This is a genomic window from Streptomyces sp. NPDC052910 (assembly GCF_055585605.1).
The window spans coordinates 826,636-884,306 of the sequence record NZ_JBVJJR010000001.1 but is presented as its reverse complement, the minus strand read 5'-3'; the positions used below and the strand labels follow the sequence as shown (position 1 = coordinate 884,306).

Annotated in this window: 46 protein-coding genes and 1 pseudogene (2 of these 47 only partly in view); 31 read left to right on the top strand and 16 right to left on the bottom strand. The window is 72.1% G+C overall.

Annotated features, from left to right (window positions below; all coding sequences use genetic code 11):
- A protein-coding gene (locus tag ACZ6X9_RS03740; RefSeq protein WP_469776267.1) for a hypothetical protein crosses the window boundary here: on the bottom strand, positions 1-403 show its 5' end (the start). Its footprint begins 668 nt before the window's first position; only the first 403 of its 1,071 coding nucleotides appear in the window; its start codon is at positions 401-403; its stop codon lies beyond the left edge, outside the window.
- A gap of 197 nt (positions 404-600) precedes the next feature.
- On the opposite strand from ACZ6X9_RS03740, the gene ACZ6X9_RS03735 reads away from it, so the two are divergent.
- Positions 601-1,752 (top strand): cystathionine gamma-synthase, encoded by a 1,152-nt coding sequence (locus tag ACZ6X9_RS03735; RefSeq protein ID WP_469776266.1) that lies wholly within the window; start codon positions 601-603, stop codon positions 1,750-1,752.
- Between the two features lie 208 nt (positions 1,753-1,960).
- Here the strand turns inward: ACZ6X9_RS03735 and ACZ6X9_RS03730 are convergent, their stop codons facing one another.
- The gene (locus ACZ6X9_RS03730; protein ID WP_004949133.1) at positions 1,961-2,461 is read right to left on the bottom strand and encodes a MarR family winged helix-turn-helix transcriptional regulator; all 501 of its coding nucleotides are present in this window, start codon (positions 2,459-2,461) and stop codon (positions 1,961-1,963) included.
- Between the two features lie 176 nt (positions 2,462-2,637).
- Between ACZ6X9_RS03730 and ilvA the strand changes: the two genes are divergently transcribed.
- The 3 genes from ilvA to ACZ6X9_RS03715 all read left to right on the top strand — a co-directional run bounded on the left by ilvA (position 2,638) and on the right by ACZ6X9_RS03715 (position 6,135).
- Entirely contained in the window at positions 2,638-4,134 is a 1,497-nt protein-coding gene (ilvA, locus tag ACZ6X9_RS03725) for a threonine ammonia-lyase (protein WP_469776265.1), read from the top strand.
- A 148-nt stretch (positions 4,135-4,282) separates the two neighbouring features.
- Positions 4,283-5,266: an ATP-binding cassette domain-containing protein gene (locus ACZ6X9_RS03720; protein WP_469776264.1), complete on the top strand. Its 984-nt coding sequence runs from the start codon at positions 4,283-4,285 to the stop codon at positions 5,264-5,266.
- The gene (locus ACZ6X9_RS03715) at positions 5,263-6,135 is read left to right on the top strand and encodes an ABC transporter permease (RefSeq protein WP_469776263.1); all 873 of its coding nucleotides are present in this window, start codon (positions 5,263-5,265) and stop codon (positions 6,133-6,135) included. The genes ACZ6X9_RS03720 and ACZ6X9_RS03715 overlap by 4 nt, the downstream gene beginning before the upstream one ends.
- 273 nt (positions 6,136-6,408) lie before the next feature.
- Here ACZ6X9_RS03715 and greA read toward each other — a convergent pair whose 3' ends face one another.
- Both greA and ACZ6X9_RS03705 read right to left on the bottom strand, forming a co-directional pair.
- On the bottom strand, positions 6,409-6,906 hold the full coding sequence (gene greA / locus ACZ6X9_RS03710; RefSeq protein WP_004947986.1) for a transcription elongation factor GreA: 498 nt from the start codon (positions 6,904-6,906) through the stop codon (positions 6,409-6,411).
- 362 nt (positions 6,907-7,268) lie between these two features.
- The gene (locus ACZ6X9_RS03705) at positions 7,269-7,679 is read right to left on the bottom strand and encodes a DUF4307 domain-containing protein (protein ID WP_469776262.1); all 411 of its coding nucleotides are present in this window, start codon (positions 7,677-7,679) and stop codon (positions 7,269-7,271) included.
- A gap of 104 nt (positions 7,680-7,783) precedes the next feature.
- Here ACZ6X9_RS03705 and mca point away from each other — a divergent pair, with 104 nt between their 5' ends.
- On the top strand, positions 7,784-8,653 hold the full coding sequence (gene mca, locus ACZ6X9_RS03700) for a mycothiol conjugate amidase Mca (protein ID WP_469776261.1): 870 nt from the start codon (positions 7,784-7,786) through the stop codon (positions 8,651-8,653).
- 7 nt (positions 8,654-8,660) lie between these two features.
- The gene (locus ACZ6X9_RS03695) at positions 8,661-8,939 is read left to right on the top strand and encodes a hypothetical protein (protein WP_469776636.1); all 279 of its coding nucleotides are present in this window, start codon (positions 8,661-8,663) and stop codon (positions 8,937-8,939) included.
- Between the two features lie 780 nt (positions 8,940-9,719).
- Here the strand turns inward: ACZ6X9_RS03695 and ACZ6X9_RS03690 are convergent.
- Positions 9,720-13,022 carry a tetratricopeptide repeat protein gene (locus tag ACZ6X9_RS03690; RefSeq protein WP_469776260.1) on the bottom strand — a complete coding sequence of 1,101 codons (3,303 nt, stop codon included), beginning with the start codon at positions 13,020-13,022 and terminating at the stop codon, positions 9,720-9,722.
- Positions 13,023-13,222: 200 nt separating this feature from the next.
- On the opposite strand from ACZ6X9_RS03690, the gene cas3 reads away from it, so the two are divergent.
- From cas3 to ACZ6X9_RS03655, 7 genes and pseudogenes are all read left to right on the top strand, one after another.
- Positions 13,223-15,745: a CRISPR-associated helicase Cas3' gene (gene cas3 / locus ACZ6X9_RS03685; RefSeq protein WP_469776259.1), complete on the top strand. Its 2,523-nt coding sequence runs from the start codon at positions 13,223-13,225 to the stop codon at positions 15,743-15,745.
- Between the two features lie 170 nt (positions 15,746-15,915).
- On the top strand, positions 15,916-17,685 hold the full coding sequence (gene casA / locus ACZ6X9_RS03680) for a type I-E CRISPR-associated protein Cse1/CasA (RefSeq protein WP_469776258.1): 1,770 nt from the start codon (positions 15,916-15,918) through the stop codon (positions 17,683-17,685).
- Between the two features lie 19 nt (positions 17,686-17,704).
- Positions 17,705-18,388, top strand: a complete 684-nt coding sequence (gene casB, locus ACZ6X9_RS03675) for a type I-E CRISPR-associated protein Cse2/CasB (protein WP_469776257.1) — start codon at positions 17,705-17,707, stop codon at positions 18,386-18,388.
- A complete protein-coding gene (cas7e, locus tag ACZ6X9_RS03670) occupies positions 18,385-19,572 on the top strand; it encodes a type I-E CRISPR-associated protein Cas7/Cse4/CasC (RefSeq protein ID WP_469776256.1) in 1,188 nt (395 codons plus the stop codon). Before casB ends, cas7e begins: the two co-directional genes overlap by 4 nt.
- A 14-nt stretch (positions 19,573-19,586) precedes the next feature.
- The gene (gene cas5e, locus ACZ6X9_RS03665; RefSeq protein WP_469776255.1) at positions 19,587-20,384 is read left to right on the top strand and encodes a type I-E CRISPR-associated protein Cas5/CasD; all 798 of its coding nucleotides are present in this window, start codon (positions 19,587-19,589) and stop codon (positions 20,382-20,384) included.
- Positions 20,381-21,058 carry a type I-E CRISPR-associated protein Cas6/Cse3/CasE gene (cas6e, locus tag ACZ6X9_RS03660; protein ID WP_469776254.1) on the top strand — a complete coding sequence of 226 codons (678 nt, stop codon included), beginning with the start codon at positions 20,381-20,383 and terminating at the stop codon, positions 21,056-21,058. The genes cas5e and cas6e overlap by 4 nt, the downstream gene beginning before the upstream one ends.
- A gap of 82 nt (positions 21,059-21,140) precedes the next feature.
- Positions 21,141-23,193, top strand: a pseudogene (locus ACZ6X9_RS03655) (thioredoxin domain-containing protein).
- A gap of 24 nt (positions 23,194-23,217) precedes the next feature.
- Here the strand turns inward: ACZ6X9_RS03655 and ACZ6X9_RS03650 are convergent.
- The 3 genes from ACZ6X9_RS03650 to trhA form a co-directional block, all read right to left on the bottom strand.
- Positions 23,218-23,850, bottom strand: coding sequence for a TetR/AcrR family transcriptional regulator (locus ACZ6X9_RS03650; RefSeq protein ID WP_469776253.1), 633 nt, complete (start codon positions 23,848-23,850; stop codon positions 23,218-23,220).
- Entirely contained in the window at positions 23,847-25,454 is a 1,608-nt protein-coding gene (locus ACZ6X9_RS03645) for an MFS transporter (RefSeq protein WP_469776252.1), read from the bottom strand. Before ACZ6X9_RS03645 ends, ACZ6X9_RS03650 begins: the two co-directional genes overlap by 4 nt.
- Positions 25,455-25,899: 445 nt before the next feature.
- A complete protein-coding gene (gene trhA, locus ACZ6X9_RS03640) occupies positions 25,900-26,634 on the bottom strand; it encodes a PAQR family membrane homeostasis protein TrhA (protein WP_469776251.1) in 735 nt (244 codons plus the stop codon).
- Positions 26,635-26,908: 274 nt separating this feature from the next.
- Here trhA and ACZ6X9_RS03635 point away from each other — a divergent pair, with 274 nt between their 5' ends.
- A complete protein-coding gene (locus ACZ6X9_RS03635) occupies positions 26,909-28,741 on the top strand; it encodes a phosphoenolpyruvate carboxykinase (GTP) (RefSeq protein ID WP_469776250.1) in 1,833 nt (610 codons plus the stop codon).
- A 165-nt stretch (positions 28,742-28,906) separates the two neighbouring features.
- Here ACZ6X9_RS03635 and ACZ6X9_RS03630 read toward each other — a convergent pair whose 3' ends face one another.
- The 5 genes from ACZ6X9_RS03630 to ACZ6X9_RS03610 all read right to left on the bottom strand — a co-directional run bounded on the left by ACZ6X9_RS03630 (position 28,907) and on the right by ACZ6X9_RS03610 (position 35,519).
- Positions 28,907-29,329, bottom strand: coding sequence for an SCO4983 family protein (locus ACZ6X9_RS03630; protein WP_469776249.1), 423 nt, complete (start codon positions 29,327-29,329; stop codon positions 28,907-28,909).
- Between the two features lie 92 nt (positions 29,330-29,421).
- The gene (locus ACZ6X9_RS03625; protein WP_469776248.1) at positions 29,422-30,633 is read right to left on the bottom strand and encodes a pyridoxal phosphate-dependent aminotransferase; all 1,212 of its coding nucleotides are present in this window, start codon (positions 30,631-30,633) and stop codon (positions 29,422-29,424) included.
- A gap of 86 nt (positions 30,634-30,719) precedes the next feature.
- Positions 30,720-32,339, bottom strand: a complete 1,620-nt coding sequence (locus tag ACZ6X9_RS03620; protein WP_469776247.1) for an N-acyl-D-amino-acid deacylase family protein — start codon at positions 32,337-32,339, stop codon at positions 30,720-30,722.
- 254 nt (positions 32,340-32,593) lie between these two features.
- Positions 32,594-33,874: an alanine racemase gene (locus ACZ6X9_RS03615; RefSeq protein WP_469776246.1), complete on the bottom strand. Its 1,281-nt coding sequence runs from the start codon at positions 33,872-33,874 to the stop codon at positions 32,594-32,596.
- A gap of 313 nt (positions 33,875-34,187) precedes the next feature.
- Entirely contained in the window at positions 34,188-35,519 is a 1,332-nt protein-coding gene (locus ACZ6X9_RS03610) for a M14 family metallopeptidase (protein ID WP_469776245.1), read from the bottom strand.
- A 223-nt stretch (positions 35,520-35,742) separates the two neighbouring features.
- Here ACZ6X9_RS03610 and ACZ6X9_RS03605 point away from each other — a divergent pair, with 223 nt between their 5' ends.
- Entirely contained in the window at positions 35,743-36,627 is an 885-nt protein-coding gene (locus tag ACZ6X9_RS03605) for a trypsin-like serine peptidase (protein WP_469776244.1), read from the top strand.
- 73 nt (positions 36,628-36,700) lie between these two features.
- Here the strand turns inward: ACZ6X9_RS03605 and ACZ6X9_RS03600 are convergent, their stop codons facing one another.
- Positions 36,701-38,398: a chitinase gene (locus tag ACZ6X9_RS03600; protein ID WP_469776243.1), complete on the bottom strand. Its 1,698-nt coding sequence runs from the start codon at positions 38,396-38,398 to the stop codon at positions 36,701-36,703.
- Positions 38,399-38,977: 579 nt separating this feature from the next.
- On the opposite strand from ACZ6X9_RS03600, the gene ACZ6X9_RS03595 reads away from it, so the two are divergent.
- The 13 genes from ACZ6X9_RS03595 (at position 38,978) to ACZ6X9_RS03535 (ending at position 52,312) form a co-directional block, all read left to right on the top strand.
- Complete coding sequence (locus tag ACZ6X9_RS03595; RefSeq protein ID WP_469776242.1) at positions 38,978-39,808, top strand: hypothetical protein; 831 nt, start codon at positions 38,978-38,980, stop codon at positions 39,806-39,808.
- A 538-nt stretch (positions 39,809-40,346) separates the two neighbouring features.
- On the top strand, positions 40,347-41,114 hold the full coding sequence (gene cpaB / locus ACZ6X9_RS03590; RefSeq protein WP_469776241.1) for a Flp pilus assembly protein CpaB: 768 nt from the start codon (positions 40,347-40,349) through the stop codon (positions 41,112-41,114).
- A gap of 16 nt (positions 41,115-41,130) precedes the next feature.
- A complete protein-coding gene (locus tag ACZ6X9_RS03585; protein WP_469776240.1) occupies positions 41,131-42,876 on the top strand; it encodes an AAA family ATPase in 1,746 nt (581 codons plus the stop codon).
- A gap of 3 nt (positions 42,877-42,879) precedes the next feature.
- A complete protein-coding gene (locus ACZ6X9_RS03580) occupies positions 42,880-43,599 on the top strand; it encodes a TadE family protein (protein ID WP_469776239.1) in 720 nt (239 codons plus the stop codon).
- 63 nt (positions 43,600-43,662) lie between these two features.
- Positions 43,663-45,264, top strand: coding sequence for a CpaF family protein (locus ACZ6X9_RS03575; RefSeq protein WP_469776238.1), 1,602 nt, complete (start codon positions 43,663-43,665; stop codon positions 45,262-45,264).
- Between the two features lie 151 nt (positions 45,265-45,415).
- Positions 45,416-46,360: a type II secretion system F family protein gene (locus ACZ6X9_RS03570; protein ID WP_469776237.1), complete on the top strand. Its 945-nt coding sequence runs from the start codon at positions 45,416-45,418 to the stop codon at positions 46,358-46,360.
- 94 nt (positions 46,361-46,454) lie between these two features.
- Entirely contained in the window at positions 46,455-47,342 is an 888-nt protein-coding gene (locus ACZ6X9_RS03565) for a DUF5936 domain-containing protein (protein WP_469776236.1), read from the top strand.
- Positions 47,343-47,632: 290 nt separating this feature from the next.
- Complete coding sequence (locus tag ACZ6X9_RS03560; RefSeq protein WP_004947925.1) at positions 47,633-47,794, top strand: Flp family type IVb pilin; 162 nt, start codon at positions 47,633-47,635, stop codon at positions 47,792-47,794.
- Positions 47,791-48,441 carry a pilus assembly protein TadG-related protein gene (locus tag ACZ6X9_RS03555; protein WP_469776235.1) on the top strand — a complete coding sequence of 217 codons (651 nt, stop codon included), beginning with the start codon at positions 47,791-47,793 and terminating at the stop codon, positions 48,439-48,441. The genes ACZ6X9_RS03560 and ACZ6X9_RS03555 overlap by 4 nt, the downstream gene beginning before the upstream one ends.
- Before the next feature lie 25 nt (positions 48,442-48,466).
- Complete coding sequence (locus ACZ6X9_RS03550; RefSeq protein WP_469776234.1) at positions 48,467-49,051, top strand: hypothetical protein; 585 nt, start codon at positions 48,467-48,469, stop codon at positions 49,049-49,051.
- Between the two features lie 3 nt (positions 49,052-49,054).
- The gene (locus ACZ6X9_RS03545) at positions 49,055-49,699 is read left to right on the top strand and encodes an OmpA family protein (RefSeq protein WP_469776233.1); all 645 of its coding nucleotides are present in this window, start codon (positions 49,055-49,057) and stop codon (positions 49,697-49,699) included.
- A gap of 147 nt (positions 49,700-49,846) precedes the next feature.
- Positions 49,847-50,968, top strand: coding sequence for a DUF2332 domain-containing protein (locus tag ACZ6X9_RS03540; protein WP_469776232.1), 1,122 nt, complete (start codon positions 49,847-49,849; stop codon positions 50,966-50,968).
- A gap of 87 nt (positions 50,969-51,055) precedes the next feature.
- The gene (locus ACZ6X9_RS03535; protein WP_469776231.1) at positions 51,056-52,312 is read left to right on the top strand and encodes a hypothetical protein; all 1,257 of its coding nucleotides are present in this window, start codon (positions 51,056-51,058) and stop codon (positions 52,310-52,312) included.
- A 19-nt stretch (positions 52,313-52,331) separates the two neighbouring features.
- On the opposite strand, the gene ACZ6X9_RS03530 is transcribed toward ACZ6X9_RS03535, so the two are convergent.
- On the bottom strand, positions 52,332-52,712 hold the full coding sequence (locus ACZ6X9_RS03530; protein ID WP_469776230.1) for a DUF192 domain-containing protein: 381 nt from the start codon (positions 52,710-52,712) through the stop codon (positions 52,332-52,334).
- Positions 52,713-52,840: 128 nt separating this feature from the next.
- Between ACZ6X9_RS03530 and ACZ6X9_RS03525 the strand changes: the two genes are divergently transcribed.
- Positions 52,841-53,581 carry a prepilin peptidase gene (locus ACZ6X9_RS03525; RefSeq protein WP_469776229.1) on the top strand — a complete coding sequence of 247 codons (741 nt, stop codon included), beginning with the start codon at positions 52,841-52,843 and terminating at the stop codon, positions 53,579-53,581.
- Positions 53,582-54,294: 713 nt separating this feature from the next.
- Here ACZ6X9_RS03525 and mgrA read toward each other — a convergent pair.
- Entirely contained in the window at positions 54,295-55,338 is a 1,044-nt protein-coding gene (mgrA, locus tag ACZ6X9_RS03520; RefSeq protein WP_469776228.1) for an L-glyceraldehyde 3-phosphate reductase, read from the bottom strand.
- A gap of 126 nt (positions 55,339-55,464) precedes the next feature.
- On the opposite strand from mgrA, the gene ACZ6X9_RS03515 reads away from it, so the two are divergent.
- Both ACZ6X9_RS03515 and ACZ6X9_RS03510 read left to right on the top strand, forming a co-directional pair.
- On the top strand, positions 55,465-56,226 hold the full coding sequence (locus ACZ6X9_RS03515; RefSeq protein WP_469776227.1) for an isoprenyl transferase: 762 nt from the start codon (positions 55,465-55,467) through the stop codon (positions 56,224-56,226).
- 429 nt (positions 56,227-56,655) lie between these two features.
- Positions 56,656-57,671: the 5' portion of a PhoH family protein gene (locus tag ACZ6X9_RS03510; RefSeq protein ID WP_469776226.1), read on the top strand. It continues 307 nt past the right edge of the window; only the first 1,016 of its 1,323 coding nucleotides appear in the window; the start codon lies at positions 56,656-56,658; its stop codon lies off the right edge, out of view.

Below are 57,671 nucleotides of genomic sequence, written 5' to 3'. Positions count from 1 at the left end.
CGCCCGCGTCCTTGGGGGCCACCACGCGCCAGTGGCGCAGCCACATGCCCCCAGTGCCGGGCGTCTCGGCCAGCTCCCGGGCGGCGGCCCCGGCCAGCGTCTGCACGCGCTGCCAGCGCAGCTCGGCGGCACCCTCCGCCGGAGTGCGGGCCAGCAGCCCGGCCGCCGGCTTCCAGTCCTGGGTGCGGCGGGCCTCCTCGACCGCGGCCAGCAGCTCGGGGTCCGGACCCGGCAGGCGTACGTCCAGCCGCTCGGCCGGGACGAAGCCGAACCCGTACGACGGGTCGACGGCCGTGCCGGCGCCCCGCAGCGCGTCCTGGGCCGCGCGCCGGCGGCGCAGCGCGGGCGCGACGACGACGCCGCAGACGACGACGAGGGCGAGCAGGATGAACAGAAACTCCATGAGCTGTCCTGAAAGCGAAGGGGCGGGAGGGTGCGGGGAGCGGGGCTCCGAGGGGACGACGACGGGCCGACGACCTTAGGACGAGGCAGTGCGCCCGATCGTTCCTGACCACCGGTTTCGCGGGCCGGCCGATCGTTCATACGCCGGTTACAAGTGAACAGGAGTAATCCGGTAAAGGGGGTACTACTCTCGGAACAATGAGCGACCAGCAGCAGCAATCCTTCGAGACCCTCGCCATCCACGCCGGGCAGGAGGCGGACCCGCTGACCGGGGCCGTCGTGCCGCCGATCTACCAAGTCTCCACCTACAAGCAGGACGGCGTGGGCGGCCTGCGCGGCGGATACGAGTACAGCCGGAGCGCCAACCCGACCCGTACCGCCCTGGAGGAGAACCTGGCGGCGCTGGAGGGCGGCGTCCGGGGTCTGGCCTTCGCCTCCGGCCTGGCCGCCGAGGACTGCCTGCTGCGGACGCTGCTGGCCCCCGGCGACCATGTCGTCATCCCGAACGACGCCTACGGCGGAACGTTCCGGCTGTTCGCCAAGGTCGTCGGCCGCTGGGGCGTCGAGTGGTCCGTCGCCGACACCTCGGACCCCGCCGCGGTCCGGGCCGCGATCACCGACCGCACCAAGGCCGTCTGGGTCGAGACCCCGTCGAACCCGCTGCTCGGCATCACCGACATCGCCGCCGTCGCCCAGGTGGCCCACGAGGGCGGGGCCAAGCTGGTGGTGGACAACACCTTCGCCAGTCCCTACCTCCAGCAGCCGCTGGCGCTCGGCGCGGACGTCGTCGTGCACTCGACCACCAAGTACATGGGCGGCCACTCCGACGTCGTCGGCGGCGCCCTGATCACCGCCGACGCCGCGCTGGGCGACGAGCTCGCCTACCACCAGAACGCCATGGGCGCCGTCGCCGGCCCCTTCGACTCCTGGCTGACGCTGCGCGGCATCAAGACCCTGGCCGTCCGCATGGACCGGCACAGCGCCAACGCCGAGCGCGTCGCCGACCTGCTGCTCTCCCACCCCAAGGTCACCCGGGTCTACTACCCCGGCCTGCCCGAACACCCGCTGCACGAGGTCGCGGCCAAGCAGATGCGCGCCTTCGGCGGCATGGTCTCGTTCCGCGTCGAGGGCGGCGAGGAGGCGGCGGTCGAGGTCTGCAACCGCGCCAAGCTGTTCACCCTCGGCGAGTCCCTCGGCGGCGTCGAGTCGCTGATCGAGCACCCGGGCCGGATGACCCACGCCTCCGTGGCCGGCTCGGCCCTGGAGGTCCCGGCGGACCTCGTCCGCCTCTCCGTGGGCATCGAGTCGGTGGACGACCTGCTGGCGGACATCAAGCAGGCGCTGGGCTGAGCGTTCGGAACCGGTTCGGACGCAGCCCGTCCGGCGTTTGAGGACAAGCGGCGAAGCCGCTTTCGGGGTCCGGGGCGCAGGCCCGGGAAACGGCGGAAGGGCGGGGCCGGGGCACCACCACCCACGCCACCCGCCGCCCCGGACAGCCGGGCGCCGTACGGCAGATGACGCCGTCGGCGCCTGGCGGGCGCGCAGGCCGCGTGCGGCGTCAGGAAGCCGGCGGCACCTGCGGAAGCGAGCTGTGCACCTCGGACAGCGCGGAGTTGAAGCGCGTCAGCAACGTGCAGAACACGGCCCGCTCCTCCTCCGTCCACCCCTCCGTGCACAGCGCCATCAGTTGCCTGCGCGAAGCGCGGACCTCGTCCAGCCGCGCCTTGCCGCGCGGCGAGAGCTGGAGGACGACGGCCCGGCCGTCCTCGGGGTGCGAGGTGCGCTTGACCAGGCCGGTGTCGACGAGGGGCGCCACCTGGCGGGTGACGGTCGACGAGTCGATGCCCATGCCCGCGGCGAGCGCCTTGACGCCCATCGGGCCTTCCTGGTCCAGGCGGTTGAGCAGCAGATAGGCGGCGCGGTCCATCGAGTTGTGGACCCGGCCGACGCCGCCGAGCCGGGTCTGTTCTGCGCGACGGGCGAAGACGGCAACCTGGTGCTGGAGAGTGTCGAGGACACCTGGTGCGAGGTCGGTCGTCATGTCCGGAGGGGTGGGCATGGCTGGGGACTCACTTCGTGCGGCGGGCTGGAATTGCTCGGGAATGGGGGACAGAGTACGCGGCCGGACGGGTGCGCGTGCCGTTGCCGGGCAAACCGGTCGGTTCGTATGGTCACCGGGTCCCGTTCCTTCGGATGGCGGCCCCACGGCGGGTGCGGGACTGCGAGACTGGCGGTATGGCTGCACGTGTGGGAAGCGGCGGCGACCGTCCGGCGCGGGTTCCGCCCGGTTCGTCGGCTTCCCCGAGTTCATCGACTTACTCCGGCCCGTCGGCTCGGCCCGGTCCCTCGGCTCGGTCCGGCCCGTCGGCTCGGTCCGGCCCGTCGGCTCGGTCCGGTCCGCCGCCCGGCCCGACCGGCGATTCGTGCGCCGACTCGCCTCGTGGCGATTCGTATGCCGACTCGCCTGATGCGTTCGGTTCACCTCGTCCCTCTGATCCCTCCGGCGACTCCGGCACCGCCGCCCCCTCCCTCCCCGTCACTCTCGACGCCATCCGCCAGGCTCAGAAGACGTTGTCCGGCGTCGCACGGGTCACCGCCCTGGAGGGCAGCCGGTACCTGTCCGGGCTGATCGGCTCCCCAGTGCACCTCAAGTGCGAGAACCTCCAGCGGACCGGCTCGTTCAAGGTTCGCGGCGCGTACGTACGGATCGCGGGCCTCTCGGCGGCCGAGCGCGCGGCCGGGGTGGTCGCGGCGAGCGCGGGCAACCACGCCCAGGGCGTGGCCCTCGCCGCGTCCCTGCTCGGGGTGCGGTCCACGGTCTTCATGCCGGAGGGCGCGCCGCTGCCGAAGGTCGTCGCCACCCGTGAGTACGGGGCCGAAGTGCGGTTGCGCGGACAGGTGGTGGACGACGCGCTGGGCGCCGCCCGGGAGCACGCGCGGCGCACGGGCGCGGTCCTCATCCACCCCTTCGACCACCCGGACGTCATCGCGGGCCAGGGAACCGTGGGACTGGAGATCCTGGAGCAGTGTCCCGAGGTGCGCACGGTCGTGGTGGGCATGGGAGGCGGCGGGCTGGCGGCCGGGATCGCCGTGGCGCTGAAGACGCTACGGCCGGACGTGCGCGTCATCGGTGTCCAGGCGGCGGCCGCGGCGGCCTACCCACGGTCGCTGGCCGCCGGCCGCCCGGTGACCGTGGTGGCGCCGGCCACGATGGCCGACGGCATCAAGGTCGGGCGGCCCGGCGACGTACCGTTCGGGATCGTCCGGCGGCTGGTGGACGAGGTCCGTACCGTCTCCGAAGACCAGTTGGCGAGCGCGCTGCTGCTCTGCCTGGAGCGGGCGAAGCTGCTGGTGGAACCGGCCGGGGCGAGTCCGGTGGCGGCGCTGCTGGCCGCCCCGCGCTCGTTCGAGGGGCCTGTCGTGGCGGTGCTCTCCGGCGGGAACGTCGACCCCCTGCTGTTGCAGGGCGTCCTGCGGCACGGCATGGCCGCCGCCGGCCGTTACCTCTCGCTGCGGCTGCGGATCACCGACCGCCCGGGGGCGCTCGCCGCCCTGCTGGAGGTGCTGTCAGCGGTGGACGTCAACATCATCGACATCGGACACGTCCGTACCGACCCGCGGCTGCGGCTGACCGAGGCGGAGGTCGAACTGCACCTGGAGACCAAGGGGCACGAACACTGCGCCGCCGTGCGCACGGCGCTGCGGGAGGCGGGCTATCCGGTGCTGGCCTGAGCCCGGACCGGCTCCGGCTCCGAGCCCGGATGCGCGGCGGCTCCGCGTCCTGCGCGCAACGCGGATATCCGGAATTTCCGTTCACGGGGCGCAATGCTCCCGCTGAACGTAAAATCCTGAATTACGTCACCGAACGGGGAGAAGTTCCATGTCGGGCGCGATTCACGCCGAAGGCCTGGTCAAGACCTTCGGCGAGGTAAGAGCTCTGGACGGCGTCGATCTCGACGTCCCGGAGGGGACGGTCCTGGGGCTGCTCGGGCCCAACGGCGCCGGGAAGACGACGGCCGTACGCGTCCTGACGACCCTCATCAGACCGGACCGCGGCACGGCCTCGGTGGCGGGCATCGACGTGCTGCGGCGGCCCGACGAAGTCCGGCGCAACATCGGCCTGTCCGGCCAGTTCGCCGCCGTAGACGAGTATCTGACGGGCCGTGAGAACCTGCGCATGGTCGGCAGGCTGTACCAGTTGAGCGGACGCGAGGCCAAGCGCCGCGCCGGCGAGCTGCTGGACCGCTTCCATCTCGCCGAAGCCGCCGACCGCCCCGCCAAGACGTATTCCGGCGGGATGCGCCGCCGCCTCGACCTCGCGGCGGCCCTGGTCGTCAGACCACCCGTGATGTTCATGGACGAACCGACCACCGGCCTCGACCCGCGCAACCGGCAGCAGTTGTGGGAGGTCATCCAGGAACTCGTCGCCGCCGGAACGACGTTGCTCCTCACCACCCAGTACCTGGAGGAGGCCGACCACCTCGCGCACGACATCGCCGTCGTCGACCACGGCCGGGTGATCGCGCGCGGCACGTCCGACCAGCTCAAGGCGCGGACGGGCGGCGAGCGCGTCGAGGTCGTCGTGCACCGGCCCGAGCACATCCCCGTCGCCGACGCCGTCCTGCGGGGCTTCGGCGACGGCGGGTCGGCCGTCGAACCGCACACCCGGCGGATCACCGTCCCGGTCTCCGGCGGCGCGCGGCTGCTCGCCGAGATCATCCGCGAACTCGACGCCCGGGACGTCGGCATCGACGACATCGGGCTGCGCCGTCCCACCCTGGACGACGTGTTCATCTCGCTGACCGGCCACGCCGCCGAGACCGCGGGCGAACCCGAACGGCAGCAGGAAGGGGCCCTGCCATGACCACCGCCGACCACGCCGCCGCCGACCACGCCGCGCCGAGGCGTCCGGCGTCCGGACGGGGCCGCGTCGGCCGGTCCGTCCACGACTCCCTGGTCGTCGCCCAGCGGAACCTCATCCGGATGATCCGCATCCCCGAGGTGGTCGTCTTCGGGCTGGTCCAGCCCGTCATGTTCGTGGTGCTGTTCAGCTACGTCTTCGGCGGCTCGATCGCCCTCGGCGGCAGCACACGGCCGTCGCTCTACCGCGAGTTCCTCATGGCGGGCATCTTCGCCCAGACAGTCACCTTCGCCACCGCGGGGGCCGGCGCCGGGATCGCCGACGACATGCACAAGGGGCTCATCGACCGCTTCCGGTCGCTGCCGATGACCCGGGGAGCCGTCCTCACCGGGCGGACCCTCGCCGACCTCGTGCAGACCGCACTGACCCTGGTGATGCTGGCGATCGTCGCCGCCATCGTCGGCTGGCGGATCCACGAGGGGGTGCCGAAGGCCCTGGCGGGCTTCGCCCTGCTGCTCCTGCTCGGCTACGCCTTCTCCTGGATCGGCGCGCTCATCGGGCTGTCCGTGCGGACCCCGGAAGCGGCCACCTCGGGAGGGCTCGTCTGGCTGTTCCCGCTGACGTTCATCTCGAACGCGTTCGTGCCGTCCGGCAACATGCCGACCGTCCTGCGGGTGATCGCCGAGTGGAACCCCTTCAGCGCCACCGTCCAGGCGGCCCGCGAACTCTTCGGCAACCTGCCGCCCGGCTACCCCGTGCCGGACGCCTGGCCGATGCGGCATCCGGTGTGGGCGTCACTGATCTGGTCGGCGCTGATCATTCTGGTGTTCCGGTGGCTGGCGGTACGGAAGTACCGCTCGGCGACGGGGTGAGGGAGGGGCGGGCTCGGTTGCGGGGGCGGGGCGTGGGTCCGGGGCCGGTCCTACGTCCGGGTCCGGACCTGGGTCTGGGTCTAAATCCGGGATTGGGCTCGGGCTCGGAGAGCCCTTCGTCGCCCGGGCTTGAGCTCGGGCCCGGGTCCGGGCTTGGGCTTGGGCGTGGAGAAGCCTTCGTCGCCCGGGCTCGGAGAAACCTCCGGCCCCGGACCGTCGTGAGCGGTCCGGGGCCGGGAAGCGGGGTGGCGCGACGCGCCTCGAAGGGCGGGATCAGCCCTGATACGGCGTGGCGTCCATGATGCGGACCTTCGCCTTGCGGCCGTTCGGCAGCTCGTACTCGGCGTCCTCGCCGACCTTCTTGCCGTTGACGCCGGTGCCCAGCGGGGACTGGGGGGAGTACGTCTCGATGTCCGAGCTCGCGTACTCGCGGGAGGCGAGCAGGAAGGTCAGGGTGTCGTCCGGGTCGCCGTCGAAGGCGATGGTGACGACCATGCCGGGGGCGACCACGCCGGTGGCGGCAGGGGCCTCGCCGACCTTCGCATGCTCGAGCAACTGCGTGAGCTGACGCACACGGAGCTCCTGCTTGCCCTGCTCCTCCTTGGCCGCGTGGTACCCGCCGTTCTCTCGCAGGTCACCTTCCTCGCGCGCCGCGGCGATCTTGGCCGCGATCTCGGTGCGAGCGGGACCAGACAGGTACTCCAGCTCGGCTTTGAGCTGGTCGTACGCCTCCTGAGTCAGCCAGGTGACGCTGTCGCTGGTCTGGGTCACAGGTGCTCCTCGTCGGTGCTGGGGAAAAACTTCGGGGTCACGGATACAAATGAACGCCCTACTCAGAAGGGTGCACCTCCAAAGGCGGGCGAAACCACGAGCCTAACAATTACGTCCGGAATGGGGGAAGAAGTCGTGGGACGAAATCCCGCAAGAATCGCATCGCCGCAGGTCAGGATGGTTTTCTCCGAGGGTCTGCGGTCGCCGCGCCGCTTGCTGACCGCTCACTCCCCGTCCACTCCCGCTCACTCGGCCGTTCGCCGCCCGTCGGTCGTACGGGCGGGGCGCGCTCTCCGCGGAAGGTGAGAGTCCGCCGTGGGACGGGCGCCCCTGCCGGCGGGCCGGAGGCGCGTCCGTCGCGGTCAGCCCCGGTCGGTCGTCCGGCAGCCTTCCAGCTCCGTGATGCGCGCGGGAGCGGTGGTGCGGAGCGTGACGAGCTCGGTGAAGTGCGTCTCCCGGCGGTCCAGGGACACGTCCTTGCGGGCGACCTCCGCCCCGTCCTCACCCAGCGAGCGGAGCGTGCACACTCCGTTGTCGTTCTTCTCCTTGCGGACCTCGATCACCGCCTGGACCGACGTCGAGGAGATCTTCTTCGACCGGATGAGCTGGCCACTGACGTCCGACTTGGTGACGTAGTGCACACCGGCCCACCCGACGAACCCGAGCAGCGCCGCGAAGAGCACCCCGCCGACGATCTTGAGCTTGCGGTTCGCGCGCTCGTCCGCCGAGCGGCCGTAACGGCCCTCTGGCAGGGCCTCGCGCTGCGCAGCCATGATCATCGCCTCCCGGACGCCGATTTGTGAACGCGGAATGAAACGGCTCCCGCTTCGGTCACTATAGGAGGCGTCTGCCGAGACGAGTGACTGAGGATCGAGCCTTGACTGAGCAGTTGCGAATGATGGCCGTTCACGCCCACCCCGACGACGAGTCGAGCAAGGGCGCGGCCACGATGGCCAAGTACGTGTCCGAGGGGGTGGACGTGCTGGTCGCCACCTGCACGGGTGGGGAGCGCGGTTCCATCCTCAATCCCAAGCTCCAGGGGGACCCCTACATCGAGGAGCACATCCACGAGGTCCGGGCGAAGGAGATGGACGAGGCCCGGGACATCCTGGGCGTCAAGCAGGAGTGGCTGGGCTATGTGGACTCCGGGCTCCCGGAGGGTGACCCGCTGCCCCCGCTGCCCGAGGGCTGCTTCGCGCTCCAGGACGTCGACGAGGCGGCCGGGACGCTGGTCAAGCTCATCCGCGAGTTCAAGCCGCACGTGATCACCACGTACGACGAGAACGGCGGTTACCCGCACCCCGACCACATCATGACCCACAAGATCTCGATGGTGGCCTTCGAGGCGGCGGGCGACCCGTCCCGCTATCCCGAGGCCGGCGAGCCGTGGCAGCCGCTCAAGCTCTACTACAACCAGGGCTTCAACCGGCCGCGTACCCAGGCGCTGCACGACGCGCTGCTGGAGCGCGGCATGGAGTCGCCCTACGGCGAGTGGCTGGAGCGCTGGGACTCGATGGGCCGGGAGCGCAATCTCACCACCTTCGTCCCCTGCGGTGACTTCTTCGAAATCCGTGACAAGGCACTGATCGCCCACGCCACGCAGATCGATCCGGACGGCGGTTGGTTCAAGGTGCCGCTGGACCTCCAGCGGGAGGTCTGGCCCACCGAGGAGTACGAGCTCGCGAAGTCGCTCGTCGGCACGTCCCTCCCCGAGGACGACCTCTTCGCGGGCATCCGCAACAATTGAGCCCATGATGAGCGCGACTGCCTCCCTCGCCGTCACCCACCTGGTGCCGCTCGCCGCCGCCGGGGATGACCTCGACAAGAACAAGGTCACCCCCGGTGTCCTGGGCTTCATCGTCTTCGCTGTCATCGGCGCGGCCGTGTGGCTGCTGATGAAGAGCATGACGAAGCACATGAAGCGGGTGAACTTCGAGGAGGCGCCGGACAGCGCCGCCCCGGCGACCACCGCCGTATCCGCCGCCACCGCCGTCCCCGACGGCGCGGCGACGGGCGGCAAGACCCCAGCCTGACCGCCTGACCCCAAGGGCGGACCCAAACCGCCCGACCGACCCGCCTGCCTCAAGGCGGACCTGCCTCAGGAACCGACCCGCTCCCGAGCGGACCTGCTCCCGAGCGGACCTCCTTCAGGGCGGACCTGCTCGGGGGGTGAATCCCGCCCCAAGGGGAATGCGAACCGTCCCCGTCCTCAGGCGCGGGCGCCCGACCGACGAGTGATCCCATTTGGGGTCGTTCCGTCGGCTTGGCCTTGCCTGGCGTCCGGCTCGTCCGGCGTCCGGCACTGCCCGGCGCCCGGTCCTGCCCGGTGTCCGGCCCTGCCGGGTCCGATTCCGTCCGGCTGCCTTCGGTCGTGCTCGGCCCCCTCCGGTTCCGTCGCGGTCAGGAGCCGGACCGGCTGAGCCCTGTCCGGACCAGGCCCCGGTCGGCCTGTCCGGATCAGGCCCCGGTCGGCCGGGACTCGGTGCTGCCCCGATCCGGCTTCGCCATGCGGCCACTCCGTCACATGTCCACGCGGTGCGATTTTCGCCCCCCGCCTGCGGGTCCTGCCCCTCGCGAGATTCTCCGCTCCCCCCGAGGCTCTCCGCCCCCGCGAGGCTCTCCGCCCCCCCCGCAAGGTTCTCCGCCCCCGCGAGGTTCCCGCCCCAGCCGGCGAGGTATCCGCCCTTCGCGGTGCTTCCGCCATGCGCCAGGGTTTCCGCCCCGCGCCACCCCGGCCCCGGCACGGCACCCCGGCCCCGGCACGGCACCCCGGTCCCGGCACGGCACCCCGGCCCCGGCCCGGCGGCACGGCCTCAGCTCGGCAGCACGGCCATCACCTCCCGTGCCCGCCGCCCGGGCACCATGCCCAGGCGCCATGCCTGCCACCCTGCCTCCGGCTCCACTCCGCGCTCCAGCACCAGCGCGTACGCCTCCGCGTACTGCTCCAGCGCCGGATCCACCGCCCAGTCCGCGCCTCGCAGCTCCCGCCGCAGGCGGGCCAGGTCCTCGCCGGCCACGGCGGCACCCACCACGGAGCCGCCCGGCGAGACGAACGGGAGCAGCGTGCAGCGCAGGAAGCGGGCCCAGCTCTCGCCCCGCCGGTCGCCGAACCCTGTGAACAGCCGCTCCGCCTCCTCCGTCAGCTCCAGCGCCTGCTCCAGTCTGCCGTTGCCCGCGTCGATCACCGCCAGCTCCAGGCACGACCACGCCTCGCCGTGTGCGACCCCGACCCGCTGGAAGTCCAGCCGGGCGTCCTGGAGCAACTGCCGGGCGAAACCGCTGTTCCGCAGGCTCCCCGTCTGGGCCGCCCGCTGGTCCCGGGTGACCCGGGCCGAGTGGTGACGGGCACAGGCGAGGCCGTAGACGTCACGCATCCGGTTGAACATCGTCCGGGCCCGTTCCAGCTCCCGCAGCGCGGCCGGCAGGTCGCCGAGCTCTTCCAGAGCCTGACCCAGATAGAACAAGGTCCACGCCTCGCCCCGCGCGTCCTCGTGCTCGCGGTGGCGGGACACGGCCTGCCGGAGCCCTTCCACGGCCGCCGCGGCGTCCCCGGCTGTCAGCCGCCCCCGGGCGAGCTGGGTCAGGGCCCAGGCCGCGCCCCGCCCGTCCTGCGTCCGCCCGTACAGCTCCAGCGCCTGGCGCAGCTCGGCCTCCGCCGGCTCGGGGCGGCCCATGCGCAGCCGCACCTGGCCGAGCTGGAAGTGCGCCCAGGCCTGGCCGTGCAGGCTCTCGCTCTCCCGGTGCAGCTCCAGGGCCACGGCGAGCAGGTCCAGTGCCTCCGCCAGTCGGCCGCGGTCACGCTCCACCGCGGCCAGCGCGTGCATCGTCCAGGCCCGGTCGCCGCTCAGCTCCGGAGCCGCCTGGAGTTCCAGTGCCTCCCGCAGCTTCGCCGCGGCCTCCTTCAGGTTTCCCTGGTGCTGGAGGGTGATGCCGAGGTCACGCAGCGCCCGGGCCGCGCCCGCGTGGTGCTGGGCGTCGAGGTAAAGGTCGACGACCGAGGTCAGCGTCGTCCGCGAGGTGTCCAGTTCACCGAGCTGCCGGGCCGCCACGCCCGTGCGCCACTGCACGGAGCGGGTCAGCAGCTCGCGGTCGGTGGCCTGTGTCAGTTCGCTCAGTTCGCCCAGCCGGTAGAGGTCGCCGCGGAGCAGGCAGTAGTCGCACAGGGCGCCCAGCAGGTGCAGCACCGCCGACTGGTCGACGCCCTCCGCGTGCCGGAGCGCGGCCGTGATGAAGCTCGACTCGTCGTCCAGCCAGCGCAGGGCCGCGTCCAGCGAGGGGAAGCCGTGGCCTCCGGCCGCGCCCTCGGCGAACATGTCGGCACGCGTCGACGTCTTGCCGTCCACCATGCGTATGACCGTGTCGGCGAGCTCCGCGTAGCTGCGTATCAGCCGCTCCTGGGCCGCTCCCCGCTCTCCGGGGTCCTCCTCCTCGTGCAACCGCGCGTGCGCGAAGTCCCGCACCAGGTCGTGCATCCGGTAGCGCCCGGGACGCACCGGCTCGATCAGCCCGGCCCGCGCCAGCTCCGTCAGCCGCTGTGCCGCCTCCTGCCCGTCGGCCGCGAGGAGGGCCGCGGCGGCGGCCGCGCCCAGCGATGCCCGGCCGGCCAGCGCGAGCCGCCGCAGCAGCCGCCGGGCGTCCTCGCCTTGGTCCATATAGCGGAGCCACAGTGCCCTCTCCACCGGACCGGACTGGCCCGCGGCCTCCAGCTCCACGGCCAGCGCCCGCGGCGTCCGCGCACCGAGCGAGGACCCGGCCACCCGCAGGGCCAGTGGCAGACCGCCGCACAACGCGCCGACGCGCGTGAGCGACTGGCCGTCGTAGAGCTCGTCGTCCCGCGCCGCGGCTTCCTCTCGTTCCTCGTCCGGCGCGGCCACCGAGCGCAGCAACTCCTCCGCACCCGCCTCGTCCAGCGGGCCGACCTCCAACCGGTGCACCCACGCCTCCAACTCCGCGGGCAGCTCCAGCGGTTCGCGTGTGGTGACGAGCACCAGACATTCGGACCGGTCGGGCACCAGGGCACGTACCTGCTCCGCGTCCGACGCGTCGTCCAGCACGATCGCCACCGGCAGACCGGTCAGATGCTTGTGGTACGCCTCGGACAGCCGTCTGAGGTGCTGCTCACGCGAGGAACGTTCGCGAAAGAACAACTGGTCTCGCGGGGCGCCGAGTCGGTTGAGCAGGTGCAGCAGAGCGTCCCGGGTCGACAGCGGCGGCTCCTCCTGGCTCTCGCCCCGCAGGTCCACGACGCAGGCGCCCCGGAACTGGTCCCGGAGGTGCTGCGCCGCGCGCAGGGCCAGCGTGGTCCGGCCCGCTCCGGACGGGCCGTGCAGCACCACGACCGTCGGTTTCGTCTCGGTGCTCGCCCGGGCCTGGTGCACCCACTGGGCGATCCGATCCACCTGCGTCTTCCGCCCGGCGAACGGGCCGTCGGTCCGTGGGAGATCGTCGAACGAACGGGCAAGGAGGCTCCGCTGCCGGGCCAGCGCGCTGCGGTCGCCGCCCCGCAGTTGTGGCACCCGCGACGGACCGCCCTTGCCCGGCGCCCCCGGCGCGGATCCCTTACCGTTGCGCGCCCCGTGCAACATCCGCTGCCGGTCGAGGAAGGGCCGTATCCCTCGCACCTCCACCGCCGTCCGCCACTGGAGCCTCAACTGCTCGGCGCCGCCCGGCTGCCCTCGCAGCGCCGCCCGGCGGTGCCGGGCCGGCCAATGTCCTGCCGTCAGCTTCGCGAGCGTCGCCACGGAACCCGCGAGGGCCACCGCGACCGCCGTGCTGACGGCGGTGCCCGCGGACGTCCCATAGCCCAGATCCGCCCCGAGGGCCGTCACCGCCGTGACGACCGTGACCAGCATGGGCGTACCGAGCGCGGCCCCCGACAAGCGCGCGGACAACGGCCCGACGGCCGCGGCCTCCTCGTCCAAGGCCCGGACGTACGCCGCGTACTCCTCGGCCGCCGCCTCGGCCACCGCGTCCAACTCCTCCCGCGCCCGCCGCAGCAGCACCTCCCCGTCCACCCGCCCACCCGAACGGCGCACCTCCTCCTCGACCGCCCGCTCCAGCAGGCTCTCGACTTCCGCGCGGTGACCCTGCCGCAGCGCGGGCAGCGAGCTCTGCATGTGCCGTCCCCCTTCGACCAGCGAATGCCCAAGGCGCCCCAGTCTTCCGCTTCGACGCGGATTCCGGCAGGCCTGTGGATAACCCCCTGTGGACAACTCCGGGGGACGCGACCGGGACAGGCCCAGGCTCCCGGTGAATTCCCTGGATGAGATCGGGAGAACGGGTGCACGAAGGAGGCGTCTGGCGCTTGGATGCCTTCATGCGCTTCCCGACCGCCGAGCCGCCGCAGCACAGTGACGTCTGCCAGGTCTGGGGCAAACTGGGCAGAGGTTCCCTGCCCCACCCCCTCGTCTGTCACGCGCTCGACACGGCGGCCGTGGCGCACCTGCTCTTCGACCGATTGCTCGGGCCCTTCCTCAAAGAGCGGCTGACCCTCGCCCTGGAACCACTGGGTGAAGCGCGGGAATGGGCGGCGCTGCTGGCCGGCCTGCACGACCTGGGCAAGTGTTCACCGACGTTCCAAAGTCTGCGCACGGACGTGGCCGAGCAGTTGCTTCCGGACGAGGACCGCCAGTCCGTCCGCAGGCTCCACAGCGGCACGCGGCCGTCGGGCGTCCGGACCGACATCCCGCACGGCAAACTGACCGCCCTCCACATGGAGCGACTCCTCTTGGACTGGGGCGCACGACCGGACACCGCCACCTCCATCGGCGCGGTCCTCGGCGGACACCATGGTCATGTGGCCGGCCGGGACGAGGTGAAGCAGCTCTTCCACTCCCCTGGCGCGACGGGAGGCAAAGCATGGGCCCACCGTGCGGGCACGCTGGCCCGGACCGTTTGTGAGCTGCGCGGACCTGCGACGGCCGATCCCGCGTCACGGAACTGGTCCGCCGTGGTCATGGACGGGCCGGCGGAACTGGCCCTGGCCGCACTCACCTCCGTCAGCGACTGGATCGCGTCCTCCCGAGCGCAGAAGACGTACGCGGGGCACACCGTGCACCTCCCCTCCTATGCCACGAGCGTGCCGGAAACCGAAGCCGCGAAGGTGGACTCCCTTCGCTGGACACCGTGGCAGCCGCCCCAAGACACCTCCTTCCCGGCCCTCTTCCCTGACGCCACGGAGCGGCGCGAACTTCAGACGGCGCTCGAACGCGCGGTCGCGGAGACGGAAGGCGCGGGCATCTACCTGCTCTGCGCGCCGACCGGCGAGGGCAAGACCAAAGCGGCGCTCCAGGCTGTGACGTCGCTGGTGGGCCGGCTCGGCCTGCGCGGGTTCCAACTCGCCATGCCGACCAAGGCCAGCAGCAACCAGGCGTACGAGGTGGCCGACGAGTTGCTGGTGCCCTTGGGGGACACCGGCCGCTTGATGCTGGTCCACAGCTCGGCGGCCCAGTACATCAAGGAGCGCAGGACCGATTCCGGACGGCTGCGGCGCATCACGCCGCGCGGCGTGGCCGAGGACGGTGTGGGGGCTCCAGCCGACGCGGGGTACGGGTGCGACGGGGACAAGGAGGCCGGCTCGTGGTTCCGGCTGCCCAAGGCGGACCTGCTGAACCCCCTCGGAGTGGGGACCGTCGACCAGGTGCTGAAGGGCGTCATCCGTTCCGGGCACGTCTTCGTCAGACTCGCCGGGCTGGCGGGAAAGGTGGTCGTGTTCGACGAGGTGCACAGCTACGACGTGCACATGAGCACGCTGTTCGAGAAGGCGCTGGAGTGGCTGGGAGCGCTGCGGGTGCCGGTGGTTCTGCTGTCGGCGACGCTCTCGACGCGGAAGCAACATGCGCTGATCAACAGTTGGCGCGCGGGGGCGCTGGGCGTCCCGCCGCGGATGCTGCCGACCCCGGACGTCGCTGTGACAACGGCTTACCCTCGCCTGGTCTACGCGGACGCGGAGAGCCGAGAGGCTCCCACCACCGCGACCTTCAACGTGGCGGACGTGAATCAGAGACGCACCGTCGGACTGGAATGGATCGGTTCGGACAAAGTCGTCACCAGGGCGGTGGAAGAGGCGGCCGATGGCAAGAACGTCTTGGTGATTCACAACTACCACAAGGCTTTGCAGGAGGACTGGGCACGCTTGCGGGAGGCCATTCGTGACCAGCCCGCGGGCGACCGGCCGCAGGTGACGGAGATCTTGCACGGCAGGCTGTCGAAAACGGAACGCACCCATACGGAGTCCCGGCTCCGTACCTGCTTCGGCCCCCAACCCCCTGGGAGCACCAAGGTTCGCCCCAGGGGCGCGGTCGTCATGGGAACGATGGTTCTGGAAACCAGCCTCGACCTCGACTTCGACCTCGTGATCAGCGCCGTGGCTCCGATCGACAGCCTGATCCAGCGTGCGGGGCGCATCGGCCGCCACCGGTCACACGGCCGACGACCGGAACTGCGCCTCATCCTCATCGACGTGCCCAGGCTCAAGGACGGGTCCAAGAAGGTGCGGAAGTTCGGCTACAGCACCGGCGTCTACGAAGAGGCACTGCTCCTCCGTACACTGGCCCAACTGGAGGGCCGGAAAGAGATCCGTCCCGACCAAGTACAGCAACTGATCGACGCCGTCTACGACGACGAAACCCTCCCGCCTCCGCCCGGCTGGGAACGGCAGTGGGCCGACGCCGAGCAGCGGCTCAAGAAACACCGTGACAAGGACCGATGGGGTCCCCGCGCCGACCGCCTCCCGGCGCCGTACGGAGAGTGGTCCCTTCACGACCTCACCCGGTCCCCCCGCAGCACCCGCCGCACCCGCAAGCAGGGGTACGACGCGGAGAGCCGTCACCGCACGTGACCCGGCCCCTGCCCAACCGCAGGCGGGACGGAACGGACACCGGCCGTCCTTGCCACCGGCTCGGATGCATGCCCTCCGGAAAAGCGGCACTAGCTGACCGAAATCCCCCCTGCTCAATCACATGATCTGCAAGACTGCTGCTGCCCATGGGGACCGGGGGAGGAACACAGGTGGGGTACGACCTCTTGCAAGAGCCGTGGCTCCCCGTGCTTCCGCTGGACTCCGACCGGACCGTCGAGGTCGGCCTCACGGACCTCGTGGTGAACGCGCACCGCTACCGTCGCCTGGTCGGTGGCAGCCCGACCATGACCGCTGCCCTGCACCGGCTGGTGCTCGCCCTGCTGCACCGCGCTTTCCAGCCGACGAACGCCGACTGGGACGCCCTGTGGCTGGCCGAACAGGACCATCTTCTCGACAAGAACGACGAGTTCCGCCGGCGACTCGACGACTACCTCCACCGCCACGCCGACCGGTTCGACCTGTTCGACGAGCAGCGGCCCTTTCTCCAGTGCCCGGCCCTCGTGAGCCGCCCGTCGTGGAACCCGGCCAAGGAGGCGGAGGTGTCGCAGAGCACCGCGGTGCTCGTCGTGCCGTGGGCGGCCGGCAACAGCAGGACCCTCTTCGACCACACCACAGCGGAGGAACGCCCGCGCATCAGTGCCGCCGAGGCCGCTCGCTGGCTGGTCACCCTGCACCTGTACGACACGGGTGGCAACAAGACCGGGTACCTCAAGAGTCCGGCGAGTTCGCAGGCGGCACTGGGCAGCCAGTTCGGGTGCGTGCTCCTGGAAGGCGACACCCTCCGGCGTACGCTCCTGCTCAACCTCGTCAAGTACCGTCCGGACGAGGGCCATCCGATCGGCACCGGCCCTGAAGACCGCCCCGCGTGGGAGGGGGACGAGGTGCACCGGCCCGAGCCCGATCCGGGGCGGCCGCCCGAGGGGCTCACCGACGTGCTCACCTGGCCGTCCCGCAGGGTGCTGTTGTTCCCCGCCGAGGAGCCGGACGGCAGCCTGACGGTCGCGGGCGTGATCCGCACCCCGGGGACCCGGCTGGGCGTCGATCTCTCTCAGGACGTCGAGCCGATGGCGGCCTTCCGGGCCCGATGGCGTGCCGAGTCCCGTGACGCCAAGGAACATCCCGTCCGGCTCCGGGGCGAGCGTGGCGTCTGGCAGTACACGCAGGAGCTGCTGCTCTCCGCGACCGCACGGTGGGACCTCTCAGGAAGAGCCTGGACGGGGGACAGCAGCGCCAAGAAGGCGACGCCGAAGAACAAGCACGTACCCGCGCTGGCCCCCGACACCGAGCCCAGACGGCTGCGGCCCCTCGCGGTCTCGCATGTGGACGGCGCCTCGGTCGTCCCGCAGGAGACGGTCTTCACACTGCGAATCTTCGGCCAGAGCCTGGACAAACACCTCAGCAAGGTCGTCGCCTGGTACGAAGAGGCGATCCCCGCACCCGTCGCCCTCATCCGTGCGCGCGATCCCCGAATCGGTCACGTCATCGGGGAATCCGTGGCTTACGCCGACGATCTGGGCAATGCCCTGCGGAGCATGGAGTACGCCTACCGCCGCAGCTTTCTGCCCTCGACCTCCGACCCGGCCCGCACGCCGCGACACAGTGCCCTCCAGCTCGACTACTGGCCCCGGCTGGCCGCGCCGTTCGGTGACTTCCTCCGGGAACTGGGTGCCGCCGTGGCCACCGACGCCGAGATCGAGCGGGCCGTCGGCCGCTGGGACGCCATCGTCACCGGCATCGCCGAACGGGCGGCCGAACGCTGGGCGGAGAACACCGGCCGACGGAAACGCGAGCTGCTGGAGGCCGGCGCCTGCTACGCGAAGTTCCTCGGCACCAGTCGCTGGCTGCGCGACAGGCACCGCGAGAACCTTGCCCGCTACACCGAGGGCCCGGACGCGCCCGGCGCCGAGAACGCGCCGTGAACCCGGAGGAAACCACCGCATGACCGACCACGCCCCCGCGCCTCCCCCCGCCCGGGCCACGCTCCGCGGCCGACGCGGAGCCTTCGTCTCCCACCTCCACTCCCTGGCCACCGCCCGGGAATCCGGCGAGGCACACCTCGCGTCGCGCAGCCGCGCCGAACTGGCCGTGCTGAGACGGAGCTTCGTCGGCGGCCAACAGGAGGCGGAAGCGTACGGGCTGGTGATCCCGCACGACCCGCCCGAGGCGGAACTGCGCGTCTGGCTTCTGGTGGCCGGTCTCTTCGCCCTCCGTCCGCTGCCCCGCTCCACCGGCGGTCCCCAGGCGCCGACCCTCGCCAAGTCCCTCGGTGACCTGGCGCGCGACCGAGGCGGCGCCGTGGACCGCCGTTTCACCCAGCTCGTCGCCGTGGAAGGCGCGGCCCTGGAGCACTATCTGCGCCAAGCCGTCCAGCTCCTGCGAGGGACCGGCTCGGGCCTGAACTACCACCGGCTGCTGGACGATCTCGTCGTCCTCCTCCGGCAGGACCCGACCGGCCGCCACACCGAGGAGAGGCAGCGGGTACGGCTGAGCTGGATCCGTGACTACCACACGGCCGCCCGGCCCCGCTCCGCCGACGCCTCCGACCCGGACACGGCCGACGCCTCAGACGCGTACTTCGCCACGGAACCGGCAACGGCTCAGGCCCCGAAGGAAACCGAATGATCATCGAACTCCACCTCCTCCAGTCCTTCCCGGTCAGCAACCTCAACCGGGATGACATCGGCCAGCCCAAGACCGTGCGGTTCGGCGGGGCCACCCGGGCCCGCGTGTCCAGCCAGTCGCTGAAGCGCGCCGCCCGTGAACTGTTCGCCAAGCGGGGGCTGGGCGCGGACGAGCTGGGCCTGCGCACCAAGCAGCTCCCCGAGCGCGCCGGTGCGCTGCTCGCCGAACGCCGTGGCTGTGACCCGGCGGAGGCGCAGTCCGTCGCCGCGGAGGGCCTGGCCACCTTCGGCTTCGGCGTGACGGAGGACCGGGGGCGCTCCGAGTACCTGCTGTACGTGGGTCCGGACGCGGTCCGCTACCTCGCCGACTACTGCCAGGAGAACTGGAAGGCGCTCCACGACGCCGTGGAGAAGAAGCGGAAGTCCACGTCCGGGAAGGGCCGGACCAAGGCCAAGCCGAACAAGCAGCAACTCGCCGAAGCCAGGAAGGTGTTCGACGCCACCCGCGTCGCCGACATCGCCCTCTTCGGCCGCATGGTCGCCGACAACCAGGACTTCTCCGTCATCTCGGCCAGCCAGGTGGCCCACTCCCTGTCCACCCACGCGGTGGCCAACGAGTTCGACTTCTACACGGCGCTGGACGACATGCGTCCGGCGGCGGAACCGGCCGCGGACATGATGGGCACCATCGACTTCAACGCCGCCTGCTACTACCGCTACGCCAACCTCGACACCGACCGCCTCCTCCGCAACCTCTTCGGCGAGGACACCGCGTCACCCGCGGCGCTGACCACCGAGGACGCCGACCTGCTGACCCGCAGCGTCCGGGCCTGGCTGCTCTCCTTCGTCCACGCCGTTCCCAAGGGCAAGCAGAACTCCATGGCCGCGCCGACCGTCCCCGACACGCTGCTCGGAGTCGTCCGCACCGACGGCGCGTGGAACCTGGCCAACGCCTTCCTCTCACCCGTCGGTGACGTCCCCGACCTGATGGAGGCGTCCGCGGAACGCATGACCCGTTACTTCCACGAGATCCGCGCCTTCTACGGTGACGGGGAGATCCGCGACGTCTGTTACGGCGCCCTCCAACCGGCCGGCACCGGCGGTGACCACCAGCCGCCGGGATCCCGACGGGCCGCGGGCGTCGAGGCGTTCGTCGACGGTCTCGTCGGCGCCGCGGGGCTGTGAGGCGCGGCACGGCCATGGCCACCCTCACCATGCGTTTCGACGCCCCCCTCCAGTCCTGGGGCACCGCGTCCCGCTTCGACCGCCGCGACACCGCGCGGGAACCCACCAAGTCCGGCGTCGTGGGGCTCCTCGCCGCGGCTCTCGGCATCCCCCGGGACGCGGACCGCCGCATCGCCGAACTCGCCCGGCTGCCCCTGGGCGTACGCGTGGACCGCGAAGGCGACCTGGAGCGTGACTACCACACGGTCTCGCGGGTCCCGAACACCGAAGGCGGTGCCGGTGCCACCGTCGTCAGCGAACGTTTCTACCTCTCGGGCGCGCTCTTCCTCACCGCCGTGGAAGGCGAGACCGACGAAATTCACCGTCTCTACCACGCGCTCCGCCACCCCCGCTGGCCCCTCTACTTCGGCCGTAAGGCGTTCGTGCCGGCCCTGCCCGTGGTCCAGCCGGACATCACCGAATCGGTCCGCGCGTGGTCGCTGGACGAGGCGCTCGCCGAGCACCCCTGGCTGGAGAACCGGCCGACCGAGGTGCGGAGGGCACGTGATCTTCTCGCCCAGGGCACCCCCCTCCACCTGCGTACCGTGCGTGACACGGCCCCCGTCTGCGAGCGGGCAGAACTGCGCCACGACCATCCCGTCTCCTTCTCGCTCCGCCGTCACCGGCACGGGCCGCGCGCGGTCCGCACCGACCACGTGCCCGTGACGGAGGCTGTGCTCCGGCCGCTCGCCGGCCCGGCGGCCCCCGCGTACCGCGCCACCGCACCGAAGGACACCGGAGTGTGCGATACCGCAGGATCGGACACCCCATGAGTCTCTGGCTGACCCGTCTCACCCCTGACCTCCGCCGGGGAGACGTCCTGAACGACCTGAACGACGCCCACTGCATGCACCGGCGTGTCATGTCCCTCTTCCCGGCGTGGTCCTCACCGACCCCCCGCAGTGAGGTGGGGGTCCTGTTCCGCACGGAAGCGGAGCGAGGCGTGGTCCGCGTGCTCGTGCAGAGCGTCGTCCGGCCCGACGTCTCCCGCCTCCCCGAGGGCTACGCCGAAACGGGCATGGTGCGGCTCAAGAGTCATCTCGACGTGCTCACGGAGGGCATGCGGGTCCGCTACCGCATCGCCGGGAACCCCTCCAAGCAGCTCAACGGTCCCCAGGAGAACGGATGGGGGCGCGCCGGGCAGCGCGTATCCCTGTTCGGGGAGGCGGCCGAGGAGTGGTGGCGCCTCCGCGCCGCCAAGGCCGGCCTGCACCTCGAGTCCGCCCTGATGAGCCCCCGCCACCCCCTGACCAGCCGGACACCCGGCCGGACACGCATGAAACACCACCTCGCCCAGTTCGACGGCACGGCCACCGTGCGGGACCCCGCCGCTCTTCGGCATGCGGTCCGCGAGGGAATCGGGAGGGGGAAGCCGTACGGGTGCGGTCTGTTGAGCGTGGTGCCCTTGCGACGGGAAGAGGCCGGCCGGGGGAGAGACGCCTCGTGAAGGAGGCGCCGCACCGCCTTCTTTCTCGGCGGGAACCGCCCGTTGCCGGGCCCGGCGGCCCGGAGCGTGCGACGATACCGGCATGAACCGACTGGCCGATTCCCAGTCGCCGTACCTCCTCCAGCACGCCGCCAATCCTGTGGACTGGTGGCCATGGGGAGAGGAGGCGATGCAAGAGGCAAAGAGGCGCGACGTACCCATCCTTCTGTCGGTGGGCTATTCGTCGTGCCACTTAGCCGGCTGACCACTGGTGTCACGTGATGGCGCACGAGAGCTTCGAGGACGAGGAGACCGCCGCCTACCTCAACGGGCACTTCGTCGCCGTCAAGGTCGACCGTGAGGAGCGGCCCGACATCGACGCCGTCTACATGGAGGCGGTGCAGGCCGCCACCGGGCAGGGCGGCTGGCCCATGACCGTGTTCCTGACGCCCGACGCCGAGCCTTTCTACTTCGGGACCTACTTCCCGCCCGACCCGCGGCACGGGATGCCCTCCTTCCGGCAGGTGCTGGAGGGGGTGACGGCCGCGTGGCGTGACCGGCGGGAGGAGGTGGGGGAGGTGGCCGGGCGGATCGTCGGCGAGTTGTCGCAGCGCAGCCTGGCCGTCGCCGGCGGGCCGCCGCCCGGCGCCGACGAGCTGCATCTCGCGCTGATGGCGCTGACGCGTGACTTCGACGCGGTGCGCGGTGGTTTCGGCGGGGCGCCGAAGTTCCCGCCGTCGATGGTGCTGGAGTTCCTGCTGCGCCACCACGTCCGCACGGGGTCCGCCGCCGCCCTCGACATGGTGACGGCGACCTGCGAGGCCATGGCGCGGGGCGGGATCCACGACCAACTGGGCGGCGGTTTCGCGCGGTACTCCGTGGACAACGGGTGGGTCGTGCCGCACTTCGAGAAGATGCTGTACGACAACGCCCTGCTGTGCCGTGTCTACGCGCACCTGTGGCGGGCCACCGGCTCGGACGCGGCGCGGCGGGTGGCGTTGGACACCGCCGACTTCCTGGTCCGGGAGATGCGTACGGAGCAGGGCGGTTTCGCCTCCGCCCTGGACGCGGACAGCGACGACGGCGAGGGCCGGCATCGGGAGGGCGCCTACTACGTGTGGACTCCCGAACAGCTCCGGGAGACGCTGGGGGAGGCGGACGCCGAGCTCGCCGCCGACTACTTCGGCGTCACCGAGGAAGGGACCTTCGAGGAGGGCGCGTCCGTCCTGCAACTGCCGGACAGCGAGCGGCTGGTGGACGCGGAGCGGATCGCCTCGATCCGGGAACGGCTGCTGGCCGCCCGCGCCCGGCGGCCCCGGCCCGGACGGGACGACAAGATCGTCGCCGGGTGGAATGGCCTGGCCGTCGCCGCGCTCGCCGAGACCGGCGCCTACTTCGACCGCCCCGACCTGGTCCAGGCCGCGACGGACGCCGCCGACCTGCTCGTCCGCACCCACATGGACTGGAACGCCCGCCTCTTCCGCACCTCCCTGGACGGCGTCGCCGGTGGTCACGCGGGTGTGCTGGAGGACTACGCCAACGTGGCGGAGGGCTTCCTCGCACTGTCCTCCGTCACCGGTGAGGGTGTCTGGGTGGACTTCGCGGGGCTGCTGCTGGACACCGTTCTGATCCGGTTCCGTGACGAGGAGGGGGCTCTGTTCGACACGGCGGACGACGCCGAGGCCCTGATCCGTCGTCCGCAGGATCCGACGGACAACGCCACTCCTTCCGGGTGGACCGCGGCCGCCGGAGCGCTCCTTGCCTACGCGGCGCTCACGGGCAGCGCGCCGCACCGGGAAGCGGCCGAGCGGGCGCTCGGGGTGGTCCGGGTGCTCGGGCCCAAGGCGCCGCGCTTCATCGGCTGGGGGCTGGCGGTGGCCGAGGCGCTGCTCGACGGGCCGTACGAGGTCGCCGTCGTCGGCCCCCTCGAGGATCCGGCCACCCGGGAACTGCATCGTGCCGCCCTGCTCTCCCGGCGACCGGGGCTGGCCGTCGCCCTGGGAGAGCCGGCCTCCGCGACGGCCGCCGAGGTGCCGCTGCTGGCGGACCGGCCGCTGCTGGCCGGCCGCCCGGCCGCGTATGTGTGCCGGGGCTTCACCTGTGACGCGCCGACCTCGGATCCGGAGGAGCTGGCGGCGAAGCTGAGGGGGAGGTGAACCCGCCCGGGGGCGGGGAGGCGCTCAGAGGCTGAGGCCCCGTTCCAGCATGTCCAGCGCACGCCGCAGGTAGTCGAGCGGATCGCCGGTCTGGCCCTCGTCCACCCACACCATCACCGCCTCCTGCATGGCGGCCAGCACGGCGGTCGTCACGACGCGCAGTTCGAAATCGTCCTCCGGACGGCCGGTGCGCTCGGCCAGGACGGAGCGCAGGAGGCGCGCCGACTCGACCATGCCCTCGCCCGCGCGGGCGCGCAGGCTGGGGACGTCCCGGATCAGCCGGCTGCGCATCCGCATCTCGGGGCCGGCGGCGCCGATGATGTCCCGCAGGCCTTCCAGGACGGTGTTGCGGATCGCGCGCAGGGGAGGCTCGTCGGCCGGGCGGGACCGGAGCGCCGCCTCCAGGACGGGGTCGTGCTCGTCCGTGAGGACGATGTCCTCCTTGGTCGGGAAGTACCGGAAGACGGTGCTGGGCGAGACGTCGGCGGCCTCCGCGATCTGGTCCACCGGCGTCGCGTCGTACCCCTGCTCCTCGAAGAGCCGGTAGGCGGCGTCGCGGATCGCCTGGCGGGTCTGGATCTTCTTCCGTTCACGCAGCCCGAGCCGGGGACCCGGCTGGGCGGTGGGGGAGGTTGGTGCGGAGGCCATGACCGTCATTGTCGGGCATCCGGTGTTTCGACGACCACAGCGGCAGCCACAGCGGAGTCCGCAGCGGTCGGCGCCGCGGCGGGTGGGCCGGGCCGCCGTACGCGGCCGCCGGGCAGGAAGACGGCGATCAGGAGCGCCGCCGCGAAGGCGGTGCCGGCGCAGGCCAGCAGGGCCAGGTCCATGCCGTGCAGGTAGGCGGCGTCCGCCGAGCGGGTCAGGGCGGCGTCGCCGAGCCCGGCCGCCACCTGGTGGGCCGCGGTGACCGACTCCTCCGCCGCCTCCGCGGCGGCGGCCGGCATCCGGGGCGTCTCCAGGTGCGCGCGGTACGCGGCGGTGAGCAGGCTGCCCAGGATCGCGACGCCGATCGCCCCGGAGACCTGGCGCAGCGTCATGAGCAGTCCCGAACCGACCCCCACCCGCTCCCGGGGCAGTGCGCCCAGGGCGCTGTCCATGGCGGGGATCAGAGCGATGCCGACGCCGGCACCGGCCAGGACCAGCCAGGCCGCGGTGAGCGCGTAACCGTCGCCCACGGTGGTCCGGCTGCCGAGCAGTGTGCCGAGGCCGAGCAGGACGAGTCCGGCGGGGATGACGACGCGCACGCCCAGTCGGCGGGTCAGCGGCGGCGCGAGCCGGGAGGCGATCAGCATGCCGACCGGCATGGGGATCATGCGCAGACCGGTGCCGAAGGCGTCGTTGCCGCGCACGGTCTGGAGGTAGGAGGGCAGGAAGAACAGCAGGCCGGTGAAGATGAACATCGCCAGGGCGGCGGCGATGGTGTTCCACCGGAAGCCGCGGTGCCGGAGCAGCGTCAGGTCGAGCATCGGCCGTTCCTGTCGACGTGATCGCAAGGTGAGCAGGGTGAGCAGGACGACGGCGGCGGTGAGCGTGCCGAGGACGGCCGGGGAGGTCCAGCCGCGGTCGGGGCCCTCGGTGACGCCGTAGACGAGCGCTCCGAGGCCGCCGACGGTGAGCACGGTGGCGAGCCCGTCGACGCCGGGGGCCGCGGGGGCCTTCATCTCCGGGAGCAGGAAGCGGCAGGCGACGACGGCCACGCCGACGAGCGGCACGTTGACCAGGAAGACCGAGCCCCACCAGAAGTGGTCGAGCAGCAGCCCGCCGATGATCGGTCCGAGGGGCAGGCCGAGCGCGGAGGCACCGGATACCGCCCCGATGGCCTTGCTCCGCTCGTCGGGTGTGAAGAGGGCGGGGAGCACGGACATGGCGAGCGGCATGATGAAGGCCGCGCCGACTCCCATGATCGCGCGGGCGGCGATGGCGGTGCCCGCGTCCTGGGCGAAGGTGCCGACGAGCGAGCCGGCGAGGAAGACGACCAGGCCGGCGACCAGCGTGCGGCGACGGCCGAAGCGGTCGCCCAGCAGGCCCGCGGGGAGCATCAGTGCCGCGAAGACGACGAGATAGGAGTCGGCTATCCACTGCAGGGTGCCGGCGTCGGCGTCGAGTTCGACGGCCATGGTCGGCAGGGCCACGTTCAGGATCGTGCCGTCGAAGCCCAGCACGAGCATGCAGGCGACGATCGCGGCCAGGGCCCACCAGCGGCGGGGATCGGGGCGGGGTTCCGCGTGGGTCGGGGACGGGGTGGGCGTGGTGGGCACGGCGCTCCTCCGGGCAGCTCTGTCTGTTCCGTTCTTTTGACAGTAACTCTCAAAAGAACGGAACAGTCAATTATTGGCGCGCCCCTTGCCGCTTCCTGACGTAGCGCTGATTGTCAGTGGGGTGTGTCACGCTGTGTACAGGGAAGGGGAACGGTCGGTAAGAAGCCGAACGAAGGGGGTGTCCCGGATGGGTGTCGTGGTGAACGCCGGTGCCGTACTGATCGCGACGCTGAGCGTGGGTGCGTACCTGGCCGCCGGTGAGCCGGCGGTGGTGGCCGTGGTGCTGGCCGGCGTCGGGGGGCTGGCGTGGTGGGTGGCCGTGACCTCGCGGCCGCGCGCGCTGCGGAGGGTGCGCCGGGAACGGAACGCGCCCCGGCCGCTGCCGGACGGCCGGTGGGACGGGCCGTCGGGTGCGCGGAACGGGGCGCGAGTAAAGGAAGGCTGGTCAGGCGTGCGTATAGGCCACCAGAGAGATGCCGACGTAGTGCACGACGAAGGCCGCCAGCGTCAGTGAGTGGAAGACCTCGTGGAAGCCGAACCAACGGGGTGACGGATTCGGACGCTTGATGCCGTAGATGACGCCGCCCACGCTGTAGAGGAGGCCGCCGACGATCACCAGGACGAGTACGGCGATGCCGCCCTTGCGCAGGAAGTCGGGCAGGAAGAAGACGGCCGCCCAGCCCATCGCGATGTAGCAGGGGGTGTAGAGCCAGCGCGGCGCGCCGACCCAGAAGACGCGGAAGGCGATGCCGGCCGCGGCCGCGGCCCAGACCGCCCAGAGCAGCAACTGGCCACGTCCGCCCGGGACCAGGAGCATGGTGAGCGGCGTGTAGGTGCCGGCGATGATCAGGAAGATGTTGGCGTGGTCGAGGCGGCGGAGCACGGCCGTGACCCGGGGGCTCCAGTCGCCTCGGTGGTAGAGGGCGCTGATGCCGAACAGCAGGCATGCGCTGAGGACGTAGACGGCGCAGGCGATCCGGCCGCGGGTGCTGTCCGCGAGCGCGGTGAGGAAGACGCCGGCGATCAGGACGGCGGGGAACATCCCGGCGTGCAGCCAGCCGCGGAGGCGCGGCTTGACGACTTCCGGCAGCGGTTCGGGGCAAGAGGGGGAAGGCGCGGTGGTCGCGGCACCGGCGGGAGTTGCGGGCGCGACATGCGCCGCGTCGGACGCGGGTGTCATGGGGCAATGCTACCTACGCGACCGTAGGTTACGGGCTGGTATCACGTGGCGATGGTCACGGGAGTGCCCCCTGGACAGAACCGAAACGGAGTCGGATGATCAAATGAGTGCGGGCGGCACCGGATGAGCGGTCACGAAGCGTCTGGGTCGCAGCCCCCAAGGGGCGAATGTGCAGAAACGGACCAACTGCCGGGTCAGGCACGCGGATGGCCCGTTACCACCCTCAACATGTGACGCCGGGCGCCCCCTGGGTCCCCGGCGGGACGGAGCGATCGTGGCGCGCGCAAATGCGGCTCCCACCACCCCCACCAACCACCAGGAACTGATCTCCTGGGTCGATGAGATCGCCGCCCTCACCCAGCCGGACCGGGTCGTCTGGTGCGACGGCTCCGAGGCCGAGTACGAGCGCCTGTGCGAGGAGCTCGTCGCCAAGGGCACCTTCCGGAAGCTCGACCCGGTCAAGCGCCCCAACTCCTACTACGCCGCCTCCGACCCCTCGGACGTGGCGCGCGTCGAGGACCGTACGTTCATCTGCTCCGCCAAGGAGGAGGACGCCGGCCCGACCAACCACTGGAAGGACCCCGCCGAGATGCGGGAGATCTTCCAGGGCGAGAAGGGCATCTTCCGCGGCTCGATGCGCGGCCGGACCATGTACGTCGTGCCCTTCTGCATGGGCCCCCTCGGCTCGCCGCTCTCCGCGATCGGCGTCGAGATCACCGACTCCGCGTACGTCGCCGTCTCCATGCGCACCATGACCCGCATGGGACAGCCGGTCCTCGACGAGCTGGGCACCGACGGCTTCTTCGTCAAGGCCGTCCACTCGCTCGGCGCCCCGCTGGCCGAGGGCGAGACCGACGTGCCCTGGCCGTGCAACTCCACCAAGTACATCTCGCACTTCCCCGAGGACCGCGAGATCTGGTCCTACGGCTCCGGCTACGGCGGCAACGCCCTGCTGGGCAAGAAGTGCTACGCCCTGCGCATCGCCTCCGTCATGGCCCGCGACGAGGGCTGGCTCGCCGAGCACATGCTCATCCTCAAGCTCACCCCGCCGCAGGGCGAGGCCAAGTACGTGGCCGCCGCCTTCCCGTCCGCCTGCGGCAAGACCAACCTCGCCATGCTGGAGCCCACCATCTCCGGCTGGACGGTGGAGACCATCGGCGACGACATCGCCTGGATGCGCTTCGGCGAGGACGGCCGGCTCTACGCGATCAACCCCGAGGCGGGCTTCTTCGGCGTGGCGCCCGGCACCGGCGAGCACACCAACGCCAACGCCATGAAGACCCTGTGGGGCAACGCGGTCTTCACCAACGTCGCCCTGACCGACGACAACGACGTGTGGTGGGAGGGCATGACCGAGGAGCCGCCCGCCCACCTCACCGACTGGAAGGGCAACGACTGGACGCCGGAGTCCGGCACCCCGGCCGCCCACCCCAACGCGCGCTTCACCGTCCCCGCCGCCCAGTGCCCGATCATCGCGCCCGAGTGGGAGGACCCCAAGGGTGTGCCGATCTCGGCCATCCTCTTCGGTGGCCGACGTGCCTCGGCGGTGCCGCTGGTCACCGAGTCCTTCAGTTGGCAGCACGGCGTCTTCATCGGCGCCAACGTCGCCTCCGAGAAGACCGCCGCCGCCGAGGGCAAGGTCGGCGAGCTGCGTCGTGACCCCTTCGCCATGCTGCCGTTCTGCGGTTACAACATGGGCGACTACATGGGCCACTGGATCAAGGTCGGCCAGGCCGCCGCCGAGCGGGGCGACGAGGCGAAGCTGCCGAAGATCTACTACGTCAACTGGTTCCGCAAGGACGCGAACGGGCGCTTCGTGTGGCCGGGCTTTGGCGAGAACGGCCGGGTGCTCAAATGGATCGTCGAGCGTCTGGAGGGCACCGCGGACGGCGTCGAGACGCCCATCGGCGTCCTGCCCACGCGCGAGGCGCTCGACACGAACGGCCTGGACATCGCCGACGCCGACCTCGACCTGCTGCTCTCGGTCGACAAGGAGGTCTGGCGCGAGGAGGCCGCGCTGGTGCCGGACCACCTCAACACCTTCGGCGAGCACACGCCGAAGGAGCTGTGGGACGAGCACCGGGCGCTGGTGAAGCGCCTGGGCTGAGGTGACGGGGCGTGGACCGGGAGGCAGTCCGGTCCCGCCCTGCAGTGTTTTCCGGGGGAGTCCGACCGAGGAGGCCGGGCCCGTCCGGTCCGAGCTGTCCGGCGCGTCCGTCCTGCCCGGCCTTTCGGCCGGTGACGGGGCGTGGCCCAGGCGGTGAGGCGTGGGTCAGACGTCGTCGCTGATCCCGAGTTCCGCCGCGTGCGCCCTCAGCCGTCCCTTGGCCAGGGCCGCGCCGGCGGCGTCGCCGCGCGTGCCGGCGACCACCAGCGCCTGACCGGCCAGCATGTGCGCCCGCTGGTGCAGGGCGTGCACGCGCGCCGGGCCGCCGTCGACCGTCGTGGGCACCGCGCGCAGCGGAGCGTGCCCGCCGCGCAGCCGTTCGACCTGGGCGGCCAGCCGGCGTGCGGCGTCGTCCAGACCGGCGGACGGGGCCAGGGCCCGCAGCTCGTCGGTCACGGTGAGCAGCGCGGTCAGGTGGCCCGCGAGCCGGATGTCGAGCTCCTGCCCCCGGGAGCGGCGCGGCCCGTGCCCGCCGCGCACGGGTTCGGCCATGGTCTGGACCGACTTGGTGCGGATCGGTTCGTACATGGATGGCCTCCAGTCCCTCTTAGAAGGCCATCCTAACTTAGATCCTGTCTAAAGTTGTGTCTCGTACGGGCTCGGTCCGGGTCCGGGGCCCGTCAGGGCTGGCTGTAACCGTCGAGGAAGGTGCCGATCCGCGTGACCGCCTCGGCCAGGTCCTTGGCGTTCGGCAGCGTGACCAGGCGGAAGTGGTCCGGCTCCGGCCAGTTGAAGCCGGTGCCGTGGACGACCATGATCTTCTCGGCGCGCAGCAGGTCGAGCACCATCTGCCGGTCGTCCTTGATCTTGTAGACCTTGGGGTCGAGCCGCGGGAACGCGTACAGCGCGCCCTTCGGCTTCACACACGTCACGCCCGGGATCTGCGTCAGCAGCTCATGGGCCACGTCGCGCTGCTCCAGCAGCCGGCCGCCCGGCAGGACCAGGTCATTGATCGACTGCCGGCCGCCGAGGGCGGTGGCCACCGCGTACTGCGCCGGCATGTTGGCGCAGAGCCGCATGTTGGCCAGGATCGTCAGGCCTTCGATGTAGCTGTCCGCGTGGGCCTTCGGGCCGCACACGGCCATCCAGCCGCTGCGGTAGCCGGCGACCCGGTACGCCTTGGAGAGACCGTTGAAGGTGAGGGTCAGCAGGTCGGGGGCGATGGCGGCGGTCGGGGTGTGGGTGACGCCGTCGTAGAGGATCTTGTCGTAGATCTCGTCGGAGCAGACGATCAGGTTGTGCCGGCGGGCGATCTCCGTGAGGCCGCGCAGCATCTCGTCGTCGTAGACCGCACCCGTGGGGTTGTTGGGGTTGATGATGACGAGCGCCTTGGTGCGGTCGGTGACCTTGCGCTCGATGTCGTCCAGGTCCGGCATCCAGTCGGACTGCTCGTCGCAGCTGTAGTGCACGGCCGTACCACCCGCCAGCGAGACCGACGCCGTCCACAGCGGGTAGTCCGGTGCCGGGACGAGCACCTCGTCGCCGTCGTCGAGCAGCGCCTGCATCGACATCTGGATCAGCTCCGAGACGCCGTTGCCGAGGTACACGTCCTCGACGGACAGCTCGATGCCCTTGGTCTCGTAGTGCTGCACCACCGCGCGCCGGGCGGAGAGCAGGCCCTTCGCGTCGCCGTAGCCGTGCGCGTCGCCGACGTTCCGCAGCATGTCCTCCAGGATCTCCGGAGGGCACTCGAAGCCGAAGATCGCGGGGTTGCCGGTGTTGAGCTTGAGGATGCGATGGCCCGCCGCCTCCAGCCGCATCGCCTCCTCCAGCACCGGACCACGGATCTCGTAGCAGACATTGGCGAGTTTCGTTGACTGGATCACCTGCATGACGGCCACCATACGGGGGCGTGCGACGCCGCGCGCGGGCTTTCGGGGCGCATCCGGCGCGGACGAACGGCGCTGTTCAGGGCGGTTCAGCGGGCCGGAGGGCGGCGGACCGCGCGGCCCGCCAGCACGTCTGTCCGGCGTCCGTCTTCCATCACAAAGCGTCCGGCAATCAGGACATAAGGAATGCCGGTCGGAAGCCGCCGAGGATCTTCGAAAGTGGCACCCGCGGCGATCGTCTCGGGATCGAAAAGCACAAGATCGGCCCGCCGTCCCACGTCGATCAGCCCCCGGTCGGACAGCCGTAACCGGGCCGCGGGCCGGGACGTGAGATGCGCCACGCACTCCTCCGGAGTGAGGATCCCCAGCTCGCGGACGTAGTGCCCGAGGTAGTGCGGAAAGGTGCCGTACGCCCGCGGGTGTGGCTTGGCGCCGTGCAGAATGCCGTCGCTCCCTGCGGTGTGCGCCGGGTGACGCATGACGGTCCGGACGTTCTCCTCGTGCCCGACGTGCAGCAGGACCGTCGTCCCGAGCCGGTCCTCGACCAGCAGCCGACGGGCCGTCGCCCACGGCGATTCGCCGCGCTCGTGGGCCAGCCCGGCGATCGTCCTGCCGACGGGCCCGGTGTCCGGTCGCGCGTGGGCGACCCCCGAGACCTCGACCGCGGCCCAGTCGACGGGGACGCCATGGCTTCCGTCCGAACCCGCCACCTCCAGGTCGTACCGGATCCGGGCGGCCGCCGCCTCGTCGCACAGCCGGGCAAGGACGGCGTCGGGCCCCCCTTCGGCGGCCCAGCTCGGCAGCAGCGACGCGAGCGTCGTGCAGCCGGGGGTATAGGGGTAGCTGTCGAGCGTGAGGTCCACGCCGTCGGCGCGTGCCGCATCGAGCAGGCGCAGCAGCTCGGGTGCGCGCCCTTCATTCCCCGTGAAGTTCAGAACGGTGTGCGCCAGGTGCAGCGCGCACCCGGACTCCCGCGCCACCTCGACCATCTCCGCGTACGCCCGCACGGCGTGCGCGCCGTATGAACGGTGGTGCGGGCAGAAGTATCCGCCGTACCGCGCCACCACGCGGCACAGCCCCGTCAGCTCGCTGTCGTCCGCGTACATGCCCGGCGGATAGGTGAGCCCCGCCGACAGGCCCATGGCCCCCTCTTCCAGCCCCTCCGCCACCAGCCGTCGCATCCGCACCGACTCGGCGTCCGTGGCGGGCCTGTTCTCCCAGCCGACCACCAGCGCGCGGACCGTCCCGTGCGGGACGAGGTACGCGGCGTCGACCGCGATGCCCTCACCGTCGAAACCGTGGTCGAGCCGGTCCAGGTACTCGCCCGTCGTGCGCCAGGTGAAGTCGGTGTCCCGCCCGTCACCGTTCCAGCCGGCGATCTGGGTCCGCACCTCGGCGAGCGTCCGGTCGTCCACGGGCGCGTACGACAACCCGTCCTGCCCGAGCACCTCCAGCGTCACACCCTGCGCGACCTTGGCCTCGTGCGCGGGGTCGCGCAGCAGGGCCAGATCGCTGTGCGCGTGCATGTCGACGAAGCCGGGGGCGAGGGCCAGGCCGTGCGCCTCGACGACGCGCCGCGCGCCCGGGCGGCTTCCCTCGCCCTCGCGGACGATCACGGCGATCCGGCCTTCCGCCACGCCGACGTCGGCGCGGAAGGACGGGCCGCCACCGCCGTCGATCAGGCGGACGTCCCGGAAGACCGTGTCCATGGGCAACCGCCTTTCACCGGCGCCGGACCGGGGCTGCCGGAAGACGCGGGTCCGGGCGCGACCGCCGGGGAGAGCACGCCGATCCGAGGGAGACCATCGCGACCTCTCAGGCCCCGGTGCGGCCCACCCGGACGATACGTCCGCCGGCCGCCTTCCGACAGCCCTTGGCCGGCGCCGTGACCGTCGGCGCTTTCTCAGTCGTCGTCGCCTCAGCCTCGGCCGCCCCGGCCGTCACCGTGTCAGCCGTCGCCGGATCAGAAGAACGTGCGCACGTACTCCGTCACTGTTCCGTCTTCCTCCACCACCGGAATCATCTGCCACTTGTCGAAGGCGGTGCAGGGGTGGGAGATGCCGAGACCGACCCAGTCGCCCACCTCCAGCGGATCGTCCGCGGGCAGGGAGACGAAGGCGTGCTGATCGGCGAGGCCGGTGATCGTCATGTGGCCCACGGGGCGGTGGGTGCCGTCGCGGCCGGAGCGGACGACCTGTACTTCGGGGAGACCGAGGTCGTACGGCGCGTCGCGCTTGCCCGCGTTGAGGTAGGCGCGGCCCGGTTCGGGGCGGGAGACGCACTGGGCCCAGAGGCGGAAGGCCGGGCGCAGGGCACCCTCCGCCGGATGGCGGGCGAAAGGGGTCTTACGGCGGTACTGACCGTCGTCATGGGTGACGTACGCGCCGGAGCGCAGCAGCTTGAGCACCGGCGCGGACAGCTTCGGAAGCTCTCCGAAGACCTCGGCGACCGTATCGAACCACGAGCTGCCGCCCGCGCTGACCACGATCTCCCCGGCCCCGGCGAACCGTCCGGCCGCGTCGAACTCCGCGGCCAGCGATGTCAGATCGCGCAGCCAGGCTCGTACCGACGCCTCGTCGGCGTCCGGGATCTCCGCCTCGTACCCGGCGACGCCCACCAGCCGCAACGTTTCCGCGGCCGCCACGGCGTCCGCGACCAGCGCGCCGTCCGCCGCCGAGCGGACGCCCGTCCGGCCGCCCGCGGCGCCGAGCTCCAAGACGACGTCCAGCGGCCGGCCGGCACCGGCGTCGCGCAGGGCCGCGTCCATCAGCTCGACGCCGCGCACGGAGTCCACGTAGGCGACCAGGCGGAAGTCCGGGTCGGCGGCGAGCTCGCCGACCAGCCAGCGCAGCGCGGCGCCGTCCACCACCTGGTTGGCGAGGAAGATCCGCCGCACACCGAAGGCGCGGTAGACGCGGACCTGGCTGGGCACGGCGGCCGTGATGCCCCAGGCGCCGTGTGCCAACTGCCGCGCGAGGAGAGCCGGGGCCATCGACGTCTTGCCGTGCGGCGCGAAGGCGAGGCCGTGCTCGGCGGACCAGCGTTCCATCAACGCGAGGTTGTGGTCGAGCGCCTCGGCCGACAGGGCCGGCACGGGCGTGGTGAACCCGCCGGTGAACAGGGACCGCCGCTGGGCCGTGAGGGCACCGACGGTCAGGCCCTCCGCGTCCGGGGGCAGCCCCTTGAAACGGTGGTCCACCGGTTCGTGGGCGAGCCGGGCCAGGGCGTCGTCGGCGACGGCCATCGAGCCTCCTCGTTCCTGTGCGGTTCCTGTGCGTCCGGTGCGGCACCCACCGTGCGCACCGCTCGCGGCTGTCTAACATCCGGCGGAACGCCTGGTCAACGGGGGTCATCAGCGGTCAGAGGGAGTCACAGGCGGTCGGGGGCGGTGCGGAAGGAGCCGGGCCCGGGCCGGGCGGCGGGGCGGTCGGGTGCCGGGCCGGGCGGCGGGCGGGGCGGGTGCCGGGCCGGTGGATCCCCGCGACCGCCCGCCCGGCCCGCGCGGCGTCCATCGCCCGGCCGCCCACCGCCCGCTCGGACCCCGGCGGCCGGACCCGCTACCGCTTCGAGCAGTACTGCTGTTCCTTCCCGATCGACCGGTACATGCAGTCCGCGTTCTCCAGTAGTTGGAGCACCGCGTCCCGGTTGCGCGCCGTTTCCCGGTCGATCACCGAGGCCGGCGGGTAGAAGCCGCCGCCGCCCGCGCCGGTCGGGTACATCTCGAAGGTGTAGGCGAAGATCTTCTGCTCGCCCCACAGCCAGTCGTCGATGGTGCCGTCGGTGATGTACAGGTCGCTGGACTGCTCGGCCGTGTACCCGTTGCTGGCCGCCATCGCCTTGCCCACCTTGGCGAACGCGTCGTGGTCGTCCTGGGTCATGCCCGACGCCGTGTCGTCGTACGTCCAGCCGAACGGCCACATCACCAGTTCGCTGTAGGTGTGGAAGTCGATCGCGGCCTTGATCCGCTGCCTGCCGCCGACGACCCGGCCGCGGACGAAGTCGGCGACGACCTTGACCTCGGGTGCCGACTCGGCGGCGCGGCCGCGGTAGGTCTCCGATCCGGTGCTGCCGGAGGAGCCGCCGCAGCAACCCCACTTGTAACCCCAGTTGCGGTTGAGGTCGGTGCCGATGTTCGAGGAACCGGAGTTGGGCTGTCGGTTCTTGCGCCAGTTGCGGTAGGTGCCGGTGGCGATGTCGTATTCGCCACCGTCGGGGTTGACATCCGGGACGATCCAGATCACCCGCTCGTCGACCATCTTGGTGACCCGGGGGTCGGAGCCGTAGCCCTTGCCGAACTCGTTGAGCAGGTAGAGGGCCATCTCGACGGTCAGATGCTCGCGAGCGTGCTGGTGGGCGGTGAAGAGGACCTCCGGCTTGGCGTCGTCCGGCTTGGCGCCGGAGCTGATCCGGACGGCGACGATGTCGCGGCCCTCGTGGCTCTTGCCGATGACCCGCTTGCTCATGATCGAGGGGTGGGCGGCGACTCCGGCGTCGATCTCCGCCATGGCCTCACGGTAGTTGTGGTACTTGGCGTCGCGGGACGGGAAGTCGTGCGGGACGGGCCGTTCGCCCCCGGTGCGGTCCGGCGGGCCGGGCAGTTCGGTCACCCGGTGGCCGAGGCGGCGGACGCGTTCGGCCTGGGCCGCGTCGGCCGTGATGACGACGGTGTTCCCGTGGACGGCGTCGATGGACGCGCCGGTCGCGGCGACGGCGGTGCGCTGGGCGGCGGTGCGGGGGCCTCTGACCTCGTAGGAGTGGGTCGTGTCGGCCGTGCGGGCCGGGCCGTCGCCGCCTGGTGAGGAGAGGGCGGGCGCGGCCAGCGCGAGGGACGAGAGGCAGAGGGCGGTGGCGAGGGCGGCTGCCCGGCCGCCGGAGGAACGCGGTCGCATGACGGCCTCCTGGGGGGTCCGGTGTGTGCGACGGGTGGGGGGTGTGGCCGGGGTTGCCTCGTCAGTGTCAAGACGATGACATGAGCAGGTCAAGGACTGCGGTGTGAGCGATTCCGGCCAACTTACACGTCACACGGGCCCGGTTGATTGCGCGCGGCCTCAAGGCCACCAACAATGCACATGCCAAATCGGAACGCACTCCGTCCGGAGAGGACCACCCCCCATGAGACGACCTCTCGTCGGCGCACTGACCACCCTGCTGCTCGGCGGCGCCGCCGTGACCGGCGTCGGTGCCGCACCCGCCGGCGCCGCGCCACGGACCGGCGACACCGCCGCGACGGTCACAGCGGCTCCGGCGGCCAAGGCCAAGCCCAAGGCCGTCGACTTCGCCGGCACCGTCGCCCTCAGCAACTGCTCGGGCTCGCTGATACGCCTCCCCGGCTCGACCGACAACGACCCGGGCCTCGTCCTCACCAACGGGCACTGCCTGGAGACCGGCATGCCGGAGGCGGGCGAGGTCATCGTCAACCAGGCGTCGTCCCGCACGTTCAGCCTGCTCAACTCCAGCGCGGGCAAGGCCGGCACGCTGCGCGCGAGCAAGGTCGCGTACGCCACGATGACCGACACCGACGTCACCCTGTACCAGCTCACCACCAGCTACGCGCAGATCAAGAAGAGCTACGGGATCGACGCCCTGAGCCTCTCCGCCGACCACCCCGCCGCCGGTACGCCGATCAAGGTCGTCTCCGGATACTGGAAGCGGATCTACTCCTGCAACGTGGACGGGTTCGTCCACGAGCTCCGTGAGGGCGGCTGGACCTGGAAGGACTCCCTGCGCTACACGCCCTCCTGCAACACCATCGGGGGCACCTCCGGCTCACCGGTCGTTGACGTGAACACCGGCAAGGTGATCGCCGTCAACAACACCGGCAACGAGAACGGCGAGCGGTGCACGGAGAACAACCCCTGCGAGGTGGACGAGAACGGCAAGGTCACCGTCCGGCGCGGCATCAACTACGCCCAGCAGACCTACGGCATCGCCAAGTGCGTGACCAAGGGCAACCGGGTCGACCTGAGCCTGCCGGGCTGCACGCTGCCCAAGCCGTAGCCGCGGCGGTGGCATGAGGGCGGGGCCCGCCGGACGATCCGGCGGGCCCCGCCACGGGTGGTGTGCGGGGCCGCTACGGCAGCCCGTGGACGTGCGGGCCGACCGCGTTCGACCAGGCGTTTCCGTTGCTCGCGTCCCAGTTCGTCGACCAGGTCATCGCACCCCGGATGCCCGGATACGTCTTCGCGGGCTTGAACGAGCCGCAGCCGGCGCCCTTGGCCAGACAGTCCAGGGCGTTGTTCACCACGGACGGGTCCACGTAGCCGCTGCCGGCGCCGCGCGGGGAGGCCGGCAGGCCGAGGCCGACCTGCGAGGGTGCGAGCCCGCCCTCCAACTGGATGCAGGCCAGCGCGGTGAGGAAGTCGACCGATCCCTGGGAGTACACCTTGCCGTCGCAGCCCAGCATGGAACCGCTGTTGTAGAACTGTGTGTTGACGACCGTCAGGATGTCCTTGATGTTCAGCGCCGTCTTGAAGTAGCTCGCCGACGTCGACTGCATGTCGAGCGTCTGCGGCGCCATGGTGATCACGAGCTTGTCCCCGGCCTTCGCCGACAGGGCGCGCAGGGCCTGCGTCATGTACGTGGGGTCGAGCCCGTTCTCCAGGTCGATGTCGACGCCGTCGAAGCCGTACTTCTGCATCAGCCGGTACACGCTGTCCGCGAAGTTGGCGGCGGACGCGGCGTCGTTGACGCGCACGCTGCCCCGCTCGCCGCCGACGGAGATCACCACTGACTTGCCGGCCGCCCGTTTGGCCGCGATGTCGGCCTTGAAGTCCGCCTCGCCGTAGCGCAGGCCGGGATCGAGCGTGAAGTCCACGGCGCCCGGGGTGGAGGTGGCGTCGGCGAACGCGACGGCGATGATGTCGTACGAGGACTGCACGTCGCTGATCCGCTGGACCTTGGCGCCGTTGTCGAAGTTCTGCCAGTAGCCCGTCACCGCGTGCTTGGGCACGGTGGGCTGCTGCCCGCCGGCCGCCGCCGTCGTGACGGTGATCTCGGCGGAACGAGGCGACTCGCCCGCCGCGTTGACCGCCGTGACCTGGAAGCGGTAGGTCGTGGAGGGGGCCAGTCCGGTGACGGTGGCCGAGGCCCCGGTGGCCGACTGTGCCTTCGTCCCGTCGCGGTAGACCTGGTAGCCGGTGGCGCCGGTGACCGGGTTCCAGGAGAGGTCCACGGACGAGGAGGTGGTCCGGCCGGCCGCCAGACCGCCGGGGGCGGAAGGCACCGGGTCGCCGGGGTCGCCCGGATCACCGCCGCCGGGACCCGTGAGGGTGACGTCGTCGGCGAAGTAGGCGCTCTGGCCGTACCACCCGTGCGTGTAGATGGTGACGGAGGTGGTGTTGGGGCCGGTGGTGAAGGAGGTGGTGAGTTCCTTCCAGTCCGAGCCCGTCCCCGGGGTCCAGGTGGAGACGTCGGTGGTGCCGGTGCCGCTCGCGCCCAGATAAACGTACGAGCCCTGCACCCAGGCGCTCAACCGGTAGGCGGAACCGGGCTTGACGGCGACGGTCTGCGCGCAGCGGGCGTTGTCGAGCCCGCTCGGGGCGGCCTTGAGGGCGGCGGTACCGGAGTGAGCGGGGGTGCCGGTGGTGCCGCTGTCGCCGGAGCAGGACCAGGGGGACAGGCCGTTCTCGAAGCCGGCGTTCTTGAGGAGGTTGGGATCGGCTGTGGCTGTGGCTGTGGCGGAGGCGGGTGCCGGTGCGGTGGGGGCCGCGTGCGCGAGGCCGGCGCCGGTGGCGGACGCGCCTCCGGCGGCCAGGGCGAGCGCGGCCAACAGACCGGCTGTGCGGCGGGCTCGTCCGCCTTCCCTCGGAGAGGGCCCGGGGGTCGGGCGGGTACAGCCGGGGTGCGCGTTTTGGCGTGGGCGATCCACTACTGCCTCCGGTGGGGGGAAAGTTGACACGATGAGTGGGGGGTATCGCTGCGAAGGAGGGTGGCCACCGCCTGGAGCGTGAGGATGGTTCAGACCAATCCATCCGTCAAGGGGCGGGGCGAGGCGGTCTCGGTAGGGGCTCCTTCGTGACACGGCTGTGAGGTGTGATGCGGCCGTGGTGCGTGGGGCGGTCACGAGGGGTGAAGTGCCCCCGGAGTGCGAGATGCGAGACGACCGGGATGTGCGGTGCCGACCGGTTGAGGCGCGGGTCTGCCTGGTACGGAAAAGAGCCCCGCTCCGCGCGGAAACGGACCGGGAGGGCGGGACGAACCCGAAGCGGGCCGGTTCGGAGGAACTGTTCCGGGCCGCCCCGTTCGTGGATAAAGTGCGGGGCGCCGACGCGTGCGGGGCGCCGGCGCCGAGCAGAGTCGATCCATGGCCGCCGGGGCACCGGGGGCCGGAGCGGACGGGGATGCGGACGTGCCGATTGCGATAGCGGTCACCAGCCCCGACCTGGTGCTGCCCGCTCCCGACGGCCCGGCCCCGACCGCGGCCGCCCTCCAGCCGCCCGAGGCGCAGGCGTTGGAGACCGCGGTGGCCCAGGCGTCCGTCCTGCTCGACCAGTGCGGCCACCTGCTCGTCGTCCACTCCGACGCGCTCCCCGCCGCCTACGTGCGTCGGTTGCACACCGTACGGTCGGTTCTGGAGAGCGACCGGATCGCCCTGCTGCCCGTCGCCCTGCCGCCGCTGGCGGTCGGCGTCCTGGCCCGCCAGCTACGCCAGTTGTCGGTCTCCGACCTCGGCCCCGGGGTGCTGGCCTCCGCCACCCGCCTGCTCGCCCACTACATCTACGCGGGTGCCCAACTGGCCAGTGTCGCGCGCTTCGACCGGGTGCCGGTGGGGCTCGGCCCGCACCTCACCTCACTGCTGCCCGGCGTCCGCTTCGGCGTCCTCGTCAACCCCGCGCCCCGTCTTGTCCGCCCTGGGGGTGAAGACGTTCCGGGGCCCGCGTACCCGACCCGGCTGACCGTCGCCCGCGACGGTCCCCGCAAGGCCGAGGACTGGGTGACGGACGTCCTGGCGCCGGAGTGGCGGGTCGAAGGAGTCCAGGAGGTGTCACCGCTGCCCGGGGAATCCGTCCGCTGGTGGGGCACCCACCGGGCCGTCGAGTTCGCCGCCGCCATCCCCGACCCGTCGATCCTCTACCAGTTGATCGCCTCCGTCCGACGGGAGGAGTGCCGCTGGTGCGGGCTCGAACTCATCGGCGACCGGTGCGGGTTCTGCGCGGTCGGCGTGGGAGCCGCGGCATGAGGGGCGGGTGGCGGGTACGGGCGGGACGGAGTGCCGCCCGAGCGGGTGTCGTACGGCGGAACGCATCATGTGAGACCGCCGGTTGGCGTGATCCCGCAGCTCCGGCCGCGATCCGCCGGCCGGACCCGACCGGGACGCCGACCGGTACGCCGGCCGTGTCGCGGGCTCCGGCTCGCGGGGCGTCTCCCCACGGTGACCCGGCCGCCGGCGGAGGCGTGAACCGGGCGGACCGGGCCGGCCGCGCGGAAGCGGAGGGGGCCACCGCCGAAGGCGGGACTGTCGGCGTGTACGCGATGACGGCGGCCGGGGGTCGGTGTACCGGTCCTGCCGTCGTCACACCGGTCACCCTGGGCGTCCCGGTCACCCCGGCCGTCCCGGTCACCCCGGCCGTCCCGGCCACCCCAGCCGTCCCGGCACCGGCCGGGCCCTCGCCGGTCGCTCACGCACCGATCGTCCCCGCGCCCGTCGACGGAGCGCCCGGCGAGGCGCCGGGCCGACGCCGCACCCCAACCGAAGCCCCAGTGAGGTCCGCCGCACCATGAACTCACGCCAGCGACGCGGGATCATCCTGCTGCTCCTGTCGGTCCTCTGCGCCGTGGGAGCGGCGGCCGGGGTCTACGCGGTCGTCGAGGACGCCGAGTCGAAGGTCGGGCCGGAGGTCACCGCCTACCGGCTGCGGTCCGACGTCGCGGCCTACCGTGCGCTGGACGAGGGGCAGTTCGAGAAGGTGTCGATGCCCAGACGCTGGCTGCCCGACACCGCGGTGACGAACCTCGCGGAGGTGCGCGGCAAGATCGCCGTCACCCCGCTCCGCAAGGGGTCCCTCCTGCAGAGCGACATGATCGTCAACCGGCCGGCCCTCGCGGCCGGGCAGCAGGAGATCGCCATCATGATCGACGCGGCGACCGGGGTGGCCGGGAAGATCACGCCGGGTTCGAAGGTGAACATCTACGCCACCTTCGACGGCAGGGGTGGCGCGCCGAGCGGCGCCGGTGGCGGCGGCAAGGACGCGAAGGACGCGACTCCCCAGCCGGTGTCGAAGATCATCGTCAGTGGCGCCCGGGTCATCGAGGTCGGCAGGCTCACCCCGCTCGACGGCCGGGGCGGCGGCCGCGCCGGCGCCACCGGCACCCGGCAGGCCGGCGAGGCCGTGCCGATCACCTTCGCCCTGGACACGAAGGACGCCCAACGCGTCGCGTACGCCGAATCGTTCGCGACCCACGTGCGACTGGCCCTGGTGGCGCCGGGTGACGACACCGGCGTGAGCGGGCCCGACCGCACCTACACCCTCGACGGCGACAAGTAGACGGGGGACGTTCCCGGTGACCATCCGCATCCTCCCCGCCCTCGCGGACCCGGAGACCGCCCGTGCCGTCGGGGGGCTCCTCACCCAACTGCCCGGCGTGGAACCGCTGCGCACCGTCGGCGACTCGACTGCGCTCCTCGACGCCCTCTCCGTGCTGGGCGCCGCCTCCCTCTCCGGCCTCCCCGAGGTCGTCCTCGTCCATGAACGGCTGGGACCCGCCCCCGCCCTCGAAGTCGTCCGGGAGGTGGCCCTCCGCTTCCCGGCGACCGGCGTCGTCCTCCTCTCCGCCGACGCCGGACCCGCGCTGTACGCCGCCGCCATGGACTGCGGTGCCCGCGGCCTCGCCGCGCTCCCGCCCTCGTACGACGAGCTCGGCGCCCGTGTCCAGGCCGCCGCGCACTGGGCCACCGGGGTCCGCCGCCATCTGGACGCGGGCCCGGGCGGTGCGGCGGGGGGCGGGCCCGGCGCGGCCGACGGGCGTCTCGTCGCCGTCGTCGGCGCCAAGGGCGGCGTCGGCACGACCGTCGTCGCCGTCCAACTCGCGCTCGCCGCACGTTCCTCCGGCCGTGAGGTGGCCCTGGTCGACATGGATCTCCAGTCCGGCGATGTCGCCTCCTATCTGGACGTCCGCTTCCGCCGGTCGGTCGCCGACCTGGCCGGCATCAGCGACATCTCGCCGCGCGTGCTCCAGGACGCCGTCTTCCCGCACCCCACCGGGCTCGGCCTGCTTCTGGCCCCGGCCGAGGGCGAGCGCGGAGAGGAGATAGGCGATCCGGCCTCCCGGCAGATCGCGGCGGCGCTGCGCCGCCGTTATCCGCTCGTCGTCGCCGACTGCGGCACCCAGATCACGGCGGCGGGCGCGGCCGTCATCGAGACGGCCGACCTCGCCCTGCTGATCACCACTCCTGACGTGGTCTCCGTACGGGCCGCCAAACGCATGGTCCGGCTCTGGGACCGGCTCCAGATCCGCAAGGCGGAGGACACCATGACCGTCGTCAACCGGCACACCCGCTCCGCCGAGGTGCAGCCGCCGCTCGTCGCCCGGACCACCGGGACCCGGGTGGCGCGGACCGTCGTCCCCGCCGCGTACAAGGAGCTGCGGGCGGCCGTCGACTCCGGCCGGATGCAGGACCTGGACGCCCGGTCGGGCGTCCGGCAGGCGCTGTGGACGCTCGCAGGGGAGCTCGGGCTGGCCGGAGCGGCGCCGGGTGTCCGGCCCGGCGGCGGCCCGCGCCGGCACCGGGCGATCGGAGCGGGAGGCTCCGGAGGGACCGGGCCTGTGGCGGGTGTTCCCGGAGCGGTGGGAGATTCCGCGGGGCCGGGGGGTTCCGGGGCGGCGACGGGTGGAGGGACGGGCCCGGAAGGGCTCACCCCCGTCCCGGCGCCCTCGCCCTCACCGTTCCGCCGGTTCCGCAGGTGGGGCGGGGACCGGGGGCAGGTCGCCGTGGAGTTCGCCGGGATCGTCCCCATGATCCTCGTCGCCCTGGCGGTCGTCTGGCAATGCGTCCTGGTCGGCTACACCTACTCCCTCGCCGGCCACGCCGCGGACCGCGCGGCCCGTGCCGGGGCAGTGGGCGGCGACTGCGCGGCAGCCGCCCGGGCCGACCTGCCGGGGGAGTGGCGGACCGGCGCCGTCGACTGCGGCCGCGAGGGCGACGTCTACAAGGCGACGGTGAAGCTGAAGGTGCCCGTGCTGGTGCCGGACGCGGTCGACTGGCCATGGGCGGTGGGCGGCACGGCGGGCGTGGCGCGGGAGGACTGAGCGGTGGCGGGAGCGGGGGTGGAGGCGCGAGCCGCCTCCCGGGGTGGGGTGGCGCGGGTTGCCGGGGCAGGGGCGGTGCGGGCCCTCCGGGCTGTGAGGACGCGGGAGCGCTTGCCCGTCCGCGCCGCGGGGGAGCCGGACGTTCGTCCCGGCTCGTCCAGGAAGGCGCGGGACCGCTCACCCTCCCGCCTCCGCACACGCTCCCGCCTCCGCTCATGCTCCCGCTCCCGCCTCCGTTCGCCCTCCCGCTTCCGCTCGCCCTCCTGCCTCCGGGCGGCATGGAGCGGCAGGGCCGGTCGTCGAGGGCCGGCGGGGGACCGCGGCTCCGCCGCCGTCGAGTTCATCGGCTTCCTGCCCATCCTCCTCCTCGTGGGTCTGGCCGCGATCCAGCTCGGAATCGCGGCTTTCGCCGCCCAGCAGGCCGGCACCGGCGCCCGCGCCGCCGCCCGTACGGCGACGCTCGACGACCCGCGCACGTCACCGGAAGCCGCCGCCCGCGCGGCCATGACCGACTGGGTGGCCCGGCGCGCCGGCACCGTGCAGGCACCCCCCTGCACGTCCGGCGCCGAAGTCACCGCCACGGTGGACGTCTCCGTGCCCGGTCTCCTCCCCGGCACCGGCTTTCACGTCACACGGCACGCCACCATGCGCTGTCCCGACGACACACGCGCCCCCTCCGGCGTTCCCCCCGCGCCCCCCGACGCCCCGCGGGGACTCCCGTGACGTCCCCCGCACCCCTCCCGCCATGCCTCACGAGCCCCACGTACCCTCCCAGGAGGACAGCCCATGAGTCTCCGGGCGCGTGTCGTCACCCCCGAACCCCCCGGTGCCGGACGGGAGTCGGACCACCTCGTCCCCGTCTACCGCGCCAAGCTCCTGGAGGAGATCGACCTCGCCGAGATGTCGGCGCTCGCCGCCGGCGAGCGGCGCGCGCGGCTGGAGCGGGTGCTGGGTCACATCATCAGCCGGGAGGGTCCCGTCCTCTCCACCGCCGAGCGCGACCGGCTGATCCGCAGAGTCGTGGACGAGGCCCTGGGCCTGGGCATCCTCGAACCGCTCCTGGAGGACCCCACCGTCACCGAGATCATGGTCAACGGCCCGGATCAGGTCTTCGTCGAACGCGCCGGCCGCGTCGAGGCCGTACCCGTGCGGTTCGCCTCCCACGAACAGTTGATGCAGACCATCGAGCGCATCGTCTCCACCGTCAACCGCCGGGTGGACGAGTCGAACCCGATGGTCGACGCCCGGCTCCCCAGCGGCGAACGCGTCAACGTGATCATCCCTCCCCTCGCCCTCAACGGCGCCACGCTCACCATCCGCCGCTTCCCGCGCGTCTATACGCTGCGGGAACTCGTCGGTGTCGGCACGCTGGACGAGCCGACGGTGATGCTCCTCGCGGGACTCGTCCGGGCCAAGTTCAACATCGTCATCTCCGGGCCCACCGGCTCCGGCAAGACCACTCTCCTCAATGCCCTCTCCGGCCTCATCCCGGAGGGCGAACGCGTCATCACCGTCGAGGACGCCGCCGAACTACAGCTCCAGCAGACGCATGTGATCCGCCTCGAATCCCGCCCGCCCAACGTCGAGGGCAAGGGCCGGATCACCATCCGCGACCTGGTACGCAACTCCCTGCGCATGCGCCCCGATCGCATCATCGTCGGCGAGGTCCGCGGCGGCGAGACGCTCGACATGCTCCAGGCCATGTCGACAGGGCACGACGGCTCTCTCGCCACCGTCCACGCCAACAGCGCCGAGGACGCGCTGATGCGGTTGCGGACGCTCGCCTCCATGTCGGAGGTGAAGATTCCCTACGAGGCGCTGCGCGACCAGATCGACAGTGCGGTGGACTGCGTCGTCCAGCTCACCCGCACCGCCGACGGAGCACGCCGCATCAGCGAGGTGACACTGCTGGACTCCCGCGCGTCCCACGAGCGGCCCGGCGTGCTCCACGGCGTCCCCCCAGAGGGACCGGGCGCTCCGTACGAACGGCCCGGGCCCCCGAGCGCGTGGTCCGGTGCTCCGAGTGCTTGGTCCGGAGCCGCGAGCGCGTGGTCCGGCGCTTCGTACGAGCGGCCCGGCACCGGAACGCCGGCCGCCGGTGGTTACCGCCTCGCCACCGTCGTCCGCTTCGACGCGCTGCCGATGGGACCGGACCGCGTCGTCCGCGGCACGTTCTCCCACTTCCCGCTGCCGGAACGGGCCGTCGCGAGACTGCGGTTGGCCAACGAGCCGGTCCCGCAGGCGTTCGGAGTCGCCGCGCCGCCCGGCGCCGGCGCAGGCAGTCGTGTCACCGGCCGTCACGCGGAGTGGGGAGCGGGTACGCCGGTCGCGGACGGCGGGCGGGGCGGGGACGGTGATCGGCCTCCGGGCGGCGAGTGGGCCCCCTAGGGGACTGATCTCCGGGGCGCCTCCGGGATCTCTCCGGGCCGCCTGGGGGTTCACTCGGGGACGCCTCGTGGGAAGACCCACCACGACACCAACGGCAGCGGCCGACGCAGCCACCACCGAACGGACGAGAGGCCACGGAAGGCGACCGCACATGGACGACACCCTCACGCTCCTCACCCTGGGCGTCACCCTGCTGTGCGGGGCGTTCGCCGTCGCGGGTGTACGGACGTACCTGGCCGGACGCGACCGGCAGGCGGCCCTCGTCGAGCGCCTCGTGGATCCGGGGGAGTCCCCGCGGCCCGCCGGCCGCTCCAGACCCCTGCACCGCTTCGACCGCGCGGTCCGCCGGACCGGTCTCGGCAGACGGCTGGAGCTGCGCATCGCCGCCACCGGACTGAGTGTCGCCCCGGGTGACTTCCTGCTGTGGACCGGCGCGGCGGCCGCCGCCCTGTGGGTTGTGGCGGCCCTCGCCCTGGCCCCGTTCTTCGGTCCGCTCGCCGCGGTCGTGGCCGTCTGGACGGCGTTCGCCTTCCTGGGGCGGCAACGCCGTAAACGGATCGAGAAGTTCATCAACCAACTGCCCGAGCTCGCCCGCATCCTCGCCAACGCCACCCAGGCGGGGCTCGCGCTGCGCACGGCCCTCGGCATGGCGGCGGAGGAGATGGACGCCCCGGCGGGCGAGGAACTGGCGGCCGTCGCCGACCGGCTGGCCGTCGGTCATTCCGTCGACGAGGCCCTCGCCGAGCTGGCCGACCGGCTGCCCTCCCGGGAGCTCGGCGTACTCATCACCACCCTCGTCCTCTCGCACCGCGCGGGCGGTTCGGTCGTCCGCTCCCTGCGCAACCTCACCGAGACGCTGGAGGAGCGGAAGGAGACGCGGCGGGAAGTCCGTACCCAGTTGTCCCAGGTCACGGCCACGGCCTACGTCGTTCCCCTGATGGGCGTCGGCACGCTCTTCCTCCTGGACCGCATAGCCCCGGGCTCCATCGACCGCATGACGGGCACCACCCTCGGACAGCTCACGGTGATAGGCGCGTTCACGCTCTACGGCGTCGGCTTCTTCCTCATCCGGCGCATGTCCCGTATCGACATCTGACCGCCGCGCGGACGCCCCCGCGCACTCCCGTGACCCCTCCCAGGCCGCACCTTCCCCCCGCAATCGCACCCTCCACCCACCCGAGGAGACGGACATGGGCCTGCTGATCGCCCTCCTGGCCGGCGCGTCCGTGGCCGGTGTCTGTTACGGCGTCGCGCTCTGGCGCAGCGAGGCCAGACTCCCACCGGACCTCGCCGTCGCCCTGGAGGTCGGTGCCACCCGCACCACCGCCGTCGGCTCGGCCGTCGACCGCCTCGGCATGCGGTGGGCCCCGCTGGTGCTGAGGCTGATGGGCGCGCGCCGCGTGGCCCGGATCCGTACACGGATCGACCGCGCGGGCAACCCCGGCGGCCTCACCGTCGACCGCTACGCGGCCCGGCGCGCGGTGTACGGGGCACTGGGCTTCGGCGGGGCGCTCGTCATGCTGGTCGAGGGGCGGCTGCTCATAGCCGCGCTCCTCGTCGCCTTCGGTCTGTTCTGGATCGAGGTCGGCATCTGGGCCGCCGTGCGGGAGCGCCGGAGCGCGATCGAACGGACGCTCCCCGATTTCCTCGACGTCCTCGCGGTCGTCGTCAGCGCCGGTCTGAGCTTCCGGCAGGCCCTGGACCGGGTCGCCGAACGGTACGAAGGTCCATGGGCCGACGAACTCCGCATCGCGCTGCGGCAAATGGACATGGGCGTCAGCCGGCGGGACGCCTTCGAGGGGCTGCGCCGGCGGAACGACTCGGAGCAGGTCGCGCAGTTCGTCTCGGCCCTCCAGCAGGGGGAGGAACTGGGCTCGCCCATCGTGGACACCCTCATGGACCTGGCGGCCGACATGCGCCGTACCGACGCCCAGAACGCCCGTCGCCGCGCGGCACGTGCCGTCCCCAAGGCCACGGTGGTCATCACCACCTTCATGGTCCCCGGGACACTGGCGCTGATGATCGCGGGATTCTTCCTCGGGTCGGGCGTCGACTTCGGGTCGGTGTCCGGCAAATGAGACGAGGAGGGCGCCGGGCGGTGTCGCGGGCGGACGAGTTCTGTGAATGCCCTTCGCTTGTGCAACCAGGTATGGGACAGTCTTCGCCCGGAGGCACCTCGGCGAGGGAACGCCAGGCCGGACGGGGGTGATGCGAGTGACGCAAGCGAACGCCCAACTCCCCTGCGAAAGAGGGAACAAGAGGCACGCGCCCTGTCCCGGGCCCGGTGTTCGGGCGTACGTTTCCCCTGCGGCGAGCGGCCGTTCCGGACGCCACCCGCAGCGCCCGGCCACTCGTGGAGGGGATGAGAATGGGGAAGCGCTTCTGGGAGGACGACCGGGGGCAGACCTCGGTCGAGTACCTGGGCATCATCGCCGTCGTGGTGGCGATCGTGCTCGTCCTCACGACGACGGACTTCGGCACGGTGATCGCAAAAGCGATCATGGATCAGATCCAAAAAATCGCCAAGTGATCCCCGGGGCCGGGCTGCTTCGCCGGCCTCCCGGGCGGCGCGACGCGGGCCAGGCGTTCCCGCTGTACGTCGTGGCGGTCGCGGGGCTCCTGTTCGTCGCGCTCGCCGTCTTCGCCGTCGGCATGGCGGGCGCAGCCAGGAACGGCACCCGGTCCGCCGCCGACGCCGCGGCCCTGGCCGCCGCCCAGGACTACCGGGAACAGGCCTTCACCGGCTTCCTCCGGGACCTCACCGCCCGGCCCGGCGGCGACTGGCGACGCTGGTTCGACGGCCGCGGCGACGCCCCCGGCACCGCCTGCCGCGAGGCGGAACGCCTCGCCCGCGACAACGACGCCGACCTCACCGGCCCCGGCTGTGCCCCGGCGCCCGGGCCGGACCCCACGACGCTGGCCTTCGACGTCACCGTCTCCGCCCGCGACGGGGTCGGCACGTCCGTCGTCCCCGGCACCGAGGACGTCCACCCCACCGTCGGCTCCCGTGCCGTCGTCGTCCCCCGCTGCCGCCCCGCGCCGGACGGGGACGCCGGAGCCTCGTCCGCCCGGTTCGACTGCGACGACGGGCCGCTCACCGTCGACCCCGCACACCCCGACCCCCGGCTCACGGCGCGCACCCTGTTCGCCGTGCGTCTCGCCGCCACCGACCGATGACCCCACGAGTGGAGGAACACCACCCATGAGCACAGGGCGCCGACATCCCCGGGCCGTGCTGCTGGTGCCGCTCGCCGTCGCCGCGGTGCTCGCCCTCTCCGGCTGCGGCGGCGACGGCGACGACGGTGCCGACCGGAAGGCGTCGGGCCGGCCGGCCACCACGGAAGCCGGGAGACCCGCGGCAAAGGGCCCGGGAGGGGAGGGAAAGCCGTCCTCGGAAGTGCTGGGGGAAATGCGGAACGGTGACGGAATCGTCGTCACCATCACCTCGGCCACCCGGGAGGACGGCGGCTTCGTCACCGTCCAGGGAACCGTCACCAACCACGGCGACAAAATGTTCAACGCCCTGGAATGGCGGTCCAAGGAAACCGACATGAGATCGCAGTCCGCCGTATCCGGTGCCACCCTCGTCGACGCCAAGAGCAAGAAGCGCTACCTCGTCCTCCGGGACACCGACGGCGAGTGCCTCTGCAGCACCGGTCTCACGGGAATCAAGCCTCAGGAATCCCGGCCCCTCTTCGCCCAGTTCCCCGCTCCGCCCGCCGATGTCGCCCAGGTCGACTTCCAGATCCCCACCATGCCCTCCGTCCGCATCGCGCTCTCGGGGTGACCCGTGACCCGCCGCCTTTTCTCCCCGTCCGCCCACCGCCATGGTTTTCTCGGCGAGACCCTCGCCGCGGGCCTCCTCGCGGCCACCGCCCTGCTCGCCGCCGCGCCGGCCCCCGCCCACGCCGCGGGCCCGGGCGACCCGGCCCGCAGCGAGCCGCCCGTCAAGCTCGACGCCCACGCCTCCGGACTCAAACTGCGCAAGGGGGCCAAGCTTGCCCCCGGCCGCGTCCTCGACATCAAGTCCGTCATCGAATCGGGCAACGGCGGCGAACGCCGCGTGGACACCAACGTGAACGTCACCTTCGCCCTGCAGGCCGAAGTCCTCTTCGACAAGGACAGCTCCTCCCTCAACGGCGCGGCGGCCCACCGCATCAAGGCCATCGCCGACGAGGTCAGGAAACAACACGCGACCAGCCTCCGAGTCTTCGGATTCACCGACAACCTGGGATCCGCCGACCACGGGACGCTGTTGTCCAAGGAGCGCGCCAACGCCGTGCAGCGCCAACTCGCCAAAGAGCTCGGCTCGTCCTCGATCTCCTACCAGATCCGCGGCTACGGCGAGGACTACCCGATCGCGGACAACACCACGGAGGACGGCCGCCGCAAAAACCGCCGCGTGGAAGTCAGCTTCCCCCGCCAGGGCCGCTGAACGGCCGAGGACACCCGCCCGCCCCCTTGCCTCCGCCCCACTGCAAACCCACGCGGTCTGAGGTACGGATCACGGCCGCGTGCTCGCCGGAATCGCTTCCTCCGCCGCTAGGTTGGCGCCACCCCCCACCGCCGCAGAGGAGGTCATGTGACCCGCGCCCGCACCGCCGACCTCGTCGAGACCCAGGCCCGCGCCTGTGCCGAGCTGAATTCGCCCTTGTACGCCTCACTCCTCACCCGCGCCGCACAGGACATCCGCGACGGTGGCCCCTGCGCCGACGCCGTGGCCCCCCTGGAGGGCGCCCCGGGCCCCGCCGCCGTCGGCCTCCGCCTGATGGGCGCCGTCCACGCGCTCGTCCTGCTGGGTGAGGCACCCGAGCTGGCCGCCCACTACCCCACGGCGGGCGGCACCGCCGACGATCCGGACGCGGCGTGGGAACCGTTCCGGCGCGCCGTCGCCGAGCACCCCGAGCACATCGCCGCCTGGATGGCCCGCCCGCCCCAGACGAACGAGGTCGGCCGCGCCAACATGCTGATCAGCGGCCTGCTCACCACGATCGCCGCCCTCGGCACCCCCGGACCACCCCCGGTCCGCCTGCTCGAACTCGGCGCGAGCGGAGGCCTGAACCTCCGGGCCGACCGTTTCCGTGTCCTCTCCGGGGAACCGGGAGCATCGGGCCTCTCCTGGGGAGACCCCGACTCGCCCGTCGTCCTCGACGGTGCCTGGCGGGACGGCGCCCCGCCGCCCCGGATCGCCGACGCCGCGGCCCGCGTTCCCACCCTGGACGTGGCCGAACGCCTGGGCTGTGACGTCGACCCGCTGGACCCCCTCGACGCCACCGACGCCCTCGCTCTCCGCGCCTACGTCTGGCCCGACCATCCCGCTCGTGCCGCCCGCCTCTCGGGCGCCCTGGACCTGGCCCGGCGGCAGCCCGCCCAGGTCGTCCCCCAGGGAGCGGCCGACTTCCTCGCCGCGGCGGACCTCCGCCCCGGGACCCTCACCGTCGTCTGGCACTCCGTGATGCGGCAGTACGTGCCGGCCGCGGAATGGGCCCGGGTGGAAGCGGAGCTCGCCCGGCTGGCCAGGGCCGCGACCGGGCCGGACACGGGCTGGTTCGCCCACCTCGCGTTCGAACCGCGACGCGTCGGGGCCACCCACCGGTTCGTCCTCACCGCCCGTCTGGGCGACGGGCCCGAGGAGATCCTGGCCGAGGCCCACCCCTGGGGCCTCGACGCCCGTGCCTGCGAAACCGCCTCCGTCGCCCCCTGAGCCACGCCCGCTCCCTCGCCAACCACCCGCAGCACGCGGCAGGATGGGTCTTCCGAAAGCCCTGGGGACGAATGAGGGGGGCGGTACGTGACGGGCGGTACGAGGCGGTCGGCACGGAAGGGGGCCCGCGCCCTGCTGCCGGCCCTCGCCCTGGGAACGCTCGTCACCACGGCGGCCCCCGTGATCGCCGCACCCGGCGGGGCGGACAACGCCGGACCACCGACCGCCTACCGGACGGCTCCCGACGCCCAGGCGATCCGCGGCGCACCGACCGCCACGCCCGCCCCACCGCTCATCCCCGGTGACCGCACGGCGACGGACACCATCGCCCCGGGCGAGCGAAAGTTCTACGGTGTCCGCCTGGACGGCACGTCCGACACCTACGTCTCCGCCGTCGCCGCACCCCGCCCGGGCGGCACCCCGGGCCTGCGCGACGGCATCGACGTGGCGCTGCAACGCGCCGACGGCACCCGCTGCGGACCGGCCCGCCACCGCTCGTTCCTCGCCGAGGGCGGGGCCTACCCCCTCGCCGATCACGCCGAACGCCTCGCCGGAGGGGGCGGTCCCTGCGCGGCCGGCGGTATCTACCACTTCGTCGTGTCCCGGGGGGACGCGGACGGTGGTGACCCCGACCCCGTACCGCTGGAACTCACCACCGTCACACGCCGCCCGCCCGCCGCTCCCGCCTCGCCCTCCCCGCCCGGAACATGGAGCTCGGAACCGCCTCCCGAACCGGCCGGGCCGACGAAGGAGATCACCGGTGGCAGCGGGTTCAATGACGCGGCCGGCGTCAGGGCGGGCACCTGGAAGGACACCATCCGGCCGGGGGAGACCCGCTTCTACCGGACCCCCGTCACCACCGGCCGCCAACTGTTCGCGAAAGCGACGTTCGGTGACGCTCCCGGACGCGTCCCCTACGTGGCCAACGGCGTCCGCCTGGGCGTGAACGACGGCGCGCGCGGCCATGTGGCGAACCGGACCGATGGCTACCAGGGCCGCACCGTCTCCGTCCCGCTCGCCGCACCCCCACCGGCCCGGGACACGGCGTCCGAGGGCTGGTACTACCTCCAGGTCAGCCTGAACGCCAAGGCTGCACTGGGTACTTCGGAAGCGGTGCCCGTCACGCTCACGGTCACCACCGCTCAGGCCCGCAGCGCACCGGCCGAACCATCCGGCCCCGGCACCCGCCGCGGGCCCGACGGCTCGACGGTCCGCACCGCGAGTGCCTCCCCGGCGCCCGACGGGCGCCTGAAGGCCGTCGGTTACGTCGGTATCGGCACCGGAACGGCACTCCTGCTGGGCCTCGGCGGCTGGTACCTGGCCGCCCGCAGGCCGGAGGAGTGAGCAGCCGGCCGGGCCCGTGTCAGCCGGGCACCATGGGGACGATCCGCACGCGCGTCCCCTGGCTCACCCCCCATCGGGCCATGGCTCCGGCCGCCGACTCCAGCACGTGCCGAGCCGTCGGCCTGGGCCGGCCGAGGCGGTGCGGAGCCATGGTGCGTACGGCGAGCACCCGCATGTCCCGGCTCAGGTAGGCCACGTCGATGGGGAACCGCATCCCGAACGTGTGCACCGAGCCGGCCGGCGTCAACAGCATGATCCCCTCGATTCCGTCGCGTCCGAGCAGTCCGCGCGTCCGGGCGCGGTAGGAGGCGGCGACCTCCACCGGAACCGTCGGGAACGCACGGTCCCCGGACTCGACGGTGAGGTGGGTGAAGCCGTCGGTCCAGCCTGGCATCGGCATGGCCCTTCGCTCGGGGATCCCTGGCTCTATCAGCCCTCCGGGTGGCCAAGTTATCCACATACGGCAGGCCGTCCACAGCTTTCGCGGGGATCGGCCCGTCCCTGCCCGCGGCTCCGTAACCTCGGCGCATGGACTGGTTGTTGATCGCGTTGATGGTGTCGGCCGCCCTCTACGGAATCCTGGCCGGCGCGCTGGTGCCGGGCGCGCGCTACCGGCTGTCGGTCGAGCCGGACGAGGCATGGCGGACGACGGCTCCCTGCGGACACGCCCTGGGGCGCGGGCTGGGGCGCGGGCGGTGCGCGGTGTGCGGGAGGACGAGATACGGGCCGGGGGTGGTGTGGCCGGCCGGAGTGACGGCCGCGGTGTGCGCGGTGACGGCCGCGGCGGTCGGCCCGCGGCCCGAACTCGCCGTGTGGCTGCTGGCGATACCGGTGGGCGTGCTGCTCGCGGGAGTCGACTGGGCCGTCCACCGGTTACCGGACGCCCTGACGCTGCCCTTGGCGGGAGGCACGGCCGCGCTGTTGGGCGTGGCGGCCCTGCTGCCGGCGTCGGGCGGGAGCTGGACCGGGTCCCTGCTCGGCGGCATCGCGCTCGGCGGTGTCTACCTAGTGCTGCACTTGGCGCATCCGGCCGGGATGGGCTTCGGCGACGTCAAGCTCGCCGCGGGTCTGGGCTGTGCCCTCGGCTGGTACGGCTGGGGGGTGCTGATACTCGGCGGCCTCGCGGGGCTCCTGCTCGGCTCGGTCTACGGCATCGCCCTGATGCTCACCCGCGGCGCGGCACGCGGTACGACCATGCCCCTCGGCCCCTTCCTGCTCGCGGGGGCCTGGCTCGCCCTGGTGGCGGGCGGGTGGTCGATACGGCGATGAGTCGGCGCGACAAGCGCTCGCGCACCCCACCTCGCGCACCCTCATCTCGCGGACGCCGCACCCGCTTCCCCCCATTCGGCCCACACCCGTCAAGTCGGCGACGAGTTTGTGCAACATTTCGATGAAGGTGACGGAGAGCACGGTCGGCTGGTGATCACTTGGCCGGTTCTACACCGTAGCCCCAGTGCTGACATGGAGGAATGAGTGTCGCGTGACCCTGCCGACCGGTCGTTTCAAGATCAACAACTGTGCCGAAAGTCAGCGCGCCACGCTAAGTCACCCCCGCCGATGCGCGATGCACCCCCTCCGACCGGTTATGGTGGAAACCCCCCCTCGGGCCGGTCCGTATCCCCCCCACGGACCGGCCCGTTTTTCGTGGGCCGATGTCACTCTCCGTATGGATTCGTGCGACTCCGGACAGTTGTGATCGCGATGCGGTGGAATTCCGGCGGGGGAAGCGCGCCGGAATCACCCACGATTCATGCACAAAGCATTCGCGAGACGTCTACGGAATGCCGAGGGCAAACGCACGGACGCATCGCCCGAGCGGGTGCGCGACCGCGCCCTGGTGGCGGGTCGCGGCGACCCGTGCCGCCTGTGTCGGCGCGCCTCCCTGAGCGCCCGACGTCGCAGCCCTCCCCGCCTGCGCGGGTCCCGGAGCCTCGCCCTGTCACCGCGCCCGGGCGCCCGCGCTCCCGAACCCGCACGGACCCCTACGAGGCACCACGATTCGCCCAGATGTTGACCCCTTCCGTGCTCACCGCGAAGGAATCGATCTCGGCCAGTTCTTCTTCGGTCAGTTCCGGACCCTCCAGCGCCGCCACATTCGCTTCCAGTTGGCCCACACTGGAGGCGCCGATCAGCGCCGAGGTCATCCGCTCGTCCCGGAGCACCCAGCGCAGTGCCAACTGCGCCAGGGACTGTCCGCGCCGCCGCGCGATGTCGTCCAGCCCGCGAAGCCGGCGCAGGACGTCCTCGGTGAGCAGCGCCGGGTCCAGCGACGAGCCCTTCGCGGCCCGCGAGCCCGCCGGGACGTCGCCGCCCAGGTACTTGTCCGTGAGCAGCCCCTGGGCCAGCGGCGCGAAGGAGATACAGCCCATGCCCTCGTCCTCCAGAACGTCGAGCAGCCCGTCGTCCTCCGTCCAGCGGTTGATCATGGAGTAGGAGGGCTGGTGGATCAGGGCGGGCACACCCATCTCGCGCAGCAGCCGCGCCGCTTCGCGGGTCCGCTCGGCCGTGTACGAGGAGATCCCGACGTAGAGCGCCTTCCCCTGGCGGACGGCGGACGCCAGGGCGCCCATCGTCTCCTCCAGCGGGGTGTGCGGGTCGAAGCGGTGCGAGTAGAAGATATCGACGTAATCGACACCCATTCGGACCAGTGACGCGTCCAGGGACGAGAGCAGGTATTTCCGCGAACCCCATTCGCCGTACGGGCCGGGGTGCATCAGATAGCCGGCCTTGGTGGAAAGGACCAGTTCGTCGCGGTAAGGCCGGAAGTCCTGGGCGAAGAGCCTGCCGAAGTTCAGCTCGGCGGAACCGGGCGGCGGCCCGTAGTTGTTGGCCAGATCGAAGTGGGTGACTCCGAGGTCGAAGGCGCGCCGCAGAATGGCGCGCTGAGAGGCCAGCGCGCGGTCGTCCCCGAAGTTGTGCCACAGTCCGAGGGAGATGGCGGGCAGCTTGAGCCCGCTGCGGCCCGTACGCCGGTACTCCATGGAGTCGTAGCGCGTTTCGGCCGCGTGGTAGTGCGAATCGGTCATGTCGCCACTGACTATCACGGCCCGGTGACCGGCCGAGTTGGGTCCTCGCGACACGCTGGCAGTAATGTGGCGCCCTCGGGTGCCCGCAGTGGCGGGGAACCGCAGTGGCATGGAGGGGCTGGAAACGTGAAGTTGCGCGACCTGGTGTACAGGCTCTACGCACACCGGGTGGAAGGCCGCCTCGACCACGCCCAGGTGCCCAAGCACATCGGCGTCATCCTGGACGGCAACCGACGCTGGGCCCGTGCCGACGGGCGGACCCCGGAGCAGGGGCACCAGGCCGGCGCGGACAAGATCCAGGAGCTCCTGGGCTGGTGCGACGAGACGGACGTCGAGGTCGTCACCCTCTGGATGCTGTCGACGGACAACCTGGACCGGCCGGCGAAGGAACTGACGCCGCTCCTCGGCATCATCGAGAACACGGTCCGCGGGCTGGCGGCGGACGGCCGCTGGCGCGTCCACCACGTGGGGCAGCTCGACCTGCTCCCGGCCGAAACGCAGACCGTCCTGAAAGAGGCCGAGCAGGCCACGCTCGGCGTCAAGGGAATACTCGTCAACGTGGCCGTCGGTTACGGCGGCCGGCAGGAAATCGCGGACGCCGTGCGTTCCCTGATCCTGGAAGCCGCCGAGAACGGCACGTCGTTCGAGGAACTGGCCGAATCCGTCGACGTCGAGCACATCACCAAGCACCTCTACACGCGCGGCCAGCCCGACCCGGACCTCATCATCCGCACCAGCGGCGAACAGCGCCTCTCCGGCTTCATGCTGTGGCAGAGCGCGCATTCCGAGTACTACTTCTGCGAGGTTTTCTGGCCGGCCTTCCGCAAGGTCGACTTCCTCCGCGCACTGCGTGATTATGCGGCGCGCCACCGGCGTTACGGATACTGAGCGGACCGGCCGGCTCGCGGCCGCCGCACGGATCGTCACCGTCCTTGTCCCGCATGTGCGCTGGGCGATTGCCCGGTTCCGCACCGTCGCCGACCGGGCCGCCGTAGCGGTCCGGTGATCGGTCGTTCACCTGCTCGTCGCATATGCCGTTGCATGGTCAAGCGCTTCGGCGGGAATATCCCCTCCAGGCCGGCGGTCGTCCCCATGACCGTCGCTCTGCAGCGGGCGGCATGGGGCCGCCCGCCCGGGAGGCCCTTTGCGACGGACGAAGCCCGCGACGGCTGAGCGGTGCAGGCGGGCCCTGCCGCCCCCGCGGGTCGCGCGGAGGACGTGGAGGGCCGTCGACCGGCCCTCGAAGGGCATGGACCCGGCCCCTTCCCCGCGACCCAGGTCGCGTCCAGACCTCTCCCCGAGGGGGTTCGTGCACCCGTGGTGACCAGCAAGAAGCGCCGTGAGAACGACCGGCGCACCTATGTCCTCGACACCAGCGTCCTGCTGGCGGATCCAGGCGCCATGTGCCGCTTCGAGGAGCACGAGGTGGTGCTGCCCGTCGTGGTGGTCACGGAGTTGGAGGCCAAGAGGCACCATCCGGAGCTCGGCTACTTCGCCCGGAAGGCGCTGCGCCGACTGGACGAGTACCGGGTGCAGTTCGGCCGGCTCGACGCCCCGATCCCCATCGGGGAGCTCGGCGGCAGCCTGCGGGTCGAGCTCAACCACTCCGATCCGGCCATACTCCCCGTCGGCTTCCGGTTGGGGGACAACGACTCGCGCATCCTCGCGGTCGCCCGCAACCTCCAGGCGGAGGGGTACGACGTCACGGTGGTCTCCAAGGACCTGCCGCTGCGCATCAAGGCGTCGTCGGTGGGCCTGCTGGCCGAGGAGTACCGGGCCGAGCTGGCCATCACCGACTCGGGCTGGACGGGGATGGCGGAGCTGTCCGTCACCGCCGAGCAGGTGGACGAACTGTTCGCTGCGGAACGGACATACATCCCCGAAGCGGTCGAACTTCCCGTCCACACCGGTCTGGTGCTCCAGTCGGAGCGGGGCAAGGCGCTGGGCCGGGTGACGGCGGACGGCGCGGTGCGCCTGGTCCGCGGCGACCGGGAGGCGTTCGGCATCCACGGCCGCAGTGCCGAGCAGCGCGTCGCGCTGGACCTGCTGCTCGACCCCGAGGTGGGCATCGTCTCGCTGGGCGGCCGGGCCGGCACCGGCAAGTCGGCGCTGGCGCTCTGCGCCGGCCTGGAGGCGGTGCTGGAGCGGCGGCAGCACCGGAAGGTGATGGTGTTCCGTCCGCTGTACGCGGTCGGGGGCCAGGAGTTGGGCTACCTGCCCGGCAGCGAGTCGGAGAAGATGAGCCCCTGGGCCCAGGCGGTCTTCGACACGCTCTCGGCGGTGACCACGGCCGAGGTGATCGAGGAGGTCGTGGGGCGCGGCATGCTGGAAGT

What these genes read in the sequence shown, in the direction of transcription:
- cas3 (WP_469776259.1), top strand. Translation starts at nt 13,223, where the DNA reads ATGCGCTTCCCGACCGCCGAGCCGCCGCAGCACAGTGACGTCTGCCAG.
- cas7e (WP_469776256.1), top strand. Translation starts at nt 18,385, where the DNA reads ATGATCATCGAACTCCACCTCCTCCAGTCCTTCCCGGTCAGCAACCTC.
- ACZ6X9_RS03525 (WP_469776229.1), top strand. Translation starts at nt 52,841, where the DNA reads ATGGACTGGTTGTTGATCGCGTTGATGGTGTCGGCCGCCCTCTACGGA.
- trhA (WP_469776251.1), bottom strand. Translation starts at nt 26,634, where the DNA reads ATGACACCCGCGTCCGACGCGGCGCATGTCGCGCCCGCAACTCCCGCC.
- ACZ6X9_RS03695 (WP_469776636.1), top strand. Translation starts at nt 8,661, where the DNA reads ATGAGCGCGACTGCCTCCCTCGCCGTCACCCACCTGGTGCCGCTCGCC.
- ilvA (WP_469776265.1), top strand. Translation starts at nt 2,638, where the DNA reads ATGGCTGCACGTGTGGGAAGCGGCGGCGACCGTCCGGCGCGGGTTCCG.
- ACZ6X9_RS03615 (WP_469776246.1), bottom strand. Translation starts at nt 33,874, where the DNA reads ATGGCCGTCGCCGACGACGCCCTGGCCCGGCTCGCCCACGAACCGGTG.
- ACZ6X9_RS03715 (WP_469776263.1), top strand. Translation starts at nt 5,263, where the DNA reads ATGACCACCGCCGACCACGCCGCCGCCGACCACGCCGCGCCGAGGCGT.
- ACZ6X9_RS03705 (WP_469776262.1), bottom strand. Translation starts at nt 7,679, where the DNA reads ATGGCTGCGCAGCGCGAGGCCCTGCCAGAGGGCCGTTACGGCCGCTCG.
- ACZ6X9_RS03560 (WP_004947925.1), top strand. Translation starts at nt 47,633, where the DNA reads ATGGGGAAGCGCTTCTGGGAGGACGACCGGGGGCAGACCTCGGTCGAG.
- ACZ6X9_RS03625 (WP_469776248.1), bottom strand. Translation starts at nt 30,633, where the DNA reads ATGCAGGTGATCCAGTCAACGAAACTCGCCAATGTCTGCTACGAGATC.
- ACZ6X9_RS03620 (WP_469776247.1), bottom strand. Translation starts at nt 32,339, where the DNA reads ATGGACACGGTCTTCCGGGACGTCCGCCTGATCGACGGCGGTGGCGGC.
- ACZ6X9_RS03720 (WP_469776264.1), top strand. Translation starts at nt 4,283, where the DNA reads ATGTCGGGCGCGATTCACGCCGAAGGCCTGGTCAAGACCTTCGGCGAG.
- cpaB (WP_469776241.1), top strand. Translation starts at nt 40,347, where the DNA reads ATGAACTCACGCCAGCGACGCGGGATCATCCTGCTGCTCCTGTCGGTC.
- ACZ6X9_RS03610 (WP_469776245.1), bottom strand. Translation starts at nt 35,519, where the DNA reads ATGCGACCGCGTTCCTCCGGCGGCCGGGCAGCCGCCCTCGCCACCGCC.
- ACZ6X9_RS03575 (WP_469776238.1), top strand. Translation starts at nt 43,663, where the DNA reads ATGAGTCTCCGGGCGCGTGTCGTCACCCCCGAACCCCCCGGTGCCGGA.
- ACZ6X9_RS03530 (WP_469776230.1), bottom strand. Translation starts at nt 52,712, where the DNA reads ATGCCGATGCCAGGCTGGACCGACGGCTTCACCCACCTCACCGTCGAG.
- ACZ6X9_RS03550 (WP_469776234.1), top strand. Translation starts at nt 48,467, where the DNA reads ATGAGCACAGGGCGCCGACATCCCCGGGCCGTGCTGCTGGTGCCGCTC.
- casB (WP_469776257.1), top strand. Translation starts at nt 17,705, where the DNA reads ATGACCGACCACGCCCCCGCGCCTCCCCCCGCCCGGGCCACGCTCCGC.
- ACZ6X9_RS03690 (WP_469776260.1), bottom strand. Translation starts at nt 13,022, where the DNA reads ATGCAGAGCTCGCTGCCCGCGCTGCGGCAGGGTCACCGCGCGGAAGTC.
- ACZ6X9_RS03570 (WP_469776237.1), top strand. Translation starts at nt 45,416, where the DNA reads ATGGACGACACCCTCACGCTCCTCACCCTGGGCGTCACCCTGCTGTGC.
- ACZ6X9_RS03605 (WP_469776244.1), top strand. Translation starts at nt 35,743, where the DNA reads ATGAGACGACCTCTCGTCGGCGCACTGACCACCCTGCTGCTCGGCGGC.
- ACZ6X9_RS03735 (WP_469776266.1), top strand. Translation starts at nt 601, where the DNA reads ATGAGCGACCAGCAGCAGCAATCCTTCGAGACCCTCGCCATCCACGCC.
- mgrA (WP_469776228.1), bottom strand. Translation starts at nt 55,338, where the DNA reads ATGACCGATTCGCACTACCACGCGGCCGAAACGCGCTACGACTCCATG.
- ACZ6X9_RS03730 (WP_004949133.1), bottom strand. Translation starts at nt 2,461, where the DNA reads ATGCCCACCCCTCCGGACATGACGACCGACCTCGCACCAGGTGTCCTC.
- cas6e (WP_469776254.1), top strand. Translation starts at nt 20,381, where the DNA reads ATGAGTCTCTGGCTGACCCGTCTCACCCCTGACCTCCGCCGGGGAGAC.
- ACZ6X9_RS03650 (WP_469776253.1), bottom strand. Translation starts at nt 23,850, where the DNA reads ATGACGGTCATGGCCTCCGCACCAACCTCCCCCACCGCCCAGCCGGGT.
- cas5e (WP_469776255.1), top strand. Translation starts at nt 19,587, where the DNA reads ATGGCCACCCTCACCATGCGTTTCGACGCCCCCCTCCAGTCCTGGGGC.
- ACZ6X9_RS03630 (WP_469776249.1), bottom strand. Translation starts at nt 29,329, where the DNA reads ATGTACGAACCGATCCGCACCAAGTCGGTCCAGACCATGGCCGAACCC.
- ACZ6X9_RS03565 (WP_469776236.1), top strand. Translation starts at nt 46,455, where the DNA reads ATGGGCCTGCTGATCGCCCTCCTGGCCGGCGCGTCCGTGGCCGGTGTC.